Annotated in this window: 56 protein-coding genes and 1 pseudogene (2 of these 57 running past the window's edge); 34 read left to right on the top strand and 23 right to left on the bottom strand. The window is 52.8% G+C overall.

All coding sequences use genetic code 11. The annotated features are described in order from the left end of the window. Window positions 1–467 carry the 5' portion of a pyrroline-5-carboxylate reductase gene (gene proC, locus BZK41_RS13180; RefSeq protein WP_079938403.1) on the bottom strand. It extends 343 nt beyond the left edge of the window, so only the first 467 of its 810 coding nucleotides appear in the window; the start codon lies at window positions 465–467; its stop codon lies beyond the left edge, outside the window. A gap of 264 nt (window positions 468–731) precedes the next feature. Between proC and BZK41_RS13170 the strand changes: the two genes are divergently transcribed. The 5 genes from BZK41_RS13170 to ppnP all read left to right on the top strand — a co-directional run bounded on the left by BZK41_RS13170 (window position 732) and on the right by ppnP (window position 3417). Beyond that, window positions 732–1187, top strand: coding sequence for a YaiI/YqxD family protein (locus BZK41_RS13170; RefSeq protein ID WP_008783909.1), 456 nt, complete (start codon window positions 732–734; stop codon window positions 1185–1187). Between the two features lie 186 nt (window positions 1188–1373). Beyond that, complete coding sequence (gene aroL, locus BZK41_RS13165) at window positions 1374–1919, top strand: shikimate kinase AroL (protein ID WP_079938401.1); 546 nt, start codon at window positions 1374–1376, stop codon at window positions 1917–1919. A gap of 26 nt (window positions 1920–1945) precedes the next feature. Then, window positions 1946–2137: a protein YaiA gene (gene yaiA, locus BZK41_RS13160; RefSeq protein WP_003021472.1), complete on the top strand. Its 192-nt coding sequence runs from the start codon at window positions 1946–1948 to the stop codon at window positions 2135–2137. Window positions 2138–2383: 246 nt separating this feature from the next. Further along, window positions 2384–3061 (top strand): AroM family protein, encoded by a 678-nt coding sequence (locus tag BZK41_RS13155; RefSeq protein WP_079938400.1) that lies wholly within the window; start codon window positions 2384–2386, stop codon window positions 3059–3061. 71 nt (window positions 3062–3132) lie between these two features. Next, on the top strand, window positions 3133–3417 hold the full coding sequence (gene ppnP / locus BZK41_RS13150; protein ID WP_003021477.1) for a pyrimidine/purine nucleoside phosphorylase: 285 nt from the start codon (window positions 3133–3135) through the stop codon (window positions 3415–3417). A 49-nt stretch (window positions 3418–3466) separates the two neighbouring features. Here the strand turns inward: ppnP and rdgC are convergent, their stop codons facing one another. Next, the gene (gene rdgC / locus BZK41_RS13145) at window positions 3467–4378 is read right to left on the bottom strand and encodes a recombination-associated protein RdgC (RefSeq protein ID WP_003021479.1); all 912 of its coding nucleotides are present in this window, start codon (window positions 4376–4378) and stop codon (window positions 3467–3469) included. Window positions 4379–4469: 91 nt separating this feature from the next. Here rdgC and mak point away from each other — a divergent pair, with 91 nt between their 5' ends. Continuing rightward, entirely contained in the window at window positions 4470–5378 is a 909-nt protein-coding gene (mak, locus tag BZK41_RS13140) for a fructokinase (protein WP_079938399.1), read from the top strand. 27 nt (window positions 5379–5405) lie between these two features. On the opposite strand, the gene araJ is transcribed toward mak, so the two are convergent. The 3 genes from araJ to sbcD all read right to left on the bottom strand — a co-directional run bounded on the left by araJ (window position 5406) and on the right by sbcD (window position 11113). After that, entirely contained in the window at window positions 5406–6578 is a 1173-nt protein-coding gene (gene araJ / locus BZK41_RS13135) for an MFS transporter AraJ (protein ID WP_079938427.1), read from the bottom strand. A 192-nt stretch (window positions 6579–6770) separates the two neighbouring features. Continuing rightward, a complete protein-coding gene (gene sbcC, locus BZK41_RS13130) occupies window positions 6771–9914 on the bottom strand; it encodes an exonuclease subunit SbcC (RefSeq protein WP_079938398.1) in 3144 nt (1047 codons plus the stop codon). Continuing rightward, window positions 9911–11113 carry an exonuclease subunit SbcD gene (gene sbcD / locus BZK41_RS13125; protein ID WP_079938397.1) on the bottom strand — a complete coding sequence of 401 codons (1203 nt, stop codon included), beginning with the start codon at window positions 11111–11113 and terminating at the stop codon, window positions 9911–9913. The genes sbcC and sbcD overlap by 4 nt, the downstream gene beginning before the upstream one ends. 190 nt (window positions 11114–11303) lie before the next feature. Here sbcD and phoB point away from each other — a divergent pair, with 190 nt between their 5' ends. The 5 genes from phoB to malZ all read left to right on the top strand — a co-directional run bounded on the left by phoB (window position 11304) and on the right by malZ (window position 18475). Beyond that, window positions 11304–11993 carry a phosphate response regulator transcription factor PhoB gene (phoB, locus tag BZK41_RS13120; RefSeq protein ID WP_003830970.1) on the top strand — a complete coding sequence of 230 codons (690 nt, stop codon included), beginning with the start codon at window positions 11304–11306 and terminating at the stop codon, window positions 11991–11993. A gap of 50 nt (window positions 11994–12043) precedes the next feature. Further along, on the top strand, window positions 12044–13339 hold the full coding sequence (gene phoR / locus BZK41_RS13115; protein ID WP_079938396.1) for a phosphate regulon sensor histidine kinase PhoR: 1296 nt from the start codon (window positions 12044–12046) through the stop codon (window positions 13337–13339). A gap of 405 nt (window positions 13340–13744) precedes the next feature. Beyond that, complete coding sequence (gene brnQ / locus BZK41_RS13105; RefSeq protein ID WP_003021501.1) at window positions 13745–15064, top strand: branched-chain amino acid transporter carrier protein BrnQ; 1320 nt, start codon at window positions 13745–13747, stop codon at window positions 15062–15064. Between the two features lie 81 nt (window positions 15065–15145). Further along, window positions 15146–16519, top strand: coding sequence for a proline-specific permease ProY (gene proY, locus BZK41_RS13100; RefSeq protein WP_003021504.1), 1374 nt, complete (start codon window positions 15146–15148; stop codon window positions 16517–16519). A gap of 138 nt (window positions 16520–16657) precedes the next feature. Further along, window positions 16658–18475: a maltodextrin glucosidase gene (malZ, locus tag BZK41_RS13095; RefSeq protein WP_079938394.1), complete on the top strand. Its 1818-nt coding sequence runs from the start codon at window positions 16658–16660 to the stop codon at window positions 18473–18475. Here malZ and BZK41_RS13090 read toward each other — a convergent pair. Further along, complete coding sequence (locus BZK41_RS13090; protein WP_079938393.1) at window positions 18469–19371, bottom strand: LysR family transcriptional regulator; 903 nt, start codon at window positions 19369–19371, stop codon at window positions 18469–18471. The two genes, malZ and BZK41_RS13090, sit on opposite strands and share 7 nt — an antisense overlap. A 273-nt stretch (window positions 19372–19644) precedes the next feature. Here BZK41_RS13090 and BZK41_RS13085 point away from each other — a divergent pair, with 273 nt between their 5' ends. The 3 genes from BZK41_RS13085 to BZK41_RS13075 all read left to right on the top strand — a co-directional run bounded on the left by BZK41_RS13085 (window position 19645) and on the right by BZK41_RS13075 (window position 22824). Then, on the top strand, window positions 19645–20286 hold the full coding sequence (locus tag BZK41_RS13085) for a hydrolase (protein WP_003021513.1): 642 nt from the start codon (window positions 19645–19647) through the stop codon (window positions 20284–20286). A 102-nt stretch (window positions 20287–20388) separates the two neighbouring features. Beyond that, the gene (locus BZK41_RS13080; RefSeq protein ID WP_079938392.1) at window positions 20389–20934 is read left to right on the top strand and encodes an antibiotic biosynthesis monooxygenase; all 546 of its coding nucleotides are present in this window, start codon (window positions 20389–20391) and stop codon (window positions 20932–20934) included. Between the two features lie 21 nt (window positions 20935–20955). Beyond that, entirely contained in the window at window positions 20956–22824 is a 1869-nt protein-coding gene (locus BZK41_RS13075) for an amidohydrolase (RefSeq protein WP_079938391.1), read from the top strand. 120 nt (window positions 22825–22944) lie between these two features. Here the strand turns inward: BZK41_RS13075 and BZK41_RS13070 are convergent, their stop codons facing one another. Together BZK41_RS13070 and acpH are read right to left on the bottom strand one after the other, a co-directional pair. Next, on the bottom strand, window positions 22945–23547 hold the full coding sequence (locus tag BZK41_RS13070) for a peroxiredoxin (RefSeq protein WP_003021524.1): 603 nt from the start codon (window positions 23545–23547) through the stop codon (window positions 22945–22947). Between the two features lie 168 nt (window positions 23548–23715). Then, window positions 23716–24297, bottom strand: coding sequence for an ACP phosphodiesterase (acpH, locus tag BZK41_RS13065; protein WP_079938390.1), 582 nt, complete (start codon window positions 24295–24297; stop codon window positions 23716–23718). A gap of 90 nt (window positions 24298–24387) precedes the next feature. Here acpH and queA point away from each other — a divergent pair, with 90 nt between their 5' ends. The 7 genes from queA (at window position 24388) to BZK41_RS13025 (ending at window position 31252) form a co-directional block, all read left to right on the top strand. Further along, a complete protein-coding gene (gene queA / locus BZK41_RS13060) occupies window positions 24388–25452 on the top strand; it encodes a tRNA preQ1(34) S-adenosylmethionine ribosyltransferase-isomerase QueA (protein WP_043015380.1) in 1065 nt (354 codons plus the stop codon). Window positions 25453–25660: 208 nt separating this feature from the next. Next, window positions 25661–26788 carry a tRNA guanosine(34) transglycosylase Tgt gene (gene tgt, locus BZK41_RS13050; protein WP_003021535.1) on the top strand — a complete coding sequence of 376 codons (1128 nt, stop codon included), beginning with the start codon at window positions 25661–25663 and terminating at the stop codon, window positions 26786–26788. A gap of 22 nt (window positions 26789–26810) precedes the next feature. Continuing rightward, a complete protein-coding gene (gene yajC, locus BZK41_RS13045) occupies window positions 26811–27143 on the top strand; it encodes a preprotein translocase subunit YajC (protein WP_043015381.1) in 333 nt (110 codons plus the stop codon). A 27-nt stretch (window positions 27144–27170) separates the two neighbouring features. Beyond that, window positions 27171–29018, top strand: a complete 1848-nt coding sequence (secD, locus tag BZK41_RS13040) for a protein translocase subunit SecD (RefSeq protein ID WP_003021547.1) — start codon at window positions 27171–27173, stop codon at window positions 29016–29018. 10 nt (window positions 29019–29028) lie between these two features. Then, window positions 29029–30000: a protein translocase subunit SecF gene (gene secF, locus BZK41_RS13035; RefSeq protein WP_003021550.1), complete on the top strand. Its 972-nt coding sequence runs from the start codon at window positions 29029–29031 to the stop codon at window positions 29998–30000. A 170-nt stretch (window positions 30001–30170) separates the two neighbouring features. Continuing rightward, window positions 30171–30536: a VOC family protein gene (locus BZK41_RS13030; protein ID WP_003021554.1), complete on the top strand. Its 366-nt coding sequence runs from the start codon at window positions 30171–30173 to the stop codon at window positions 30534–30536. Window positions 30537–30559: 23 nt separating this feature from the next. Then, on the top strand, window positions 30560–31252 hold the full coding sequence (locus BZK41_RS13025) for a YafY family protein (protein ID WP_079938389.1): 693 nt from the start codon (window positions 30560–30562) through the stop codon (window positions 31250–31252). 45 nt (window positions 31253–31297) lie between these two features. Here BZK41_RS13025 and BZK41_RS13020 read toward each other — a convergent pair whose 3' ends face one another. Together BZK41_RS13020 and BZK41_RS13015 are read right to left on the bottom strand one after the other, a co-directional pair. Further along, a complete protein-coding gene (locus BZK41_RS13020) occupies window positions 31298–32161 on the bottom strand; it encodes a nucleoside-specific channel-forming protein Tsx (protein WP_003021561.1) in 864 nt (287 codons plus the stop codon). 298 nt (window positions 32162–32459) lie between these two features. Further along, complete coding sequence (locus BZK41_RS13015; protein ID WP_079938425.1) at window positions 32460–32999, bottom strand: DUF3251 domain-containing protein; 540 nt, start codon at window positions 32997–32999, stop codon at window positions 32460–32462. A 153-nt stretch (window positions 33000–33152) separates the two neighbouring features. Between BZK41_RS13015 and nrdR the strand changes: the two genes are divergently transcribed. The 6 genes from nrdR (at window position 33153) to pgpA (ending at window position 37260) form a co-directional block, all read left to right on the top strand. Next, window positions 33153–33602 carry a transcriptional regulator NrdR gene (gene nrdR / locus BZK41_RS13010; protein WP_003021571.1) on the top strand — a complete coding sequence of 150 codons (450 nt, stop codon included), beginning with the start codon at window positions 33153–33155 and terminating at the stop codon, window positions 33600–33602. Window positions 33603–33605: 3 nt separating this feature from the next. Then, window positions 33606–34709 (top strand): bifunctional diaminohydroxyphosphoribosylaminopyrimidine deaminase/5-amino-6-(5-phosphoribosylamino)uracil reductase RibD, encoded by a 1104-nt coding sequence (gene ribD, locus BZK41_RS13005; RefSeq protein ID WP_079938388.1) that lies wholly within the window; start codon window positions 33606–33608, stop codon window positions 34707–34709. 90 nt (window positions 34710–34799) lie between these two features. Continuing rightward, window positions 34800–35270 carry a 6,7-dimethyl-8-ribityllumazine synthase gene (gene ribE / locus BZK41_RS13000; RefSeq protein WP_003021575.1) on the top strand — a complete coding sequence of 157 codons (471 nt, stop codon included), beginning with the start codon at window positions 34800–34802 and terminating at the stop codon, window positions 35268–35270. A gap of 19 nt (window positions 35271–35289) precedes the next feature. Then, window positions 35290–35709, top strand: a complete 420-nt coding sequence (gene nusB, locus BZK41_RS12995) for a transcription antitermination factor NusB (protein ID WP_000801129.1) — start codon at window positions 35290–35292, stop codon at window positions 35707–35709. Window positions 35710–35786: 77 nt separating this feature from the next. Further along, window positions 35787–36764, top strand: a complete 978-nt coding sequence (thiL, locus tag BZK41_RS12990) for a thiamine-phosphate kinase (protein WP_079938387.1) — start codon at window positions 35787–35789, stop codon at window positions 36762–36764. Then, window positions 36742–37260, top strand: coding sequence for a phosphatidylglycerophosphatase A (pgpA, locus tag BZK41_RS12985; protein WP_003021578.1), 519 nt, complete (start codon window positions 36742–36744; stop codon window positions 37258–37260). Before thiL ends, pgpA begins: the two co-directional genes overlap by 23 nt. Window positions 37261–37359: 99 nt before the next feature. On the opposite strand, the gene yajO is transcribed toward pgpA, so the two are convergent. The 4 genes from yajO to xseB are packed head-to-tail and all read right to left on the bottom strand — an operon-like array spanning window position 37360 to window position 41420. Continuing rightward, window positions 37360–38334 carry a 1-deoxyxylulose-5-phosphate synthase YajO gene (gene yajO, locus BZK41_RS12980; protein ID WP_079938386.1) on the bottom strand — a complete coding sequence of 325 codons (975 nt, stop codon included), beginning with the start codon at window positions 38332–38334 and terminating at the stop codon, window positions 37360–37362. Window positions 38335–38390: 56 nt separating this feature from the next. After that, complete coding sequence (gene dxs, locus BZK41_RS12975) at window positions 38391–40253, bottom strand: 1-deoxy-D-xylulose-5-phosphate synthase (protein ID WP_079938385.1); 1863 nt, start codon at window positions 40251–40253, stop codon at window positions 38391–38393. A 24-nt stretch (window positions 40254–40277) separates the two neighbouring features. After that, the gene (ispA, locus tag BZK41_RS12970) at window positions 40278–41177 is read right to left on the bottom strand and encodes a (2E,6E)-farnesyl diphosphate synthase (protein WP_079938384.1); all 900 of its coding nucleotides are present in this window, start codon (window positions 41175–41177) and stop codon (window positions 40278–40280) included. Continuing rightward, window positions 41178–41420: an exodeoxyribonuclease VII small subunit gene (gene xseB, locus BZK41_RS12965; RefSeq protein ID WP_003021586.1), complete on the bottom strand. Its 243-nt coding sequence runs from the start codon at window positions 41418–41420 to the stop codon at window positions 41178–41180. It abuts the gene before it with no gap. Window positions 41421–41616: 196 nt separating this feature from the next. Here xseB and thiI point away from each other — a divergent pair, with 196 nt between their 5' ends. Next, window positions 41617–43065 (top strand): tRNA uracil 4-sulfurtransferase ThiI, encoded by a 1449-nt coding sequence (thiI, locus tag BZK41_RS12960; RefSeq protein ID WP_045440518.1) that lies wholly within the window; start codon window positions 41617–41619, stop codon window positions 43063–43065. A gap of 36 nt (window positions 43066–43101) precedes the next feature. Here the strand turns inward: thiI and BZK41_RS12955 are convergent, their stop codons facing one another. Next, entirely contained in the window at window positions 43102–43797 is a 696-nt protein-coding gene (locus BZK41_RS12955) for a helix-turn-helix domain-containing protein (RefSeq protein WP_079938383.1), read from the bottom strand. 168 nt (window positions 43798–43965) lie between these two features. On the opposite strand from BZK41_RS12955, the pseudogene BZK41_RS12950 reads away from it, so the two are divergent. From BZK41_RS12950 to BZK41_RS12940, 3 genes and pseudogenes are all read left to right on the top strand, one after another. Then, window positions 43966–46299: pseudogene (locus tag BZK41_RS12950) on the top strand (molybdopterin-dependent oxidoreductase). Window positions 46300–46301: 2 nt separating this feature from the next. Next, window positions 46302–46850: a 4Fe-4S dicluster domain-containing protein gene (locus BZK41_RS12945; RefSeq protein WP_170972905.1), complete on the top strand. Its 549-nt coding sequence runs from the start codon at window positions 46302–46304 to the stop codon at window positions 46848–46850. A 10-nt stretch (window positions 46851–46860) separates the two neighbouring features. Beyond that, on the top strand, window positions 46861–47649 hold the full coding sequence (locus tag BZK41_RS12940) for a DmsC/YnfH family molybdoenzyme membrane anchor subunit (RefSeq protein WP_079938382.1): 789 nt from the start codon (window positions 46861–46863) through the stop codon (window positions 47647–47649). 39 nt (window positions 47650–47688) lie between these two features. Here the strand turns inward: BZK41_RS12940 and yajL are convergent, their stop codons facing one another. Together yajL and panE are read right to left on the bottom strand one after the other, a co-directional pair. After that, window positions 47689–48279 carry a protein deglycase YajL gene (gene yajL, locus BZK41_RS12935; RefSeq protein WP_079938381.1) on the bottom strand — a complete coding sequence of 197 codons (591 nt, stop codon included), beginning with the start codon at window positions 48277–48279 and terminating at the stop codon, window positions 47689–47691. Beyond that, complete coding sequence (panE, locus tag BZK41_RS12930; RefSeq protein WP_079938380.1) at window positions 48242–49153, bottom strand: 2-dehydropantoate 2-reductase; 912 nt, start codon at window positions 49151–49153, stop codon at window positions 48242–48244. Before panE ends, yajL begins: the two co-directional genes overlap by 38 nt. Window positions 49154–49327: 174 nt before the next feature. On the opposite strand from panE, the gene BZK41_RS12925 reads away from it, so the two are divergent. Then, window positions 49328–49819: a YajQ family cyclic di-GMP-binding protein gene (locus tag BZK41_RS12925; protein WP_003831002.1), complete on the top strand. Its 492-nt coding sequence runs from the start codon at window positions 49328–49330 to the stop codon at window positions 49817–49819. A 46-nt stretch (window positions 49820–49865) separates the two neighbouring features. On the opposite strand, the gene BZK41_RS12920 is transcribed toward BZK41_RS12925, so the two are convergent. Next, window positions 49866–51230 (bottom strand): MFS transporter, encoded by a 1365-nt coding sequence (locus BZK41_RS12920; protein ID WP_079938379.1) that lies wholly within the window; start codon window positions 51228–51230, stop codon window positions 49866–49868. A 235-nt stretch (window positions 51231–51465) separates the two neighbouring features. Between BZK41_RS12920 and BZK41_RS12910 the strand changes: the two genes are divergently transcribed. Next, window positions 51466–51840, top strand: coding sequence for a DUF1493 family protein (locus tag BZK41_RS12910; protein ID WP_079938378.1), 375 nt, complete (start codon window positions 51466–51468; stop codon window positions 51838–51840). Window positions 51841–52008: 168 nt separating this feature from the next. Beyond that, window positions 52009–52332 (top strand): DUF1493 family protein, encoded by a 324-nt coding sequence (locus BZK41_RS12905; protein ID WP_071696878.1) that lies wholly within the window; start codon window positions 52009–52011, stop codon window positions 52330–52332. A 57-nt stretch (window positions 52333–52389) separates the two neighbouring features. On the opposite strand, the gene cyoE is transcribed toward BZK41_RS12905, so the two are convergent. The 5 genes in view from cyoE to cyoA are tightly spaced (at most 19 nt apart) and all read right to left on the bottom strand, a layout consistent with a single transcriptional unit that may run on beyond the window. Beyond that, window positions 52390–53280 carry a heme o synthase gene (gene cyoE, locus BZK41_RS12900; protein ID WP_100194043.1) on the bottom strand — a complete coding sequence of 297 codons (891 nt, stop codon included), beginning with the start codon at window positions 53278–53280 and terminating at the stop codon, window positions 52390–52392. Between the two features lie 11 nt (window positions 53281–53291). Continuing rightward, a complete protein-coding gene (locus tag BZK41_RS12895) occupies window positions 53292–53621 on the bottom strand; it encodes a cytochrome o ubiquinol oxidase subunit IV (RefSeq protein WP_079938377.1) in 330 nt (109 codons plus the stop codon). Next, entirely contained in the window at window positions 53621–54235 is a 615-nt protein-coding gene (locus BZK41_RS12890) for a cytochrome o ubiquinol oxidase subunit III (protein WP_003831007.1), read from the bottom strand. The genes BZK41_RS12895 and BZK41_RS12890 overlap by 1 nt, the downstream gene beginning before the upstream one ends. Beyond that, window positions 54225–56216, bottom strand: a complete 1992-nt coding sequence (gene cyoB / locus BZK41_RS12885; protein WP_003831008.1) for a cytochrome o ubiquinol oxidase subunit I — start codon at window positions 56214–56216, stop codon at window positions 54225–54227. The genes BZK41_RS12890 and cyoB overlap by 11 nt, the downstream gene beginning before the upstream one ends. Before the next feature lie 19 nt (window positions 56217–56235). Further along, on the bottom strand, window positions 56236–57154 hold the 3' portion of the coding sequence (cyoA, locus tag BZK41_RS12880) for a cytochrome o ubiquinol oxidase subunit II (RefSeq protein WP_032942534.1). Its footprint extends 29 nt past the window's final position; 919 of the gene's 948 nt are visible here — the last part of the coding sequence; its start codon lies off the right edge, out of view; it ends in the stop codon at window positions 56236–56238.

The raw sequence follows: 57154 nt of genomic DNA, 5'->3' as shown, positions 1-57154 counted from the left end.
TCGCCAAAGCAGCGGAAGATATTCAGCACGTCGGCCGTATCTTCCGGCGTGACTAAGGCGTTTGGCGTGACGGAGGTCATTCCGGCGTTCACCAGCGATGGCGTGTTTGGCATCGCGCGAATGATTTTACGGTCATGACCTAGTGCGCGGGCGAGTTGATCGAGGGTGACGCCCGCCGCAATCGAGACGACAAGAGAGTCTTTGTTCAGGCTGGAGGTAATTTCGCTCAGCACCTTAATCATAATGCCAGGCTTTACGGCCCCAAAAACAATATCAGCGATCTGCGCGACTTCTTGTGCCGACTGCGCCGCATTAATGCCGTACTGGTCGTGTAGCGCGGCGACCTTATCGGGGGAAGGGGTATAGACCCAGATTTGTCCGGGGAGAACTTGACCGCTGGCGATCATGCCGCCAAGAATGGCTTTGCCCATATTACCGCAGCCGATAAAACCAATTTTCTTGTCCATCTTGTCACTCCCTATGTGTGATATTCATTGTTTTATACCCGTCATACTCCAAGTTGCATGTGCGTTGGCTCACCCGAATCACTTACCAGAGTAAGCTCATCGGGACTCACTCTCTTGCCGCCTGCCTGCAACTCGAATTATTTAGGGTAAATCTGGGAAAGCTAAGCTTAGCGCGGAATGAATATGTTCAGAAGGAGAAACAGCACTTTGCCTGAAAGTAAAAGCACGCGACAATGTGCGACAGCACACCAGTGGGGAGAAGTTATGACAATATGGGTGGATGCCGATGCGTGTCCGAATGTGATTAAAGACATTTTGTACCGCGCTTCTGAGCGCATGCAAATGCCGCTTGTTTTGGTGGCCAACCAAAGCCTGCGCGTCCCGCCTTCGCGTTTCATCAGCACATTACGTGTGCCTGCGGGCTTTGACGTCGCTGATAACGAGATTGTGCGTCAGTGCAGCGCCGGTGATTTAGTGATAACGGCAGATATTCCGCTGGCGGCTGAAGTGATTGAAAAAGGTGCGGCGGCGCTTAACCCGCGCGGCGAACGTTATACCGAAGCCACGATCCGCGAGCGTCTGATGATGCGTGATTTTATGGATACGCTACGCGCCAGCGGTATTCAGACTGGGGGGCCGGACAGCCTTTCGCCCCGCGACAGACAGCATTTTGCGGCTGAACTGGATAAGTGGTGGCTGGAAGTTCAGCGTAGAAAATAGAATGTGTAATTTATTATTTACACTTTATTCGTTGTGAATTCTTGTTATAGTAGGGATTAACTCATCTCGCCATTCTTTCTGTAATTTTTTCTTTACAATTTTGGCGATGTACTAGTTTGATGATATGATTATATTTTTAACCGCATCAGATCCCGCTTGTTGGCGGCTCTCTGGGGAAATTCTGTGATGACGCAACCTCTTTTTCTTGTTGGCCCCCGGGGGTGTGGTAAGACGACAACCGGTATGGCGCTGGCAAAGGCTATTGATTTCCAGTTCGTTGATACCGATCGCTGGTTGCAATCGCACGTGCAAATGACCGTGGCGGAAATCGTCGAAAGAGAAGGATGGGAAGGGTTTCGTGCCCAGGAAACGACCGCTCTGCAGGCGGTCACAGCACCAGCAACGGTTGTTGCGACCGGCGGCGGTATCATTCTTACTGAATTCAATCGCCACTACATGCGCAGCCACGGCGTGGTTATCTATTTAAGCGCACCGGTATCGGTACTGGTTGATCGTCTGGAGGCCACGCCTGAAGAGGGGTTGCGCCCAACATTAACCGGTAAGCCGTTGACTGAAGAAGTGCAGGAAGTGCTCGCCCAGCGCGATGTTCTGTATCGTGAATCCGCGCACTATATCGTTGATGCCACCAATCCGCCTGCGCAGGTGGTGGAAGACATTCTTGGGATACTGGCGCAGGCAGCGCCACGGTTGCAGGGTGGTGTCTATACTTAATGTTCATCCAGTGAAAAGGAAGAACTATGCCGACACAACCACCTTACCCACGTCAAGCGACCATTGTTACGGTTGAAAAAGGGACGCCAGGCCAGACGGTAACCTGGTATCAACTTCGTGCCGATCACCCTAAACCGAATTCGTTGATCAGTGAGCATCCTTCGGCTCAGGAAGCGATGGATGCTAAAAAACGCTACGAAGACCCCGATAAAACCTGATATGAAGACCGCCCGGGCACGAGTCTTAAAAGTGCCAGTCCGGGCGTGCATCACATTTTTTTAAATTTCGCCGTATACAGTAAAAATTGAAAATTAAACAATAACAATCCAGTACTGGAATGATCTGGAATCTTTACACAATACACCGCCGATCTACTGCTACGCTTTTGAGCATTTGTAGCACAGGTCAGCGCCCGGCACTTATCCGGGATTTCACAGCAAAGTAAGAAGACGGTGGAACAACAAATGAGTACGTCGTTGGCTATCCTCACGATCGGCGTTGTGCCGATGTGTGAGATGTTACCGCTCCTGACGGAATATATTGATGAACAGCACATTACTCACCACAGTCTGCTGGGGCAGATGCAGCGAGAAGATGTGATGGCCGAGTACGGGGCTTCACCCGGTGATGAGCTGTTATTAACGCTGCTTAGCGACCATCAACTAGCTCATGTCTCACGCCAGAAAGTGGAACGCTCGCTGCAAAGCATCGTGGAGGTTCTCGATAATCAGGGATTTGATGTGATCCTGCTGATGAGTACCGCCTCAATCGCTCGTCTGACCGCTCGTAATAGCATCCTGCTGGAACCCATACGCATTATTCCCCCGTTAGTGGCTTCGATTGTCGAAGGGCATCAGGTTGGGGTCATTGTGCCCGTCGCTGAATTGCTCAACGCTCAGGCACAAAAATGGCAGGTGTTACAAACTCCGCCAGTGTACGCCGTAGCGAACCCAGTAGAAGGTTCTGAACAACAGCTGATTGATGCCGGGAAGTATCTCCTTGAGCAAGGCGCTGATGTTCTCATGCTGGACTGCCTGGGTTTTCATCAACGTCATCGTGATTTACTGCAAAAGTCGCTGGATGTCCCGGTTCTACTGTCCAATGTGTTGATTGCCCGACTGGCTTCGGAATTGCTGGCGTAATTTTGCGTGACAGGTGGAACATCAGCCCCCTATATTGGTTCCTAACTTAATCACGAGATAGGGCCAGTTGTATGCTTCAAAGTAATGAATACTTTTCCGGCAAAGTAAAATCGATCGGTTTTACCAGCAGCAGTACTGGCCGCGCCAGTGTAGGCGTGATGGCTGAAGGCGAATATACCTTTGGTACTGCGGCGCCTGAAGAGATGACGGTGGTTAGTGGCGCACTGAACGTGCTGCTGCCGGGGGAAACCGAGTGGAAAGTGTATGCCGCAGGAGACGTGTTTAACGTACCGGGCAACAGCGAGTTTCATCTGCAGGTGGCAGAGCCAACATCCTATCTTTGCCGCTATCTGTAAGCGTAAAAATGACGAATGGCGACATTGAGCCGCCATTCGCTAAACACGGCTAACGTTGCGCTTCGCCGCCTAATCCTTCCACCAGACTTTTAATCAGCGCCGCCAGTTCACCCGTCATCAGGATGAAATCGGCATCAAAACGCTGCGCATAATCTTCGCGGTCGATATCTTCGTTCTGATCGCGCAACTCGTCGCTGAACTTCAGGCGCTTAATAGAGCCGTCGTCACACATAACAAACTGAATGCGCTGCTGCCAGTCGAGGGCCAGCTTGGTGACCAGTTTGCCTGCTTCGATATGCACGGCGATTTCGTCGCAGACCAGATCCTGCTTTTTCGCGCGGATCACACCGCCGTCTTCAAGGATCGCTTTCAGTTCAGCTTCATCCAGCAACTGGAATCCTTGTGCCGTTGTGCCGGAGCGAACCCATTCGGTCAGCGTCAGCTCAATAGGGTTTTCCATCGTCAGCGGAACGACCGGCAGCGAACCGAGACTCTTACGCAGCAGCGCCAGCGTATCTTCGGCTTTCTTCGCGCTCGCACAGTCAACCATGATCAGATCGTTGACGGTGTCGATCCACATCATTGTCTGGCTGAAGCGGCTAAAGGCGCGCGGCAGCAATGAGTGCAGAACTTCATCTTTCAGCGAGTCTTTTTCGGTCTTCTTAAGTTTGCGACCTTGCTCAGCTTCCAGTTTGAATATTTTGGCTTCCAGCGCCTGTTTGATAACCGGCGACGGCAGAATTTTTTCTTCTTTGCGGGCGCAGATAATAATTTGGCCATTGGCGGTATGCGTTAATGCATCGCTGTGCGATCCCATCGGCGGAACCCAGCCCATTTTTGCCATATCCTGGCTACCGCAAGGGGTGAACGTCATTGATGCCAGCTGTTTTTCCATCTCTTCGGCACGCAAAGAAACATCGCGGCTAAGACGGTAAACCATTAAATTTTTGAACCACAGCATGATAATTTCCACGGCCTTGTCGTTAAATCCAGCGGGCATGATAGCGAATTGTCGCTATGCTTGCATTGTTAATCGGGAAGAGGAGCAAACAGTGCGTATAGGTATCGATTTAGGCGGTACGAAAACGGAAGTTATTGCGCTTGGCGATGCGGGCGAACAGCTTTTTCGCCACCGCCTGCCCACGCCGCGTGATGATTATCGGCAAACGATAGAAACCATCGCCACGCTGGTGGAGATGGCGGAAAACGCCACCGGGCAGACGGGAACCGTGGGAATGGGCATTCCAGGTTCAATCTCGCCCTACACTGGGGTGGTGAAGAATGCCAACTCGACCTGGCTTAACGGGCAACCTTTTGACAAAGACCTGAGTTCGCGTCTGAATCGCGAAGTGCGGTTGGCAAATGATGCCAACTGTCTGGCGGTTTCCGAAGCAGTGGATGGTGCTGCGGCGGGGGCGCAAACCGTGTTTGCGGTGATTATCGGCACCGGATGTGGCGCAGGCGTGGCCCTGAATGGTCGGGCGCACACGGGCGGTAACGGTATCGCGGGCGAGTGGGGGCATAATCCGCTGCCATGGATGGACGAAGATGAGCTGCGTTTTCGACAGGAAGTCCCCTGTTATTGTGGCAAACAAGGCTGCATTGAAACTTTCATTTCCGGGACCGGCTTTGCCACCGACTACCAGCGTCTGAGCGGTAAGCAGCTCAAAGGCAGTGAAATTATCAGCCTTGTTAATGCGCAGGATGCTCTTGCGGAGCAGGCATTGAGCCGCTATGAGCGTCGTCTGGCGAAATCACTGGCGCATGTGGTGAATATTCTCGATCCGGACGTCATTGTGCTGGGCGGTGGAATGAGCAATGTCGACCGACTGTATCAAAACGTTCCGACGTTGATTAAACAGTTTGTCTTTGGCGGCGAATGCGAAACGCCTTTACGCAGAGCGCTACACGGTGACTCCAGCGGCGTACGTGGCGCGGCCTGGCTGTGGCCGCAGGAGTAATGTTCGCGTAGCCGGGTAGCGCAGATGCTATCCGGCAGCGTGTGTCATCTGGGGTGCAGCACGCTTCAGGCGACCGTACAGCAACAGTGACGACATCGCAGAAAACGACAGCAGTGCCGCCGGCAGCGTCACATAGTTGTAGGCAAAGCCCAGCGTCAGCATCATGCCACCGCAGTAAGCGCCAATCGCGCTACCGAGATTAAAGGCAATTTGCCCGCCAGCCGCACCCAGCAGCTCACCTCCTTTAGCATTTTGCAGCAGCAAAATTTGCAGCGGTGCCGACAGGGCAAACAGGCCCGCGCAGCAAATAAAGGCGAAGGTCAGCGACGCGGCTTTGATCCCGCCAAAGGCAAAGAGCAACAGCAGAGCCAGCACAATCACGAAGTCGGTTATCACCGCAATGCGCAGCGGCGTATAGCGACCAGACAGCCGACCGCTCAGCAGATTTCCCAACACCATTCCTAATCCTACCAGCATCATGATGAAGGTCATCAGCGCTTCGGAGAAGCCGGAGATATACATCATGTACGGTTTGACGTAGCTGAACCAGGCGAAAACCCCGGCGTTACCGAACATGGTGGCGGAAAAGATGAGCCATGGGGCGGGGCTTTTCAAAAAGTGAAATTGTTCGCGCAGTTTCCCTTTTGCCTCATCGCTGATGTTGGGTATCCAAAAAGCGACCGAGACCATTACGGCGATATTAAAGACGGCAATCAGCAGAAACGTGTAGCGCCAGCTAAATTCCTGGCTCAGCCAGGTACCGAAAGGAATGCCAACCAGATTAGCAACGGTCATCCCCGAAATCATACCCGCGACGGCGGCGGTGACTTTTCCCGGACGGGCGAGCTTCGACAGGATAATTGCGCCAACGCCAAAAAATGCGCCGTGTGGGAAACCGGAAACCAGCCTGCCTACCGCCAGCATAAAATAGGAGGAGGAGAGGGTGAAGATGGCGTTGCCAATCACGCACAGTGTGACCAGAAACAGCAGAATATGCTTGAGTGAAAAGCGGCTGGAAAAGAGCGCAATAATGGGGGCGCCCAGCACCACGCCAAAAGCGTAAAACGAAATCATATGGCCAGCGGCAGGAATAGAAATTCCCACGTCCCGCGCCAGCTCGGTGAGAACGCCCATAATGCCAAACTCGGCCATGCCCAGACCAAATGTTCCCAGCGCTAAAGAGAAAATGACTTTTTTCATACCACCTGCCAACAAGAAAGACGCAGGATGTGCGTCATAGCGGCGAACGTTCGCCGCCAATAGCGATAGCTTGCGGATAAGCGAAGTGGAATGCCATTTCATATCCGTCCCTGAGTATGCATTATTGTGCTACATACCGTGCCGGATAGCGATGGCGCTTATCCGGCCTGTGACATCACATCCGCTGGCCGATTACTCCACTGCAAACATTTTGTCGAGTTTGCTGTAGCCCAGCCCGTTGATTTTTTTCACTTTGATCTGCACCGGAATGCGTTCTTTCATTGCTTCGACGTGGCTGATCACGCCAATGGTTTTACCGGTAGCGTTGAGCGCATCCAGCGCGTCCAGAGCGGTATCCAGCGTTTCGCTGTCCAGCGTGCCGAAGCCTTCGTCGAGGAACAGGGAGTCAATTCGTGTTTTGTGGCTGACCAGATCGGATAATGCCAGCGCCAGCGCCAGACTCACCAGGAAGCTCTCGCCGCCGGAAAGCGTACGCGTGTCACGCACGGCATCGGCCTGCCAGGTATCAACCACTTCCAGCTCCAGCGCTTCGCTGGCCTTGCGCTGCAACAAATAGCGACCATGCAGACGAGTCAACTGGTTGTTGGCAAGCCAGACCAGGTTATCCAGCGTCAGCCCCTGGGCAAATTTGCGGAACTTATCTCCCTCTTTCGAGCCGATCAGCGTATTTAAATACCCCCAGTCTTCAACCTGCTGCGCGACTTTTTCAATCTCCTGCATCAGCGCCTGCTGCTGCTGGCGGTTTTCAGCATCTTGCTTAAGCTGCTGGCGAATTTCGCCCTGACGAGTCGTGTTATCGCGTAGCTGCTGGGTGAGCTGCGCCAGCGTGTCGCGAAGATGTTGTGCCGTGAGCGTGAGATCCACCCCGGTTAGTTGCTGCTGTTGATGAGTCGCCAGCGCCTGCTGAGCCTGATTAAGCAGCGTTTGTGCCTGTTGTTGCTGGTTTTCCAGCGATTGTTTCAACTGCTCAAGGCGGTTAAAGGTCTCTTCATCCAGCAGGGCGGCAATAAACGCATCACGACTATCAAAAATGCTGGCCTGCAACGCGGCATCAAACTGCGCCTGAATTTCTGCGGCACGCTGAGCGTCCTGCGCCTCCTGTTGCTGCAAGGTTTGCCACTGTCCCTGTAAGGAGAGGCAATCGTCGTGCACCTGCCGCCAGTTTTCCAGCGACAAATCCTGAATGTTCTCAGAACGCGCCTCAGATTCTGGCAGCGTTTCCAGTAACGGCGCAAGCTGGGCAATCCGGGCCTGTAACTCGGCAAGTTCATTCTGGCGCTGTTGCCACATTTGCGCTTCGTTCGCCCGTTCGCTTAGCCATGAGGCGACTTCATCCTCAGGCGGAAGGGCCAGACCATGACGGGCCAGCTCGGCGGTTAACGTCGCCTGGCGCTGGTCAATATGCTGTTGGAGTTGAGTAATCTGCTCGGTATGGGCGGCGATTTGCGCCTGCAGGGTATGACGCAAGCTCAACTGATGAAGCTGTTGTTCGTGCTCTTCCTGAGCGGCCAGCCACGGGGCGATGTCATCCTGCGGTTGCAGGGGGACGTTGAGGCTGGTGGTGACGGTTTGCCACTCTTGAGTAAGTGCTTGCTCCTCCTGAGAAAGCGTCTGTACTTCGCGTTCATCGCGCTGAAGTTGCTGGGTTATCGCCTCAAGCTGCCCGCGCAGTGTTGAACCCTCATCGGCCAGCGTTTTGACCTCTTTTTCCAGCGCCTCACGCCGCGTCTGATTCACGCTCAACTCGAGCGTCTGGTAACGCTCAATAGCCGGATGTGTGGTAGAGCCACAAAGCGGACAAGGTTTGCCGGATTCCAGCAATGTCCGCTGGCTTTCCAGATCTTTGATGCGGGCTTCCTGCTCGCAAATGACTCTCACATCGGCAAGCTGCTGGTTTTTATCTTTATAGCGCTGGCGTTTCTCGGCAAGTACCGCGTTGCGCTGGGTCAACTCTTGCTGGCGCTGCGCCAGTGAATCGCGTAGCTGTGCCAGCTGCTTTTGCTTCGGGGCGATTTGTCCGTGCAGATTACTGAGGCGCTGGCGTAGCGGACGAAGCTGCACATGTTGCGCCAGCGCTTCTGTCACTTCCTGCGGCGAAAGGGTCAGCGCAGGAAGCGCCAGTGCATCGAGCTTACGTGTGTCGTTCTCCCGCAGTTGCTGCCACTGGCGTAGCTGGGCACTGGCGTCGGACTGTTGCGCCAGCAGCGCTTTCCATCCCGCCAGTTCGCTACTCCATAAGCGGAAGCGGTCATGCTCGTTCAGCCAGTCGGTTAACGTCTGTTGTTCGGCCAGCATAGCGGCTGACTGCGTGTGCGCCTGCTGACGGATGCGTCCGCGCAGCGCTAAGCTGCTTTGTAAGCGAGCATTCACTTCCTGAATCTTCTGGCGCGTACGCTCGATAGTAGCCGTTTGTTCCTGGATTCGCTCCCAGTGCGGGCGTAACGCTCTGGCCGGTTGCGCCAGGCTCAGCGCTGCCAGCTGTGGCTGCGCGTCTTCTTGCGCCTGAAGTGCTGCCTGTAATGCCTGCTGGTGGCGGTTAATGTCCGTCTGAAGCTCATTTTGCCGAATAAGCCAGTTGAGGTGCTGCTGCTGGGTTTGTTGGCTGGTAAGGTATTGTTTTTCTTCGTCAGTAAGTACCTGCAAACTTTCTGTCAGGGACTGCACCTGCTCTGGTGCTAACAGCGCCACGCCGCTGGCCTGGGCCTGCAGTTTTTCCAGCTCCGTGCGCGCTGATTTGTGCTTTTCAAACACCATGGCGGAGATTTGGCCATAGATCTCAGTACCAGTTAACTCTTCCAGCAGCTCGGCGCGCTCTTTCGGTTTGGCATTAAGAAAGGCGGCAAACTGCCCCTGAGACAGCAGCATTGAACGGGTAAAACGTCCGTAATCCAGCCCGGTAAGCTCGGCGGTCATCTCCAGCTTGTCTTTGACTTTATCAGCGAGGATTTTACCGTCCGCGCAGCGGGCCAGTTCTACGCGTGGGACCTGCAGATTGCCCTCAGGTTGGTTGCGTGCCCGGTTCTGGCTCCAGAATGCGCGGTAGGCTTCGCCGCGCACCTCAAACTCGACCTCGGCCAGACACTCCGCGGTGTCGCGGGTCATCAGGTCATTTTGCGACTGTGACACGGTATTCAGGCGCGGCGTTTCGTGGTACAGCGCAAGGCAAATCGCGTCCAGCAGGGTGGTTTTCCCCGCGCCCGTTGGCCCGGTGATGGCGAACAGTCCATTGCTGGCAAAAGGTTCTGCCGTGAAATCGACTTTCCATTCTCCCTTCAGGGAGTTGAGGTTCTTCAGACGCAGGCTGAGAATTTTCATGCTTCACTCTCCCCGGCAAGCGTGTGTAAGGTTGCGCTAAACAGCTGATTCAGCCGGTCGCGCTGAGGCTCTTCGAGCTCTTCCAGCGCCAGGCGACGGTCAAAAACCTCCGTTACGCTCAGCTCGCTTAACGTTTCGCGTCGTTCATTGGCCATAATTCGTTCGCGCTGTTCCCGACTGCGGCGCACCAGTAACACCTCTACCGGTAAATCTTCGGTTAAGGCCTGAATCTTACGTTGCATGTCATGCAGATAGTCGTCGGTGGTGATTTCAATATCCAGCCATACCGGCGGCTCTTGCTGTACGTCGCGCCACTGCTCAAGCTGGGCGGTAATGGCGGCTAAATCGCCTTTCAGTACTGCAAGCGGCTGGGTGACCGGTACGGTGAGGTTTTCAACGGCGCTGAGTTTCCCCGCTTCAAAGCTCACCAGATGTACACATTTGCTTTTGCCGCATTCGTCAAAACTGAGTGCGATCGGCGAACCGCAGTAGCGAATATGTTCCGTGCCGCCGATAATCTGCGCCCGGTGAATATGCCCCAGCGCGATGTAATCCGCTGGTGGGAAATTTTGCGCCGGAAAGGCGTCCAGCGTACCGATATAAATGTCACGTACGGCGTCACTTTTACTGGCGCCGACGGTGGTCAAATGCCCGGTCGCAATGATGGGCAGATTCCGATCGCCACGCAGCGTGCAGGCGTCCTGATACTGCTGCTGGTAATAGTCGGTGATGGCGCCCAGCAGATGCTGCTGTTTTTCTTGTCCGGTCAGCCCGGCCTGGCTGGTAATGATGTCACGCGGACGTAAGAAAGGAACCGGACACAGGATCGCCCCCGGTGAGCCGTCACGTTGCGGCAGTACCTGCGGCGCATGGCCGGCGCTGGCAACGACCGTGGTGTTGAGAAACGCCAGAATATCGCGGGATTCATTGAGCGTGGCGACGGAGTCGTGGTTGCCTGCCAGCACCACCAGATGACAGCCGGTTTGCTGTAAATTAACGACAAAACGGTTATACAGCTCACGGGCGTAGCTTGGCGGAGAGCCGGTATCAAAAATATCACCTGCCACAATAATGGCATCCACCTGCTGGGATTGTGCCGTCTCCAGCAGCCAGTCGAGAAAGGCCTGATGTTCAGCGGCGCGGCTCTTGCTGTAGAAATTTTGGCCCAGATGCCAGTCAGACGTGTGAAGGATGCGCATAAGAGTTCCATGACGATAAAACAATGGCGGGGATTATAACCTTTCAAGGACGGTAATATCTTGTCTCCGGGCTGTCATAATTCGTCGGGCTGCGTTAAACCTGGGCTATCTTTTCATAAATCTGTCATAAAACTGACGCATAATGGCACCGTATTGATGGCAAACGATTTAATTATAAACAGGGCAAATCATGGCGAGACGTATTCTGGTCGTAGAAGATGAAGCTCCAATTCGTGAAATGGTCTGCTTCGTGCTCGAGCAAAACGGTTTTCAACCCGTAGAAGCCGAAGACTATGACAGTGCTGTGAACCAACTCAATGAACCCTGGCCGGATCTCGTCCTGCTTGACTGGATGCTTCCCGGCGGCTCGGGTCTGCAGTTTATTAAGCATCTCAAGCGCGAAGCCATGACCCGGGACATCCCCGTGATGATGCTGACGGCGAGGGGAGAAGAGGAAGATCGCGTCCGGGGTCTGGAAACCGGTGCGGATGATTATATTACCAAGCCGTTTTCTCCCAAGGAGCTGGTGGCGCGTATTAAAGCTGTGCTGCGTCGTATTTCCCCCATGGCGGTGGAAGAGGTTATTGAGATGCAGGGGCTGAGTCTTGATCCCACTTCGCATCGCGTGATGACCGGCGAAGAACCGCTGGATATGGGGCCGACCGAATTCAAACTGTTGCACTTCTTTATGACTCACCCCGAGCGCGTCTACAGCCGTGAACAACTCCTCAATCATGTCTGGGGAACCAATGTCTACGTGGAAGACCGGACAGTGGATGTGCATATCCGCCGCTTACGTAAAGCGCTGGAGCACAGCGGACACGATCGAATGGTGCAGACAGTTCGCGGGACGGGATATCGTTTTTCGACCCGCTTCTGACTGACAAGAATCAGGGCCTGATGGATTAGGCCGTTTATGGAGTAAGACGTTTGCTAGAACGATTGTCATGGAAAAGGTTGGTACTGGAGCTGATCCTGTGCTGCATACCGGCATTTATCCTTAGCGCTTTTTTTGGTTACCTGCCCTGGTTTTTACTGGCGTCGGTAACGGGCCTGCTTATCTGGCATTTCTGGAATTTATTACGTTTGTCCTGGTGGTTATGGGTCGACAGAAGTATGACGCCGCCGCCGGGGCGAGGCAGTTGGGAGCCGTTGTTATACGGACTGCATCAAATGCAGCTTCGTAACAAAAAACGCCGTCGTGAACTGGGTAATTTGATTAAGCGTTTTCGCAGCGGGGCGGAATCGCTGCCCGATGCGGTGGTGCTGACCACCGAAGAAGGCGGTATCTTCTGGTGTAACGGACTGGCTCAGCAGGTTCTGGGACTGCGCTGGCCAGACGATAGCGGGCAAAATATTCTTAACCTGCTGCGTTACCCGGAATTCACACAATATCTGAAAACGCGCGATTTTAGCCGGCCAATCAATCTGGTGCTTAATACCGGACGGCATCTGGAAATTCGCGTGATGCCCTATACCGATAAGCAATTGCTGATGGTGGCGCGCGACGTTACCCAGATGCACCAACTGGAAGGTTCACGGCGTAACTTTTTCGCCAACGCCAGCCATGAGCTGCGCACGCCGCTGACGGTGCTGCAAGGTTACCTGGAAATGATGCAGGAGCATCCGCTGGAAGGGTCAACGCGCGAAAAAGCGCTGCATACCATGCGCGAACAAACGTACCGTATGGAAGGCCTGGTGAAACAGCTGCTGACGCTGTCAAAAATTGAAGCTGCGCCGACGTTGCAACTGAATGAGAAAGTCGATGTGCCCATGATGCTGCGTGTGATCGAGCACGAAGCGCAAACCCTGAGCCAGCATAAACATACGTTTACCTTTGATATCGATAACAGCCTGAACGTGCGAGGCAACGAGGAACAGTTGCGTAGCGCTATCTCAAATCTTGTGTACAACGCGGTGAACCACACACCAGCGGGAACGCACATTACCGTACGCTGGCAGCATGTGGCGTCGGGGGCGGAGTTTTGCGTGGAAGACAACGGTCCGGGCATTGCCCCCGAGCATATTCCACGTTTGACCGAACGTTTTTATCGTGTGGATAAGGCGCGATCGCGGCAAACGGGCGGTAGCGGGCTGGGCCTTGCCATCGTGAAACATGCGCTGCATCATCACGACAGCCGTTTGAATATCGAAAGCGAACCAGGCAAAGGGACGCGATTTAGTTTCGTGATCCCGGAACGTTTCATTGCCAAAAGTAACGGCTAAGACGTATTCGTAAGATAATCTTTCCAAAAGCCAGCGTAAGCTGGTTTTTTTTATGTGGTCAATATATGCCTCCTGAATTTTACGACGTTTGATTGTTTTTTGTTCGAACTATTACCCATACCTTTTTCCATGAAATGGTGTTTTGTGCTAACCCTATTTTTCATATCGCTATATTGTTCTGGTTTTTGGATCCCACCTTGCTTTAAAACGTTATAAGCGTTTAAATTGCGCTCCAGGTGCTGTCATACCGACTGCATTTACGCGGTAAATCGAAAAACTATTCTTCGCCGCGCCAGGTCGGGAGTATTTCCCGCTGAAATTGAGCAAAAATGCCGCTGTATTGTCCCCCAGGGAAAGGCAAAAATTTACTATTTTCAACACCACATCCACAGGCAGTAAGACTTTATGACCCATCAGTTAAAATCGCGCGATATTATCGCTTTGGGATTTATGACATTTGCACTGTTCGTTGGTGCAGGTAACATCATCTTCCCCCCCATGGTTGGTTTGCAGGCAGGTGAACACGTCTGGACTGCGGCTTTTGGCTTTTTGATTACCGCCGTTGGCCTGCCGGTACTTACCGTTGTCGCGCTGGCGAAAGTCGGTGGTGGTGTGGACCGACTGAGCACACCTATCGGTAAAGTTGCTGGTCTGCTGCTGGCGACCGTTTGCTATCTGGCCGTTGGGCCGTTATTTGCTACCCCGCGTACCGCTACGGTCTCTTTCGAAGTCGGGATTGCACCGCTGACCGGTGATTCTGCGCTGCCGCTGTTTATCTATAGCGTTATCTATTTCGCGATTGTCATTCTGGTTTCGCTGTATCCGGGCAAACTGCTGGATACGGTGGGTAATTTCCTGGCACCGCTGAAAATCCTGGCGCTGGTGGTCCTGTCTGTCGCTGCAATCGTCTGGCCAGCAGGCCCGATCAGTAATGCGATGGAAGCCTATCAAACCGCGGCGTTTTCTAATGGCTTCGTGAACGGGTATCTGACCATGGATACGCTGGGCGCGATGGTGTTTGGTATTGTTATCGTTAACGCCGCTCGCTCGCGTGGTGTTACTGAGGCGCGTCTGCTGACCCGTTACACCGTTTGGGCGGGTTTAATGGCGGGTGTGGGCTTAACGCTGCTGTATCTCGCGCTGTTCCGTCTGGGTTCAGATAGCGCGATTCTGGTCGATCAGTCTGCTAACGGCGCGGCAATTCTGCACGCGTATGTTCAGCACACCTTTGGCGGTGCAGGAAGCTTCCTGCTGGCGGCGCTGATTTTCATCGCTTGTCTGGTCACCGCGGTTGGCCTGACCTGTGCGTGCGCAGAGTTCTTTGCCCAGTACGTTCCACTGTCTTATCGTACGCTGGTATTTATCCTCGGCGGCTTCTCGATGGTGGTTTCTAACCTGGGTCTGAGCCATCTGATTCAGATCTCTATTCCGGTACTGACGGCTATCTATCCGCCATGTATCGCACTGGTTGTATTAAGCTTTACCCGCTCATGGTGGCATAATTCTTCCCGCGTCATTGCACCTGCGATGTTTATCAGCCTGATTTTTGGTATCCTTGATGGCATTAAAGCTTCTGCAATTGGCGACGTGTTACCGGCCTGGACCCAGCGTTTACCGCTGGCGGAGCAAGGGCTGGCGTGGTTGATGCCAACAGTCGTGATGGTGGTCCTGGCAGTTATCTGGGATCGCGCCGCGGGTCGACAAGTGACCTCCAGCGCACACTAATATCACTGACAATAAGTTTTAACCACGGGGCTATTAACATGGCCCCGTGGTTTTTTTATTGTGTTAACAGGTTAGGAATCGATGGAAAGTAATAACAAGCTAAAGCGTGGGCTGAGCACCCGGCACATCCGCTTTATGGCATTAGGTTCAGCAATTGGTACCGGGCTGTTTTACGGCTCGGCCGACGCCATCAAAATGGCGGGCCCAAGCGTGTTGCTGGCCTATATTATCGGCGGTGTAGCGGCGTACATTATTATGCGTGCGCTGGGCGAAATGTCTGTTCATAACCCGGCAGCCAGCTCCTTCTCGCGCTATGCGCAGGAAAACCTCGGACCGCTGGCAGGCTACATTACCGGCTGGACCTACTGTTTTGAAATCCTGATTGTCGCCATTGCCGACGTGACTGCCTTCGGCATATACATGGGCGTCTGGTTCCCGGCGGTACCGCACTGGATTTGGGTACTCAGCGTGGTGCTGATTATCTGCGCCATTAACCTGATGAGCGTGAAGGTGTTTGGTGAGCTGGAGTTCTGGTTCTCGTTCTTCAAAGTCGCCACCATTATCATCATGATTGTCGCCGGTTTCGGCATCATCATTTGGGGGATTGGCAACGGCGGGCAACCGACCGGTATCCATAACTTATGGAGCAACGGTGGCTTCTTCAGCAACGGCTGGCTCGGCATGGTGATGTCGCTGCAAATGGTGATGTTTGCCTATGGCGGGATTGAGATTATCGGGATTACCGCAGGCGAAGCCAAAGACCCGGAAAAATCTATTCCGCGCGCCATCAATTCCGTACCAATGCGTATCCTGGTGTTTTATGTGGGGACGCTGTTCGTCATTATGTCTATCTACCCGTGGAACCAGGTGGGTACCGACGGTAGCCCGTTCGTTATGACGTTCCAGCATATGGGCATTACCTTTGCTGCCGGGATCCTCAACTTTGTGGTTCTGACTGCGTCGCTGTCGGCTATTAACTCTGACGTCTTCGGTGTGGGGCGTATGCTGCACGGCATGGCGGAGCAGGGCAGTGCCCCGAAAATGTTCGCCAAGACGTCGCGTCGTGGCGTGCCGTGGGTTACGGTGATGGTGATGACTATTGCGCTGCTGTTTGCGGTGTATCTTAACTACATCATGCCGGAAAATGTCTTCCTGGTGATCGCCTCTTTGGCGACCTTCGCCACGGTATGGGTGTGGATTATGATCCTGCTGTCGCAGATTGCTTTCCGTCGTCGTCTGCCGCCAGAAGAGGTCAAAGCGCTGAAATTTAAAGTACCGGGTGGGGTAACGACGACCGTTGTTGGCCTGATTTTCCTGGTCTTTATCATCGCGCTCATCGGCTATCATCCGGATACCCGCATTTCGCTGTACGTCGGCTTTGCGTGGATTGTCCTGCTGCTGGTCGGCTGGGGATTCAAGCGCCGTCGCGAGCGCCAACTGGCTGAAGCACAGTAATATTTTTGCCGGGTAGCTTTGCGTTACCCGGTAATTTTCTCCTCCCCCGAACTCCTCCCCCAATAAACGTTAAGATGATGAGTGATCCTGTACTTCGCTATGGCAAGGTGACGTCATTATCATCAAAGGGGATACGTGATGTTGAACGCCTGGCACCTTCCGGTTGCCCCATTTGTTAAGCAAAACAAAGATCAACTGACGATTACATTATGGCTGGCGGGGGAAAATCCACCCCAGCGGGTGACGCTACGCGCAGAAAACGATAACGAAGAGATTTCGCTGGCTATGCACAAGCAGCGCAGCCAGCCGCAGCCGGGTGTGACCGCGTGGCGAGCGGCGATCGATCTCTCCAGCGGGCAGCCTCGTCGACGCTATAGCTTTAAATTACTTTGGCTCGATCGTCAGCTGTGGTTCACCCCACAGGGATTCAGCCGTTTTCCGCCTGCGCGTCTGGAGCAGTTTGCGGTTGATGTGCCGGATAACGGTCCGCAGTGGGTCGCTGACCAGGTTTTTTACCAAATTTTCCCGGACCGTTTTGCCCGCAGCCAGTCACGTGAAGCGGGCCAGGATAACGTCTATTATCACCACGCGGCCGGACACGACATCTTACGGCGTGAATGGGACGAACCGCTTACAGCCCTGGCCGGTGGCTCCACGTTTTATGGCGGAGATTTGGACGGCATCAGCGAAAAGCTACCGTACCTGAAAACGTTAGGGGTCACGGCGCTGTACCTGAATCCTGTATTTACCGCCCCGAGCGTGCATAAATACGATACCGAAGATTACCGTCATGTTGATCCGCAATTTGGTGGCGACAGGGCGCTGCTGCGCCTGCGGCACAACACCCAACAGCAGGGTATGCGTCTGATTCTGGACGGCGTCTTTAACCATAGCGGTGATTCGCACGCCTGGTTTGACCGACATAATTGGGGGACGGACGGGGCGTGCCATAACCCAGAATCTCCCTGGCGCGACTGGTATCATTTCTCAGCCGATGGCGTTGCACTCGACTGGCTGGGGTATTCCAGCTTACCTAAGCTGGACTTTTCCTCGGAAAGCCTGGTGAATGAAATTTATCGTGGTGAAGATAGTATCGTCCGCCACTGGCTGAAAGCGCCGTGGAGTATGGACGGCTGGCGTCTTGATGTAGTGCACATGCTGGGAGAGGCCGGAGGTGCACGTAACAACCTACAACATGTGGCCGGAATTACGCAGGCGGCAAAAGAAACGCAGTCAGAGGCGTATGTGGTGGGCGAGCATTTTGGCGATGCGCGCCAGTGGTTGCAGGCCGATGCAGAAGATGCCGCCATGAATTATCGCGGCTTTACTTTCCCCCTCTGGGGATTCCTTGCCAATACCGATATTTCATACGATCCGCAATCCATTGATGCCCAGACCTGTATGGCGTGGATGGATAACTACCGCGCGGGTTTGTCTCATCAGCAACAGCTGCGGATGTTTAATCAGCTCGACAGCCACGATACTGCCCGCTTTAAATCTCTGCTCGGTAAAGACGTCGCACGGTTACCGCTAGCGGTGGTGTGGCTGTTTACCTGGCCTGGCGTGCCCTGTATTTACTACGGTGACGAAGTGGGACTGGACGGGAACAACGATCCGTTTTGTCGCAAACCATTCCCGTGGCAGCCTGAAAAGCAGGACGCTAATCTGCTGGCGTTGTATCAGCGGTTGGCAAAATTACGCCACCAGAATCAGGCGCTTCGCCACGGTGGTTGCCAGGTGATTTACGCTGAGGATAACGTGGTGGTGTTTGCGCGGGTGCTAAACCGCCAGCGCGTACTGGTGGCAATTAACCGTGGCCACGCTTGTGAAGTGGTCCTGCCAGCCTCGCCATTACTGAGCGTCAGTCAATGGCAGCACAAAGAGGGCAACGGCATGCTTGCCGACGATATCCTGACTCTGCCGGCGATTTCTGCCTCGGTATGGGTAGGTCATTGATACAAACGTGCAATCTCCGGGCTTGCCAGCAGCGTTTCCCGCCACCAGCGCTGTGCCAGCCCATCGCGGTTATTGCGCCATGCCATATAAGCCACGTCTTTTTGGCGAAATGAGATAACCGTTTTTTCCACCAGCTCGCCCGTGGTAAGCCACGGGCTGGCAATATGGCGGGGGAGAAATCCGCAGCCCATACCGGCCCGCAGTAGCATCACTTTGCTGTGGAAGTCATCGACGCGGATTTGCGCCTGTTCCTCCATCAGATTGGTTTGTAACGGATGGCAGAAGCGAGCGCTGTCGCTGATAACAATCGCCCGATGCAGGCACAGCTGCTCGTTAGTCAGGTCATCTGGCGCTGCGGCCAGCGGATGCTGAGGTGCCACGACAAATACATTGTCCAACGTGCCGAGCATTTTGTAGGACCAGGCCGCTGACGTTGGCGGTTCATTGATCGCTCCCAGGATGATATCTGCTCCATTATGGGTCAGCTCCTCCCAGGAGCCCGCCAGCGTATGGTGTGTAAAACTGAGGCGAGTTTGCTTATTCAGCGCGTGAAATTCATCGATAATGGGTAACAGCGCGGCGAAAGGAAAGGAGTCGTCCAGCGCAATCGCCAGCTCTTTTTCCCAGCCTGAACTCAGTTGCACCGCCTGCTTTTCGAGATCTTTTGCCGCATTCAGCAGCAAACGCCCTTTTTCCAGCATCATCTGTCCGGTATCGGTAAATTTTGCCCGGTGCCCGGAACGATCAAGCAGCTCGATATTCAAATCGCTTTCCAGCTTCTGAATCATATAGCTGAGTGCGGCAGGGGTTTTAAACAGCGACTCGGCCGCTGCGGCAAATGAACCCTGTTTGTCGAGTGCGTCGAGAATAAGCAAAACATCCAGATTAATGCGCATAAGCAGAAAATATCCTGAAAATTAAACCCTTCTGTTGTACCGAATGAAGAAAAACAATGCCAGTGAATAAATTAGATGAGTCATGCGCATTTTTTTGATGTTGTTTAGGATATATCGCAATACAAAATTAATAGTTTCACAGGATGGTAAGTTTTCTTTAATAACTCGTTAGAAATTTCCCGCTATACTCAACAAGCTTTCTGATTCAGGATCCTGCTGCTGACGGCAGATACAGACCGTTGCCTTTTAACTTATTGATTAAGAAGGTGTGCTATGTCTATTCGGGAACTGATTGACCCTCAAAACTCTACGCTTATTTTTATTGATCATCAGCCGCAAATGTCATTCGGTGTGGCGAATATTGATCGCCAGACTTTAAAAAATAATACCGTAGCATTAGCGAAAGCCGGGAAAATATTCAATGTTCCGGTGATTTATACTTCTGTAGAAACCAAAAGTTTTAGCGGATATATCTGGCCGGAATTGTTAGCGGTTCATCCTGATGTCAAACCCATTGAACGCACCTCAATGAACTCCTGGGAAGATGCGGCGTTTGTGAAAGCGGTGGAAGCGACCGGGCGTAAAAAACTGATTATCTCCGCGCTGTGGACCGAAGTATGCCTGACTTTTCCGGCGCTGATGGCACTGGAAGCAGGCTATGAAGTTTATGTGGTAACTGATACCTCCGGCGGCACGTCCGTGGATGCTCATGAGCGTTCTATCGACCGTATGGTGCAGGCGGGTGCCGTACCCGTAACCTGGCAACAGGTTCTTCTCGAGTACCAGCGCGACTGGTCCCGCAAAGAAACCTACGACGCCGTCATGGATCTGGTCCGTGAGCACAGCGGCGCCTACGGTATGGGCGTGGATTATGCCTATACCATGGTGCATGGCGCGCCGGAACGTAAAGCTTAAATACACGTCATCCTTCATGTTGCCTGAATGCATCGTCATAGATCTCGTGTATTGATATTGATGGCGGGCTATCCCGCCATTCCCCTCAACAAGGAACCCTTCATGGCGCAGAACACACATGTGACGTTGGTGATTACTCACACTCTGCTACCTGAGCAGGCGCAGCGGTATGAGCAGTGGCTGGGGAAAATCATGCCGGTAGCGGCTGAATTTCCCGGTCATCTCGGGGCGAACGTGATTCGCCCGGCAGATGGCAACAACCTGTGGAACATCATTATCCGCTTCGACACGCTTGAGCATCTGTATAACTGGACCCAGTCCGATACGCGCCGCGTGTTGGTCGAAGAGATTGCTCCACTGCTGGCGGAAGGTGACAAAACCGAAATTCGCACCGAAGCGGCATTCTGGTTTACGCCGCCCGCGCCCCATGTACGCCAGCCCAAACGCTGGAAACAGTTCCTGATAACCCTGCTGGTGATATTTCCCAGCACCAATCTGGTGCCGTGGTTGACCGGCATTGTGCTGCCTGCAATGAAGGGCTCGTTACTCCTGCATCTCATCAATGATGCCTTTGTGGTTGCGCTGGTGGTCTGGTTCTGGATGCCCATCGTAACCCGTCTGTTTGCCGGATGGCTGAAAAAAGCCTGACCGGTATCTCAGGAGATTGTTATGTCTCAAACTGCCACACTGATTCTGACTCACGGAAAAATTCATACTCTCGATAGGCAAAGTACGCAGGTCGAGGCGGTGGCGATCGCCAACGGAAAGATCCTGGCGACCGGTAGCCACGAACGGGTAATGAGCTTTGCCGCCGAAGGGACGCAGGTTGTCGATCTGCAAGGACATACGGTGATCCCGGGCCTGAACGATTCGCACCTGCACCTTATTCGCGGTGGACTGAATTACAACCTGGAATTGCGTTGGGAAGGCGTGCCGTCGCTTGCGGACGCGCTACGTATGCTCAAAGACCAGGCTGACAGAACGCCGTCGCCACAATGGGTACGCGTGGTGGGGGGCTGGAGCGAATTCCAGTTTGCCGAACGTCGTATGCCAACCCTTGAAGAACTGAATGAGGCCGCCCCGGATACCCCGGTATTTGTTCTGCATCTTTACGACAGGGCTTTGCTCAACCGCGCTGCGCTGAAAGCGGTTGGCTATACCAAAGCGACGCCGGATCCGGCGGGCGGTGAGATTGTGCGTGATAGCAACGGCAACCCGACCGGGATGTTGATCGCTAAACCGAACGCCATGATCCTTTACTCGACGCTGGCAAAAGGACCAAAACTGCCGCTGGAAATGCAGGTTAATTCGACCCGCCAGTTTATGCGTGAACTGAACCGTCTGGGACTGACCAGCGCCATCGATGCGGGCGGCGGCTTCCAGAACTACCCGGAAGATTACGAGATCATTGAGCAGCTACACGCCAACAAGCAGATGACGGTGCGCATAGCTTACAACCTGTTTACCCAGCGTCCGAAGCAGGAACTGGAAGACTTTGAACGCTGGACCGATATGCTCAAGCCAGGGCAGGGAACCGACTTCTACCGTGCCAACGGGGCAGGGGAAATGCTGGTCTTTTCGGCAGCGGATTTTGAAGACTTCCTTCAGCCGCGCCCGGATCTGCCGGAGGGGATGGAAGATGAGCTGGAGCGCGTGGTGCGACACCTGGTGGAGCATCGCTGGCCGTTCCGCCTGCACGCCACCTACGATGAATCCATCAGCCGAATGTTGGACGTGTTTGAGAAAGTTAATCGTGATATCCCGTTCAATGGCCTGCACTGGTTCTTCGATCACGCCGAAACGATTACCGAACGGAATATCGAACGCGTAAAAGCGCTGGGGGGCGGGATTGCGGTCCAGCACCGTATGGCGTTCCAGGGAGAGTATTTTGTCGATCGCTACGGCAAAGACGCGGTTAAACATACGCCGCCGGTGGCGAAAATGCTGGCGGCTGATGTGCCAGTTGGCCTGGGTACCGATGCTACGCGCGTGGCAAGTTACAACCCGTGGACAGCGTTGTACTGGCTGGTATCAGGACGCACCGTTGGCGGTATGGCGATGTACGATGATAACAATCGCCTGGCGCGTGATGTGGCACTGGAACTGTGGACGGCCGGGAGCGCCTGGTTTTCCAGCGAGCAGGGTAAGAAAGGGCGCATCGAAAAAGATCAACTGGCCGACCTGGTGGTGCTGTCCAAAGATTACTTCAGCGTGGCGGAAGAAGAGATCAAAGGCATCGAGTCAGTGATGACCATTGTCGATGGCAAAGTAGTGTACGCGGCCGGGCATTTCACCCCGCTGGCTCCACCTGCTATTCCGATAGTGCCGGACTGGTCGCCGGTGGTGAAGGTGCCAGGGCATTATCGCTCAGCGCCACCTGCAGCCGCAAAAATTGGCGCAATGGTGCAGATGCACCAGTGCTGCGGTAGCTGCGGTGTACACGGTCACCAGCATGATATTGCGCGAAAATCGGGGATTCCGGTGTCAGATGACCGGGCTTTCTGGGGTGCGCTTGGCTGTTCCTGCTTCGCGTTTTAATTGCGGTTTGGATAAGCGTATCGTCACTGGCGATACTAACGGAAAGTGACGCAATCGCTTATCTGATCTGCGAACAATAAAAAAGGCCCGCATTTGCGGGCCTCTTAAGATTCTTGCCAATTACAGGCTGGAAACGTTCTCGGTCAGGTATTTCGCCACGCCGTCCGGAGACGCGTTCATACCTTCTTTACCTTTTTCCCACTGTGCCGGGCAAACGTCGCCGTGCTCTTCGTGGAACTGCAGCGCGTCAACCATACGCAGCATTTCGTCGATGTTACGGCCCAGCGGCAGATCGTTAACCACCTGGTGACGAACAACGCCGTTAGCGTCGATCAGGAAAGAACCACGCAGAGCAACGCCCGCTTCCGGGTGCTCGATGCCGTAGGCTTTCTGGATTTCGCGTTTGATGTCAGCAACCATTGCGTATTTCACTGCACCGATGCCGCCTTTGTCGACAGGGGTGTTACGCCATGCGTTGTGGACAAATTCAGAGTCGAAGGAAACGCCAACAACTTCAACGCCGCGCTTCTGGAATTCTTCGTAACGCTTGTCGAATGCGATCAGTTCAGACGGGCAAACGAAGGTGAAGTCCATCGGCCAGAAGAACAGAACGGTAGTTTTACCGTTGGTATGCTGTTTGAAGTTGAAGTTTTCAACGATCTCACCGCTACCCAGTACCGCAGCTGCTGTGAAATCCGGAGCCTGACGAGTTACCAGTACCATATAATTCTCCTGCAATGTTAAGGGGTTTTTGGAACGCAACGCGGGCCAGTATAGAGAGTGTTCGGGAATAAGACAAAGAGGCGTTGGCAATCAATGAGACAGGTTTTGTCTATCAATCTTTTGCCGGATGGTGGCTACTGCTTATCCGGCGGGGAATGCGGGCTGCAATCAAAGGGTTTTACGCCGCGCCAGTTCCATCATTTGCGGATAAAACTGCCAGAAACGTTCTTCTAACGCATCGTAATGGGTATCGAGGTCATACCATGAGTCGCGCAGGGCATCGAGCCGTGGGCGGCGGCTGGCCATACCGTTCAGGACGTTCTGGATAAAATCCATGTCCCGATAGCGCTCAAGCCATTTCTCTGACCATATATAGTTGTTCAGATTGATAAAGCGCGGCGGCGATTCCGGCAAAATAGTCGTTACCTGGGTGCGGGCATAGCGCACAAACTCCGTCAGCGGGAAGTCAGGGGAAATTTCCGACCAGTGGCGCGACAGAAAATGATCCCACATGACGTCCAGCGTAATCGGTGCGACGCGGCGCGTTTCGCTACGAAACCACTCTTTGGCTTCACGCACCTGCGGCAGGTTATCGGTCATCACGTCGATACGACGGTGCATGAAGATGCCTTCCACCACGTCAGGCGAATAGTGCGTTTCCGGATTACCCCGGACAAAATCGGCTAGCAAATTACCGGAAAGCGAGCTGTCGGCAAGATGAGCGAGATGCAAATGTGCAAGAAAATTCATAGTTAAACGTTTATCCAGAGGGGTAAAGGTTGCAGGGAGAACGCCCCGGCACTAGACTACCCGCCTCTTATTTTAGTCTGAGTCAGTGTCATGCGCGTTACCGATTTCACCTTTGAACTACCCGAATCCCTGATTGCCCACTATCCGCAAGCTGAGCGCAGTAGCTGCCGCTTGCTGTCTTTGGACGGGCCGACGGGCGCGCTGACGCACGGTACTTTCACCGATCTACTCGATAAGCTCAACCCTGGAGATTTACTGGTCTTTAACAACACTCGCGTGATCCCGGCGCGTCTGTTTGGCCGTAAAGCCAGCGGCGGCAAGATTGAAGTGCTGGTTGAGCGTATGCTGGATGACAAACGTATTCTGGCACATATCCGCGCATCTAAAGCGCCGAAGCCGGGCGCTGAACTGCTGCTGGGCGACGACGAAAGTATTAACGCGACGATGGTCGCCCGCCATGACGCGCTGTTTGAAGTGGAGTTTAACGACGAACGCAGCGTGCTGGATATCCTCAACGCCATCGGCCATATGCCGTTGCCGCCGTATATCGATCGTCCGGATGAAGACGCCGACCGCGAGCTGTACCAGACCGTGTACAGCGAAAAGCCGGGCGCCGTCGCTGCGCCGACCGCGGGTCTGCATTTTGACGATCCGCTGCTGGCTAAACTGCGCGATAAAGGCATTGAAATGGCGTTCGTCACCCTGCACGTTGGCGCGGGTACTTTCCAGCCGGTGCGCGTAGACACCATCGAAGACCACATTATGCATTCCGAATATGCGGAAGTGCCGCAGGATGTGGTGGACGCGGTGCTGGCGGCGAAAGCGCGCGGCAACCGCGTGATTGCGGTAGGTACCACCTCCGTACGTTCGCTGGAAAGTGCGGCGCAGGCGGCCAAAAACGATCTCATCGAGCCGTTCTTCGGCGATACACAAATCTTTATTTATCCAGGCTATAAATATCAGGTGATTGATGCTCTGGTCACCAACTTCCACCTGCCGGAATCGACGCTGATTATGCTGGTTTCCGCATTTGCTGGTTATAAAAACACCATGCACGCCTATCATGAAGCGGTAAAAGCGGAATATCGCTTTTTTAGTTACGGGGATGCCATGTTTATCACGTACAATCCGCAGGCTATTTCTGAGCGACCGTGAGAAGGTTATCTCACTTGCCATTTTGATGTCGGGCAGTGCTCGTCATCCTCAGGTACTGCGTGTACGCTCCGGTAGCTGCGCGCTGGTCGCCCCCAAACTGGCTGCGCCGATTGCGCCTTCGCCAGTGGGTTAATATATTTTTACTCCGTGGAGTGATTCCGTGGGGAAAGTTTAATCATCAGACTGTCTCTCTGATGCAGGAGAAAAAATGAAATTTGAACTGGATACCACAGACGGTCGCGCGCGCCGCGGCCGCCTGGTTTTTGATCGTGGCGTAGTAGAAACGCCTGCTTTTATGCCGGTTGGTACTTACGGCACAGTAAAAGGCATGACGCCGGAAGAAGTTGAAGCAACCGGTGCGCAGATCATCCTCGGCAACACCTTCCACCTGTGGCTGCGCCCGGGTCAGGAAATCATGAAACTGCACGGCGATCTGCACGATTTCATGCAGTGGAAAGGGCCGATCCTCACCGACTCCGGCGGCTTCCAGGTGTTCAGCCTGGGCGATATCCGTAAGATAACCGAGCAGGGCGTGCATTTCCGTAACCCGATCAACGGCGATCCGATTTTCCTCGATCCCGAGAAGTCGATGGAGATTCAATACGATCTCGGTTCCGATATCGTGATGATCTTCGACGAATGTACTCCGTACCCGGCAGACTGGGACTATGCTAAACGCTCGATGGAGATGTCTTTGCGTTGGGCGAAGCGCAGCCGTGACCGTTTTGATAGTCTCGGCAACAAAAATGCGCTTTTTGGCATCATTCAGGGCAGTGTTTACGAAGATTTACGTGATATCTCCGTCAAAGGTCTGGTAGATATCGGCTTTGATGGCTACGCTGTCGGCGGTTTGGCTGTCGGTGAGCCGAAGGAAGATATGCACCGCATTCTGGAGCATGTTTGCCCGCAGATTCCGGCAGATAAACCGCGTTACCTGATGGGCGTCGGTAAACCAGAAGATCTGGTTGAAGGCGTACGTCGCGGTATCGATATGTTTGACTGCGTGATGCCAACGCGAAATGCCCGTAATGGTCATTTGTTTGTGACTGACGGCGTGGTAAAAATTCGTAACGCGAAACATAAAAGCGACACCAGTCCGCTCGATGCTGAGTGTGATTGCTACACCTGTCGCAATTATTCGCGCGCTTACTTGCATCATCTCGACCGTTGCAACGAAATATTGGGCGCGCGACTCAACACGATTCATAACCTTCGCTACTACCAGCGTTTGATGGCGGGTTTACGCAAGGCTATTGAAGAGGGTAAATTAGAGAGCTTCGTGACCGATTTTTACCAACGTCAGGGTAGACCAGTTCCACCTGTGAACGTTGATTAATTTTAATAATGAGGGAATTTGAATGAGCTTTTTTATTTCTGATGCGGTAGCGGCAACAGGTGCTCCGGCGCAGGGCAGCCCGATGTCTCTGATTCTGATGCTGGTGGTGTTTGGTCTGATTTTCTACTTCATGATCCTGCGCCCGCAGCAAAAGCGTACCAAAGAACACAAAAATCTGATGAGCTCCATTGCGAAAGGCGATGAAGTACTGACTAACGGTGGTCTGGTGGGTCGCGTGACTAAAGTAGCAGAATCTGGCTACATCGCTATCGCGCTTAACGACACCACCGAAGTGGTTATCAAACGTGATTTCGTAGCTGCCGTTCTGCCGAAAGGCACTATGAAGGCGCTGTAATTTATTGTTTTCCCAAAGGGAACTGCCGTGTTAAACCGTTATCCTTTGTGGAAGTATGTCATGCTGATCGTCGTTATTGTCGTCGGTCTGCTCTATGCGCTTCCCAACCTGTATGGTGAGGATCCGGCTGTTCAAATCACTGGCGTGCGCGGTGCCGCCGCCAGTGAGCAAACGCTGATCCAGGTCCAGAAAACGTTACAAGAAGATAAAATCACACCTAAGTCTGTGGCTCTGGAAGAGGGTGCTATTCTCGCGCGCTTCGACTCCACTGATACCCAACTGCGCGCACGTGAAGTGTTAATGGGCGTACTGGGCGATCAGTACGTCGTGGCGCTTAACCTTGCTCCGGCAACCCCGCGCTGGCTGGCTGCCATTCACGCAGAACCGATGAAACTCGGTCTTGACCTGCGTGGCGGCGTTCACTTCCTGATGGAAGTGGATATGGACACCGCGCTGAGTAAGTTGCAGGAACAAAATATCGATAGCCTGCGCAGCGATCTGCGTGAAAAAGGCATTCCTTATACTACCGTTCGCAAAGAAGATAACTACGGTCTGAGCATCACGTTCCGTGATAGCAGCGCCCGTGATGAGGCTATCTCTTACCTGAGCAAGCGTCACCAGGATCTGGTTATTTCCAGCCAGGGCAGCAATGCTCTGCGTGCGGTAATGACCGATGCGCGCCTGAGCGAAGCTCGTGAATACGCGGTACAGCAGAACATCAACATTCTGCGTAATCGTGTTAACCAACTGGGTGTTGCTGAACCGGTGGTACAACGTCAGGGTGCTGACCGCATTGTGGTCGAACTGCCGGGTATTCAGGATACCGCGCGTGCGAAAGAAATTCTGGGCGCAACCGCGACGCTGGAATTCCGTCTGGTAAACACCAACGTTGACCAGTCCGCTGCGGCATCCGGGCGTGTACCGGGTGATTCGGAAGTGAAACAATCTCGTGAAGGTCAGCCTGTTGTGCTGTACAAGCGCGTGATCCTGACCGGTGACCATATCACCGACTCCACTTCCAGCCAGGACGAATACAATCAGCCGCAGGTTAACATCTCGCTGGATAGCGCGGGTGGTAACATCATGTCCAACTTCACCAAGGACAACATCGGTAAGCCGATGGCGACCCTGTTTGTGGAGTACAAAGACAGCGGTAAGAAAGATGCTAACGGTCGTGCAGTACTGGTGAAACAGGAAGAGGTGATTAACATCGCCAATATCCAGTCTCGCCTGGGTAACAGCTTCCGTATCACCGGTATCAACAACCCGAACGAAGCGCGCCAGCTTTCTCTGCTGTTACGTGCCGGTGCGTTGATTGCGCCAATTCAGATTGTTGAAGAACGTACCATCGGCCCAACCCTGGGTATGCAGAACATTAAACAGGGTCTGGAAGCGTGTCTGGCCGGTCTGGTGGTGTCTATCCTGTTCATGATCTTCTTCTATAAGAAGTTCGGTCTGATTGCGACCAGTGCGCTGATTGCTAACCTGGTGCTGATTGTCGGTATTATGTCGTTGCTGCCGGGTGCTACGCTAAGTATGCCGGGGATTGCGGGGATCGTCTTAACCCTTGCCGTCGCGGTCGATGCGAACGTACTGATCAACGAACGTATCAAAGAAGAGTTGAGTAACGGGCGTTCGGTGCAGCAGGCCATCAATGAAGGTTATGCGGGCGCATTTAGCTCCATCTTTGATGCGAACATTACGACGCTGATCAAGGTCATCATCCTGTACGCAGTGGGCACCGGGGCAATTAAAGGGTTCGCGATTACTACCGGTATTGGTGTGGCGACGTCGATGTTTACCGCGATTGTCGGTACACGTGCCATCGTAAACCTGCTGTATGGCGGCAAGCGCGTCAAAAAGCTGTCAATCTGAGGAGTGCGAAGTGGCACAGGAATATACTGTTGAACAATTGAACCACGGCCGTAAAGTCTGGGACTTTATGCGCTGGGACTACTGGGCTTTCGGCATTTCAGGTTTCCTGCTGATTGCGGCCATCGTGGTGATGGGCGTACGCGGGTTTAACTGGGGTCTGGATTTCACTGGTGGTACGGTTATTGAAATCACGCTGGAAAAACCGGCCGATATGGACGTGATGCGCGATGCGCTGGAGAAAGCGGGCTTCGTTGATCCGCTTCTGCAGAACTTCGGCAGCAGCCACGACATTATGGTACGTATGCCGCCAACTGAAGGCGCAGACGGCGGTCAGGTGTTGGGTAGCAAAGTGTTGAGTGTGATTAACGAATCCACCAACCAAAACGCCGCGGTGAAGCGAATTGAATTCGTGGGTCCGAGCGTGGGTGCTGACCTGGCGCAAACCGGTGCGATGGCGCTGATGGCGGCGCTGATCTCCATCCTGGTGTACGTTGGTTTCCGCTTTGAGTGGCGACTGGCGGCTGGGGTAGTTATCGCGCTGGCGCACGACGTGATTATCACACTTGGGATCCTGTCGTTGTTCCATATCGAGATTGACCTGACTATCGTCGCATCGCTGATGTCGGTAATCGGTTACTCGCTGAACGACAGTATCGTTGTATCTGACCGTATTCGTGAAAACTTCCGCAAAATTCGTCGCGGTACGCCTTACGAAATCTTTAACGTGTCACTGACTCAAACGCTGCACCGTACGTTGATTACGTCTGGTACGACGTTGATGGTTATTCTGATGCTGTTCCTGTTCGGTGGTCCGGTACTGGAAGGCTTCTCGCTGACGATGTTGATCGGTGTTTCCATCGGTACTGCATCTTCTATCTACGTGGCATCGGCGCTGGCGCTGAAGCTGGGTATGAAGCGTGAGCACATGCTGCAGCAGAAGGTCGAGAAAGAAGGGGCGGATCAACCGTCGATTCTGCCTTAACCCACCCTGGAGTGAAGACACTGGAATCCCGATCGCAAGGTCGGGATTTTTTTTGCCTGTGAATTAGCGACAGGCCATTATCTTTCCCTGTCGCCACACTACTGACAGTATGCTGTCAGTAGCCCTGTCTTATAGTCCTCCTGAGATTACCCACACAGGCAGGAGGAAGTATGAGCAACGTAATTAATTGGTTTGAAATCCCCGTGGCACAAATGGATCGCGCCATCGCTTTTTATGAGCCAGTGATGCAGGTTTCTTTGCGTCGAGAGAACATGGACTGCGCTGAGCTCGCCGTATTTCCGCATCAGGATCCCGCTCCCGGCGGGGCGCTGGCTAAATTTGACGGTATTACGCCTTCAGCGCAGGGCGCTATTATTTATCTGCATACGGACGATTTGGCAGCAACGCTTGAACGCGTCGCCACTGCTGGCGGTCAGTGTGTGTTTGGCCCACTCGAACTGGGGCAGGACATTGGTACGATTGCGCTATTTACTGACAGCGAAGGCAATCGTGTTGGTTTACATCAACCCGCGTAATATTTTCAGGACTGAGGATTAAAATGAGCAGACGCGCCGACCGCTTGTTTCAGATTGTACAAATCCTGCGTGGCAGGCGAGTGACAACGGCGGCGCTGCTGGCAGAACGTCTTGAGGTTTCTGAACGGACGATTTATCGCGATATCCGCGATCTCTCTTTATCCGGCGTGCCCATTGAAGGCGAAGTGGGCAGCGGATACCGTTTAATGGCCGGGTTTGATCTGCCGCCGTTGATGTTAACCCATCACGAATCAGAAGCATTGATGGTAGCGATTCGATTATTGAAAACATGGGGCGGAGATTCACTTTCACAGGCGCTGGAATCCGCGCAGGAAAAAGTGCTGGCGATATTGCCGCCAGAGAGCCGGCGCAGGGCCGAGCAAACGCGGATTTTCGCGCCAGATTTTGGTAATCAGCCGCATTCACGCAGTGCCTTTGATCTCATACATCGCGCGGTTTCAGGGCAGCAGGTACTGGCGCTGCATTATCGCGATGAGTTCGGGAACCTCTCCTGGCGCGACGTTCAGCCGCTGGGTTTATTCTTCTGGGGCGAACACTGGCTGCTGGTTGGCTGGTGCGAGAAGCGGGACGATTATCGCTGCTTTCGCGTTGATCGATGTCTGAAGATCACGCCGCTCGACAGGCGCTTTCGCGAATCGGCGGATCGTTCGCTAAGTGACTTTTTGCGTAAAGTACGCTGCGAAGACCAGCCATAAAAAAGCCAGCGGCTAAGCTGGCTTGTCTGCGATAAATTGTCTGGATTAGAAGTTGTAACCCACGACCAGGTAACCACCCCAACCGGTAGATTTCGCACTGAAGTCGCCTTCGCCCCAGTTCAAGGTGTCTCCACCTTTCCACTGGCCGCCGTTATGGAAGTAACGCGCTACGACAGAGTAGTGCCAGTGATCGTAGTTCAGCGCCAGGACGTGGCTGGAAGCGATAGAGTTGCTGGTGCGGTTCGGATCATCACCCAAATCAGAGCCCCAGTCGAAGTTGGTGAAGCCGATGTAGGTCAACTGGCCGCCCCAAACCTGGGTGATCGGCACAAAGTATTTCACTTTGAAACGGTAGCCATCCCACTCGTTTTCGTTGGATGCGCCATAGTTCTGCCACTGGTATTTAGCATACACGTTCAGGGACAGCCCCATCGGCAGACCGGTATCGATATCGGTACCCAGACCCATATACCAGGTGCTCTGGCGGCTGGCTTTGTTATCACCCATATCGTAGATGTAGTTGTTGGCGAAATACCATTCTTTGAACGGACCAAAGCTCAGGTCAGCACCGGTCAGTTTGTCGATGGAGAAACGCGGTTCGATTTCCATAAACAGCGGGGAACCGTCAGACCAGATACCTTTATCGTTGCCGTTACCCCAGTCGAAGGTTTTCGGAATATCGATGTAGCCATAGAAGTCGAACCAGTCTTTTTTGGCAAATGCTTCGTATTCCAGATACACGTCGTTGTTCAGTTTCGGGGAGAAACGGGTGTGGTAGCTACCCACCACGTTAACGCTCTGGTGCCACCAGTCGGACAGATATTGCGGTTTGTCATTTTCTGCTGCGTTGGCAGTAAAAGACGAGGAGAGCGCCAGCACTGCACCGGCTGCAAGTAATGTTTTTTTCATATGTATGCCACTGTTTGAAATCCCTTTCGGGAGTGAAAAATGCGCAATTTGCGTTTCTAAATATTTCGTAATTCTTCGGAGCCTATTATAAAAATCATTGTTCACAAAAATATGTCTTGTTTCACAGTTCTATCATTTACGTAATCGATTGCGTTCACGTTTGCGTACTTTAGGCGGCGAATTGTACTGGCTCCCATGAATGTTGCCAAGTTTTACCAGAAATATCGGTTATGTCAGGGGAGTAACAAAATGGAGCGGAGTGATGTTGCGGAACGCACAAAACGTTCCGCAAAAAAGTTTATTGGTTAACAGGCTGGACGTCGTGGATGCGAACAAATCCTAACTGATCTGGAGTGAGGCCATTTATCTGCAACGGAATGTCTACGTCGCTGGGAGCAAGAATACTCGCCGGAGCGTTGACCAACTGGTTGTGAACGTTCATTTCCTGATAGTTGTCCGTAGTGCCCTGAATTTGCCCGTACTCGACGGTGGCGCTAAAGGCGGGTAAAGGCGTGTTGGATTCACCCTGAATCCGTAGCGTCAGGCGCGTACCCTCGGCATTCGGTGCAATGTTCACCAGCGACATGCGTAAGGTGCCAATCTGGCTGTCCAGTCGTGCCGGGGTTTTGGAACCCGGTAGCAGATAGACGCCGCTGGTTGATTTTGCATTCAACATATTTTGTTGTGTAATTTTTACTGTTTCCTGATTAAGCTGCGTCATCTCTTTATTCAACGTGCTAACACTTTGATGCATCTGGCGTACTTCGCTTTGCTGTGCACAGGCACTAAGACTAAAGAGACTTCCCACCAGGAGAATTCTTAGGTAACGTCTTGTCATTGTGATTACTTCCTTCATTGTCGCGATAGCATAATGGTAGTGTGCACTGAGCACGAAGGCATCGATCCTTTGTCTCAAAAGCGCATCGCCTTTGTTGTCACGGCAGTTCAGGGTAAAATAGATTCTGTTAACCACTGAGGTACAGGACGCCGTATGCATTGCCCATTCTGTTTCGCCGTAGACACTAAGGTAATTGACTCTCGTCTTGTAGGCGAGGGCTCCTCGGTACGCCGCCGTCGGCAGTGTCTGGTCTGTAACGAACGTTTCACCACTTTTGAAGTGGCTGAACTTGTCATGCCGCGCGTTGTGAAAAGCAACGACGTGCGTGAACCCTTTAATGAAGAAAAGCTGCGCAGCGGCATGCTCAGAGCGCTTGAAAAACGGCCTGTTAGCGCAGATGACGTCGAAATGGCGTTAAACCATATCAAATCACAGCTGCGTGCGACTGGTGAGCGTGAGGTGCCGAGCAAGATGATTGGCAACCTGGTGATGGAGCAGCTGAAAAAGCTCGATAAAGTCGCCTACATCCGCTTTGCCTCTGTCTACCGGAGTTTCGAAGATATCAAAGAATTTGGCGAAGAGATTGCTCGCCTACAGGACTAAGCCATGCAGGATGAATTATACATGGCGCGCGCGCTGAAGCTTGCTGCGCGCGGACGTTTTACCACTCACCCCAACCCCAACGTGGGCTGCGTGATTGTGAAAGATGGGGAGATCGTCGGTGAAGGGTATCATCACCGTGCGGGCGAACCGCATGCCGAAGTTCATGCTCTGCGGATGGCTGGAGAAAAAGCGCAAGGGGCAACGGCCTATGTGACGCTTGAACCCTGTAGTCATCATGGCCGCACGCCGCCGTGTTGCGATGCGCTGATTGCGGCGGGTGTGTCGCGTGTGGTTGCGGCGATGCAGGATCCCAATCCGCAGGTCGCAGGACGCGGGCTCTACCGTTTGCAGCAGGCGGGCATTGACGTCAGCCACGGGCTGATGATGAGCGAAGTTGAGCAACTGAATAAAGGCTTCCTCAAGCGCATGCGTACGGGGTTCCCGTATCTGCAGCTTAAGCTTGGCGCGTCGCTTGATGGCCGTACGGCGATGGCCAGCGGTGAAAGCCAGTGGATTACCTCACCACAGGCGCGCCGAGATGTGCAACGCTTGCGCGCGCAAAGCCATGCCATTTTAACCAGCAGTGCTACGGTGCTGGCCGACGACCCTCAGCTTACCGTGCGTTGGTCGGAGCTTGGGGAGTCAACTCAGGCGAGTTACTCGCAGGAAGAGCTGCGCCAGCCAATCCGCATTGTTCTTGATAGCCAGAATCAGGTCACACCGGAGCACCGAATTGTGCAACAGCCAGGAGAAACCTGGATTGTCCGAACTGAAGACGACCCTCGTAGCTGGCCGGAGACGGTGCGCAGTCTGAAGGTGCCGGAACATAACGGGCATCTGGATCTGGTGGTGCTAATGATGCAGCTTGGCAAACAGCAAATTAACAGCATTTGGGTTGAAGCAGGCCCAACGCTCGCGGGTGCATTGTTGCAGGCCGGTTTGGTCGATGAGCTAATCGTGTATGTTGCGCCTAAACTGTTAGGCAGCGATGCGCGAGGATTATGTGTGCTTCCAGGCCTTGAGAAACTGGCTGATGCACCCCATTTCAAATTCAATGAGATACGCCAGGTGGGCCCGGACGTTTGCCTGCATTTAACGACTGCGTGAGGCTTTCTGATTTAGAGGAAGCAGCGCACAGAATATTATGATAAAATCCGCCCCCCTTACGGGGCCATAAATCGAACCCGAAGGAAGAATATGAACATTATTGAAGCTAACGTTGCTACCCCGGACGCTCGCGTCGCCATCACCATTGCGCGTTTCAACAACTTTATCAATGACAGCCTGCTGGAAGGTGCTATCGACGCCCTGAAACGTATTGGCCAGGTTAAAGATGAAAACATTACCGTTGTTTGGGTTCCAGGTGCATATGAGCTGCCGCTGGCGGCTGACGCACTGGCAAAAACCGGTAAATACGACGCGGTGATTGCGCTCGGTACGGTGATCCGTGGCGGTACCGCGCACTTCGAATATGTGGCTGGCGGTGCAAGCAATGGCCTGGCGCATGTCGCTCAGGACAGTGGCATTCCGGTAGCCTTCGGTGTTCTGACCACCGAAAGTATTGAACAAGCCATCGAACGTGCTGGCACTAAAGCCGGTAACAAAGGCGCAGAAGCTGCACTGACTGCGCTTGAAATGATTAATGTATTGAAAGCCATTAAGGCCTGATTTTTGTAAGGGGAAATCCGTGAAACCTGCTGCTCGTCGCCGCGCCCGTGAGTGTGCCGTCCAGGCGCTCTACTCCTGGCAGTTGTCCCAGAACGACATCGCTGATGTTGAATACCAGTTCCTGGCGGAACAGGACGTTAAAGATGTCGACGTTCTGTATTTCCGTGAACTGCTGTCCGGGGTGGCGACTAACAGCGCGTACCTGGATGGATTGATGAAGCCTTACCTGTCTCGTCTGTTGGAAGAGCTGGGTCAGGTAGAAAAAGCCGTGCTGCGTATTGCGCTGTTTGAACTGTCTAAACGTAGTGATGTGCCGTACAAAGTGGCCATCAACGAAGCGATTGAACTGGCAAAAACCTTCGGCGCTGAAGATAGCCACAAATTCGTGAACGGCGTACTGGATAAAGCAGCACCTGTGATTCGCCCCAACAAAAAGTAATCCCGAGGCCGGCTGGATGGTGGAACCTGTTTCCGCTGTCCCCGGCTTTTTCTTTTTTTTCTGCTGAGGCATAACGTATGGCATGCGGCGAGTTTTCCCTGATTGCCCGTTATTTTGACCGCGTAAGAACGTCTCGTCTTGATGTCGAAACCGGTATTGGTGACGACTGCGCACTTCTGAACATCCCTGAAAAACAAACGCTGGCGATCAGTACCGATACACTGGTGGCTGGCAACCACTTCCTCCCCGACATTAATCCCACCGATCTCGCCTGGAAAGCACTGGCGGTGAATTTGAGCGATCTGGCGGCGATGGGAGCGGATCCTGCGTGGCTGACGCTGGCACTCACGTTACCTGACGTCGATGAAGCCTGGCTTGAAGCCTTCAGCGATGGCCTGTTTGAACTCCTCAATTACTATGATATGCAGCTGATTGGCGGTGACACCACGCGTGGGCCACTGTCGATGACGCTGGGTATCCATGGCTACGTCCCCGTTGGGCGGGCCTTAAAACGCTCTGGCGCGAAACCGGGTGACTGGATTTATGTTACCGGTACGCCGGGAGACAGCGCGGCCGGGCTGGCGATTTTGCAGAACCGATTGCAGGTTACAGATGCAACAGACGCGGACTATCTACTGAAACGCCATCTGCGTCCCACGCCGCGTATTTTGCAGGGACAAGCCCTGCGCGATCTGGCCAGTGCTGCTATCGATATTTCCGACGGTCTGATTTCCGATTTGGGGCACATCGTTAATGCCAGCGGCTGTGGCGCACGGGTTAACGTTGATATGCTGCCATACTCCACGGCATTGTCACAGCACGTTGAGCCGGAACAGGCCCTGCGCTGGGCGCTCTCGGGAGGTGAAGATTATGAGTTATGCTTTACCGTACCGGAAATTAATCGTGGTGCGCTGGACGTGGCGCTGGGAAATCTCGGCGCAGCGTTTACCTGCATTGGGCAGATGAGCGCGGACGTGGAAGGCATTCACTTTACGCGCGATGGAAAACCCGTCACGTTTGACTGGAAAGGATATGACCATTTTGCCGCGCCTTAAAAAAGATGTCGCCAAAAGCCGCCTGAGCATGCGCAATCCGTGGCACCTGTTAGCCACCGGTTTTGGCAGCGGGCTGAGCCCAATTGTTCCTGGCACGATGGGATCGCTGGCGGCGATCCCTTTTTGGTATTTAATGACCTTTCTGCCGTGGCAGCTGTATTCGCTGGTGGTGATGTTATCTATCTGTATCGGCGTTTATCTGTGCCATCAAACGGCGAAAGATATGGGCGTGCACGATCACGGTAGCATAGTCTGGGATGAGTTTGTCGGGATGTGGATTACCCTGATGGCGCTGCCGACCAACGACTGGCAGTGGGTTGCCGCCGGATTTGTGATTTTCCGTATTCTGGATATGTGGAAGCCGTGGCCGATTCGTTGGTTCGATCGCAACGTGCATGGCGGCACGGGGATTATGATCGACGATATTGTGGCCGGAATACTCTCTGCCGGAATTTTGTATTTTATCGGCCATCACTGGCCGGTAGGTATCATTTAACCATTTTCAGGGGCTATTGTAGGCCCGATAAGCGCCGCGACATCGGGCGATCAGTGCCGGATGCGCAATGCTTATCCGGCCTACAATTTACAACCGCGCTTACTTAAATCCCACTACCGGATGCTGTTTGTACGGCGTTTCCAGCTCGGCAATCTGCTCCGGTTTCAACGTTAAATCTACAGCGCTGAGCAACTCATCCAGCTGTTCCTCACGTGAAGAGCCAATAATTGGCGCTGCCACGCCGGGTTTGCTCAGCAGCCAGGCCAGCGCAACCTGTGCCCGCGTTACACCCAACTCCTCACTGACACCGGTCAGTCGTGCGGCAATTTGCGCGTCGTTGTCATCGCTCTCGTTGTACAAATTTTTACCGACTTCATCGGAAACCAGGCGTGCGGTTGTTTCTCCCCAGGGGCGCGTCAGGCGACCACGCGCCAGCGGACTCCATGGGATCACTGCCACACCCTCCTGATAGCAAAGCGGCAGCATTTCGCGTTCTTCTTCGCGGTAGATCAGGTTGTAGTGATCCTGCATGCTGACGAACTGTGCCCAGCCGTGTTGCTTTTGTAAGGCCAGTGCCTGGGCAAACTGCGAAGCGTGCATGGATGAGGCGCCAATATAGCGAGCTTTACCGGCTTTTACGACGTCGTTGAGCGCTTCCAGGGTTTCTTCGATCGGCGTGTTGTAATCCCAGCGGTGAATTTGCAGGATGTCCACATAGTCCATACCCAGGCGTCGGAGACTGTCATCAATCGAGCGCAGGATTTGTGCGCGGGATAATCCTTCCGCTAAATCATCAACCTGATGAAAAACCTTGGTAGCGACCACGACATCTTCGCGGCGGGCGAAATCACGCAGCGCGCGACCGACAATCTCTTCGCTACTGCCAGCGGAGTAGCTGTTGGCGGTATCGAAAAAGTTAATGCCGCCCTCAAGGGCGTGTTTGATTATCGGGCGGCTGCTTTCTTCAGGTAGCGTCCAGGCGTGATTGCCGCGATTGGGTTCGCCAAACGTCATGCAACCCAGGCAAAGGCGGGAGACCCGTAGGTCGGTTTTTCCTAAGATGTTGTATTTCATCAATCCACTCCTGCTTAGCTCGTGATGAATTAAGCATAGCAGGAGCGGGGAGGGGATTATGCCAGCCAGGCCTTGATTTTGGCCTCAATTCCTGCGGCATTCAGACCCAGATCGGCACGAGCTTCATCCTGAGTTCCCTGCGGGATGAAGAAGTCAGGCAGGCCAATGTTCAGCACCGGGACGGGCTTACGATGGGCCATCAGCACTTCGTTTACGCCGCTGCCAGCACCACCCATAATGGCGTTCTCTTCAATGGTAACCAGCACTTCGTGTTGGGCAGCCATTTCAAGGATCAACGTTTCATCCAGTGGTTTCACAAAACGCATATCTACCAGCGTAGCGTTCAGCGACTCTGCGACCTGAGCAGCTTCCGGCATCAGGGTGCCGAAGTTGAGAATCGCCACTTTTTCCCCGCGACGTTTCACGATGCCTTTACCAATTGGCAGTTGTTCCAGCGGGGTCAGCTCAACGCCCACCGCGTTGCCGCGTGGGTAGCGCACGACCGTTGGGCCGTCGTTGTAGTGATAACCGGTAAACAGCATCTGGCGGCATTCGTTTTCATCACTCGGGGTCATGATGACCATTTCCGGGATGCAGCGCAGGAAGGAGAGATCGAACGCCCCCTGATGGGTTTGTCCATCTGCGCCAACAATCCCTGCCCGGTCAACGGCGAACAGGACCGGCAGTTTCTGGATGGCAACATCGTGCAGCACCTGATCGTAGGCGCGTTGCAGGAAGGTCGAGTAAATGGCTACCACCGGCTTGTAGCCGCCAATCGCCAGACCGGCAGCAAACGTCACTGCGTGCTGCTCGGCAATCGCCACATCGAAATAGCGGTCCGGGAACTTACGTGAAAACTCCACCATACCGGAGCCTTCGCGCATCGCCGGGGTGATCGCCATCAGCTTATTGTCTTTCGCCGCGGTTTCGCACAGCCAGTCACCGAAGATTTTTGAATAGCTCGGCAGGCCGCCGCTGCTTTTCGGCAGACATCCGCTGGACGGATCGAATTTTGGTACCGCGTGGAAGGTAATCGGATCTTTTTCCGCAGGCTCGTAGCCACGACCCTTTTTGGTCATGATGTGCAGGAACTGCGGGCCTTTCAGATCGCGCATGTTTTTAAGCGTAGTGATAAGCCCCAGCACGTCGTGACCATCTACCGGACCAATATAGTTAAAGCCCAGCTCTTCAAACAGCGTACCCGGCACAACCATGCCTTTGATGTGTTCTTCGGTACGCTTGAGCAGCTCTTTAATCGGCGGCACGCCGGAGAAGACTTTCTTCCCGCCTTCGCGCAGCGAGGAGTAGAGTTTGCCAGAGAGCAACTGTGCCAGATGATTGTTCAGCGCGCCGACGTTCTCTGAAATCGACATTTCGTTGTCGTTGAGGATAACCAGCATGTCGGGCCTAATATCGCCCGCGTGGTTCATCGCTTCAAACGCCATCCCTGCGGTGATGGCACCATCACCAATCACACATACGGTACGGCGCTCTTTACCTTCTTTCTCGGCGGCAACGGCAATACCAATACCTGCGCTGATGGAGGTTGAAGAGTGCCCAACGCTCAGTACGTCATACTCGCTCTCACCGCGCCATGGGAACGGATGCAGGCCGCCTTTCTGACGAATGGTGCCGATTTTATCGCGGCGGCCGGTCAGAATTTTGTGCGGGTAAGCCTGATGTCCCACATCCCAGATTAACTGGTCAAACGGGGTGTTGTAGACATAGTGCAGCGCGACGGTGAGTTCCACCGTGCCCAGACCAGAGGCGAAGTGCCCGCTGGAACGGCTTACGCTGTCGAGCAAATAGCGGCGCAGTTCGTCGCAAAGCTTTGGCAGGCTCTCTTTTGGCAGCAGGCGTAACTCCTGGGTGGAGTCGACCAGCGCCAGGGTCGGGTATTTGGCTATATCAAAACTCATCGCAAGCTCATGGGATATGTTGGTTTATTTATCACGCTGGATTATGTAGTCCGCTAGCGCTTCCAGTGCCGAGGTATCGAGTGACTGTGCGGCCAGCAGACTTAGCGACTGGCGGGCATCCTCGATTAAATCCCGGGCTTTATTCTGGGCTTGCTCAAGACCCAGAAGTGCAGGATAGGTACTTTTGCCAAGCTGCTGGTCTGCACCCTGACGTTTACCCAATGTTGCAGTATCGCCTACCACATCCAGGATGTCATCCTGAACCTGGAAAGCCAGACCGATGCTTTCTGCGTATTTGTCGAGTATTGGCAGGCATTCTCGCCCTTTATCGCCAGCACTTAACGCCCCCAGGCGCACGGCGGCGCGAATCAATGCTCCGGTTTTATGGCGGTGAATCCGCTCCAGCGCATCCAGCTCAACCTGATGACCTTCAGCTTCCAGATCCAGCGCCTGACCGCCGCACATACCGGCGATACCGCTGGCCTGAGCCAGTTCAGAGATCATCGCAATGCGGTCACGGTCAGATACTTCCGGCATTGGGGCGTCGCTGATAATAGAGAACGCCAGCGTTTGCAGCGCATCTCCGGCCAGGATCGCGTTTGCCTCACCAAATTTTACGTGGCAGGTCGGCAGACCGCGGCGCAGGTCGTCGTCATCCATCGCGGGCAAATCATCGTGCATCAGCGAATAGGCATGAATGCATTCGACGGCGGCAGCGGGAGCATCAAGCGTACTCAGGCTGACACCAAACATCTGACCGGTCGCATACACCAGGAACGGGCGCAGGCGTTTACCGCCTAATAATGCGCCATATTGCATGGTCTCGACCACGGGAGTGTTCTGAAAGGGCAGTGGCGCGATAAAACGGCTCAGTGCCTGATTGGCCTGCTCAACGCAAGCCTGTAGCTGCTGCGTAAAATCCATTTACTCATTATCCGGTGTAAAAGGCGTAAGGGCGGCGTCTTCAGTATCTGACAGCAGGATTTGTACGCGCTGTTCCGCCTGTTGCAATTTGACCTGTCCCTGACGCGCCAACTGTACGCCACGTTCGAATTCGTTCAACGCTTCTTCTAACGGCAGGTCGCCGCCTTCCAGACGGGTAACAATTTGTTCCAGCTCGCTCAGCGCGGTTTCAAAACTGGCTGGCGCTTCATTTTTCTTCGGCATAATGAATGTCTGACTCTCTGTATTGGCAGCACAAGACTATGGTAACGGACTCGCACTGATAAGCAAATAACGCGCAATGTGCACAGTAGCCGCGTGATGATGATATACTTGCGCGCCTGGATGCAGTCGCGGGTATGGGCTGCTGTATTTTTTTCCATTACAAGTCATTCAGACTTGCCTAAGAACCATTGCCGCCATGAAGTTTATCATTAAATTGTTCCCAGAAATCACCATCAAAAGCCAATCTGTGCGTTTGCGCTTTATAAAAATTCTGACAGGGAACATTCGTAACGTTTTAAAGCACTATGATGAAGACCTTGCCGTTGTCCGCCACTGGGATCACGTTGAGGTTCGCGCTAAAGATGAAAGCCAGCGCCTGGATATTCGCGACGCGCTGACCCGTATTCCGGGTATCCACCACATTCTCGAAGTAGAAGACGTGCCGTTTACCGATATGCACGATATTTTCGAGAAGGCACTGGTGCAGTATCGCGATCAACTGGAAGGTAAAACCTTCTGTGTACGCGTTAAGCGTCGCGGTAAGCATGAGTTTAGCTCCATTGAGGTGGAACGTTATGTTGGCGGTGGACTGAACCAACATATTGAATCTGCACGCGTGAAGCTGACGAAGCCGGATGTGACCGTTAATCTTGAAATCGAAAACGACCGTCTGCTGCTGGTTAAAGGCCGCTATGAAGGTATTGGTGGTTTCCCGATTGGGACGCAGGAAGACGTGCTGTCGCTGATTTCCGGCGGTTTCGACTCCGGCGTGTCCAGCTATATGCTGATGCGTCGCGGCTGCCGTGTACACTATTGCTTCTTTAACCTTGGCGGCGCAGCGCATGAAATCGGCGTTCGTCAGGTGGCACATTACCTGTGGAACCGCTTCGGTAGTTCGCATCGCGTGCGTTTTGTTGCGATCAACTTTGAACCGGTGGTCGGTGAGATCCTTGAGAAAGTTGATGACGGCCAGATGGGCGTGGTCCTCAAACGTATGATGGTACGCGCGGCGTCGAAAGTCGCTGAGCGCTACGGTGTGCAGGCGCTGGTAACCGGTGAAGCGCTGGGCCAGGTGTCCAGCCAGACGCTGACCAACCTGCGCCTGATCGATAACGTATCAGACACCCTGATCCTGCGCCCGCTTATCTCCCATGATAAAGAGCACATCATCAATCTGGCGCGTGAAATTGGTACCGAGGACTTTGCCCGTACTATGCCGGAATACTGCGGTGTGATTTCAAAAAGTCCGACGGTGAAAGCGATCAAAGCGAAGATTGAGGCCGAAGAAGAAAACTTCGATTTCTCTATCCTCGATAAAGTGGTTGAAGAAGCGAACAATATCGATATTCGCGATATCGCTCAGCAGACGCAGCAGACCGTGGTAGAAGTGGAAACCGTGAGCGGCTTCGGCCCGAATGACGTAATCCTTGATATTCGTTCTGTGGATGAACAGGATGATAAACCGCTGAAGGTTGAAGGCGTGGACGTCGTTTCTCTGCCATTCTACAAGCTGAGCACTAAATTCGGCGATCTGGACCAGAATAAAACCTGGCTGCTGTGGTGTGAACGTGGAGTGATGAGCCGCCTGCAGGCGCTTTATCTGCGCGAGCAGGGCTTTGAGAACGTGAAGGTATATCGTCCGTAATTGTGGTTTGCCCCGGCTTTACGCGCCGGGGCAACGCTAATCTTGCAGCTGAAGTGATGCAATGCTGTTGACCAATTGATTAGCAATCTGCGGAATAGCTTCGGCACTAAAAAAACCCATCGTTACAGCAATTGCAATGAGCTCACCTTTACTATTCTGAAGCGGACAAGCGATAGATTGCGCTCCAGGGATCCCCTGAGTTGGGTTGTAACGCACGGCATATCCCTGCGATATTATTTGTTTAATTAACTGTTTCTGCGCCGGATTTTGCGCCTGATAACCAGAAAAACTCATAAAAATTTGCCCTGCTGCACTGGCATGAAGTGGAACCTGTGTATTGGGCAGAAAATCGATATCGACGTTTCGAAAACTGCGATTGTAATGTTTGAGTATTAATCCGTTATCAGAGACAACGACGACTCCAGTAGAGTGGTTAAAGGTATCGCGAAAAGCAATCAGCATAGCGTTGAGCTCGTTAATCGCATTGCGTATACCCGTTGGCGTCCCAGCCAGCTGCAGTGCAGTTGCACCCAGGCTGTAAAGCCCCTTTTCGTTTTGACATAGCATGCCTGTTCGGCAAAGTGAAACCAGATATTTGTGTAACCTGCTTTTCGACAATCCACATCCAGTAGCGATATCGATTGCCCTCGCTTGACCATTTTGACTGGCAACAAATGTCAAAATGCTGACGGCTATATCAACCGAATTTACCCCTTGTGATGTTTCAGTCATATGCGTTCTCTTTTTAGATACCTAGCGATTATATCATCGAGTCAGAAACAGGACTGCTTTCGCAATTCAAAAAGATCACTACCTCTAAGTGATTAGATCATGATTCACCTCAAGTTAATCATTAGTGAACCTTGATTCACTAATGATTAACTTTATGGAGGGGAAACCATGGATGCTTTGAGCAATATACGTTTAAAAAGAAGAACCTTGTTAAAAGGGCTAGGTGTAGTGGGTTTAGCTACATTAGGGCCAACCTTTCTCGGATTACGCCAGGCCAACGGTGCGCCGTTGCCCCGGTTTCGTCTTCAGCAATCGGATTACATGACCTTTCGTTCGACCTGCGCAATGGAATGTCTGCATTGCAATCTGACTGCTTATGTCTGGAAAGATCGCTTGATGAAAATTGAAGCAACGAAAGGTTTTAACGTGAAATGTTGCTTACGAGGAATTAGCCGAACGAAGTGGGTGTACCACCCTCTACGTTTGACGCAACCGCTGCTGCGTACGGGGGAGAAAGGTGAGGGGAAATTTAAGCCAATTTCCTGGGATGCCGCACTGGATCTCATTGAAAAGAAAATCAGAGACACAATCGTGAGTGATGGCAATAAAGGCTTATTGTTAACTGCCGCCTCAGGGAACATGGACTCTATCAAGAATGATATGGGGAAAGCATTTTTTGATTATCTTGGCGGATCGACAAAACATGCTGGCTCACTATGTTGTGCTGCCGTCACCGCCGCGATGATACCAATGGTGGGTTTACGCTATGCGGATACCCGAGACACGATACCAGCAAGCCGCTATATCCTCTGCTGGGGAAATAACCCTGCCGTTACGATGCATGCTTACTTCAAGGATTATTCAAACGCGCAACGTAACGGGGCGCGCATGGTCGTTATCGATCCTCGTTTTAACGAAACCGCAGCTAAAGCGGATGAGTGGGTGCCTATTGTGCCGGGGACTGATATCGCACTGGCGCTGGGGATGATCAACATCATTATGCAGGAAAAACGCTATGACGCGGATTTTCTGCGAGCGCACACCGGTGCGGTTTATCTGGTGGATGGACAACAGAAATTAATGCGAGCCGACCCGCAGGATACGGACAGTTATCTGGTGTTTGATACCCTGACACAAAGCGTGAAGCGACATGATGCGCCGGGCGTTATTCCTGCATTGCTGAATGATGAACTGCCCCACGAGAGTGATTTTACGACCGTACTGGATAACGTTTGGACGCAGGCTAAGCCCTGGACAACACAGAAAGTCGAGCAGGAAACGGATGTGCCAGCGCAAACGGTGTTACGTCTGGCGCGAGACTATGCTTCCACGCAACCTGCGATGATTGTTCAGAATATGTCTGGAGCGCAGAGAACCGAATTTGGTACTTACGTAGCTGCCAGCCAATTTTATCTGGCGCTGATAACCGGCAATATCGGTAAGCCTGGTGCTGGGGTCTGTGATGCGGGCGGGGTCAGGCAAATGGCGAAATTTTCGCCCATTATCCCCCCCGCGCCAAATGCTGCCAAAATTCCATCGATCCCCATTTCTAAAATTGGGGACTGGATCGTTAACGAAAAACCTCATCCAATAAAATTCTGGTGGAACATGACACTGGGGGCAATGACGCAGTTGCCGAATACAAATCAGGTCAGAGAAGCCTTTAAAAAAGTGCCATTTGTCGTAGTGGCAGACAATTTGATGAGTTCGTCTGCACTGTATGCCGATTTGGTGCTGCCCGTGACGACCATTTTTGAAGATGTCAGTTTAATGGCGGGGGTACGCAGCCACTATGTACAACTGATGGAGAAAGCGGTGGAACCACCGGGAGAAGCTAAACCGGATTACTGGATTTTTGCACGCCTGGCCGAGCGTTTTGGATTTGGAGACGTCTTTAATCAGCCCATCGAACATTACATTGATACTTGCCTCAAAGGGTCGGGTATCACCCGCGAAATGTTAAAAAAAGGGCCGGTATGCCCCGTTAAAGAAGACTGGATCCCCTTTAAGGATGGGCTGTTTTGTACCTCAACCGGAAAGGCGCATTTTTATATTGAGGAGTGGGCCAAAAAAGACTTCCTGCCGGTAGTGACCTAGAAACAGGTGAAAGAGTCAGTGAAAGGTTCACCTGAGCTGGCAAGCCACTATCCGTTAATGGCGGTACAGCGCAAACTGGCACGTAGCGTACATTCGAGCCACGGTATGAATGAATGGATCCTCGAGGTTCAGCGTAATCGTCCAAACGTTATGATTCACCCAGAAGATGCCCATAATCGTCAGATCCAGGCCGGAGAGTGGGTTGTTGTGTTTAATCATCGTGGAGAGCATAGAGCAATTGCCGATGTTACAACGCATATAAAACGGGGAGTTGTGAGCCTGGATAACGGCTGGTGGGAGCAACAGGGGGGAAGTAGCAGCCACGTCACCAACGATCAGGTCGAGTTGTTGGGCAATGGACACTGTTGTAACAGTACGTTAGTTGACGTGAGAAGGGAGGCATAATCATGACGAAACAGTATGGATTTCTTATTGATATGCAAAACTGCTATGGCTGTAAAACCTGCAGCATGGCCTGCAAATCAGAAAATATGACGCCGCTTGGTGTGTTGTGGCGGCGGGTGCGTGAGCGCAATACGGATGAACCTAATACTCAAGCTTTTATCAGCATGTCGTGTAACCATTGCGATGACCCTCAGTGCATGAAAGTGTGCCCTGCCGGGACTTATACCAAACGAGCTGACGGGATTGTTGTACAGGACCACGAACGTTGTATCGGTTGCCGGATGTGTATTATGGCCTGCCCCTGGAGTGCACCGGTTTACGATGCGGAAGAGGGGAAAACCAGTAAATGTAATTTGTGTGCGGAACGCCTGGATGAAGGTTTGCAACCACGCTGTGTTGAATCGTGTCCCGCGGGGGTTTTACGATTTGGCGAGATAGAAGATCTTCGCAAAGAGCATACCACCCAATGGACGGTACTAGAGAAGCGCTACAACTTACCCGATCACAATATCAGTAAGCCCAATATTGTGATTATTGCGCCACGGGACTGAGGAGAGAGAAATGGAACACTATGAATTGCCATTAGTCTTTTTTACGGTCTTTGCTCAATGGGGGATTGGTGGTGTCCTGGCACTAACGTTGTGTCAGAATTTTGGCACGCTGAAATTCAATGCTGAACAATATCGTCGGCTGGCGCTGTTATTTTGGGTCATCACTGTGCTGGGTTCTTTGGCATCCCTTGTACACTTGGGAACACCTACTGGCGCATACCGCTCAATAGCTGGGTTGGGAATATCCTGGTTGAGCCGGGAAGTGGCGGCATTTATCGTATTGAATGCCGTGATATTTTGTTGGCTAGCGCTATGCTGGCTCAAGCCTGAGCACCCTGGAGTGAATCTTCTGGGTGGCGTAACGGCGCTTGTTGGTCTTGTGTCAATTTTTGTGACGTCTCAGGTCTATTATCAAATGGCACTACACCCGCTTTGGCATACTCTGGCCACGCCGCTTGGCTTTCTGGCAACGGCGGTGTTGCTGGGTTTTATGAGTGTGGCGGTGGCAGGTGGCTATTGGCATAAATCCTCTTCACCGGTGTGTAATGCAGGGATCATAATTGGAATCGTGTTGACGGCGAGCGGGTTGTGGTTTCGCTATCATGTGCCTGGTGCTGATGCGTCAAGTCCTCTGCTATGGTGGCAGCTATTTTCCAGCATCTGTGTTGCTGTGTGGGGAATATCGCGTCTGAAATATAGCCAGCAGAGTTGGGTATGGGTCGTATTAATGGCGACGGGTGAACTGGCGGGAAGAATGTTGTTTTATAGCAACGTTATGAGCGGAGCACCTTGGTTTTAAATCTTTTACCGGATGGTTTCAACCATCCGGTAAGCATGTTTATTCGTAGTAGTTATAGATTCCCGCGGCCATCACCAGTTGTGATGCCACCTCGTAAGCTTTTTCGCGACTCACCAGCAGATCAATGATTTTTAGACCGAAATCGATGGAAGTCCCCGGTCCCTGACTGGTTAACAGGTTGACACGTGGATCCCATACGACGCGCTTGTCCTGCCACTGATCGGCGGGAATTTTGTCTTTCAGCGCCGGAAAACCGGTCATGTTACCGATGGGGAAAATATCGTGTGGGACGAGGACGGTGGCGGCAGCGGCGCAAATTGCCGCGACAATGCGCCCGGAGCGATGAAACTGTTTCACGGTTTCGACCAGTAGAGGGCTGTCGCGAAAACACTCGGCGCCTTTAATACCGCCCGGCAGCACGATAATGTCGAAATCGCCGTCAGCAACTTCGACTAATGGTGCATCCGCCAGCAGCTTTACTCCGCGTGAGCACACAATAGTCAGGCCACCATCGCTGGCGACGCTGGCGGTTGTGACCTTAATTCCGCCGCGAACCAGCAGATCGATAGTGGTGACCGCTTCGGTCTCTTCACTACCAGGGGCGAGACATACCAGTGCTTGAGCGCTCATACTCACTTTCCTTTCTCTTAACCATTTCAAACAGGTGGGCATTTTCCGGAACGGCGATGCCGTGCGCGCGGGCGCGTTTTAACAAATAACCGGTAATGTAGTCGATCTCAGTATGGCGCAGGGCACGAATGTCTTGCAGCATCGATGAGATATTTTCCGCCGTACTGTCAATCACTTGCTCGACATAATTGCGTAAATCATCCGCTGATGTGTGGTGGCCTTCGCGTTCAATAACCGCGGCCACTTCCTCGCAGATGAGTGCTATTTTTTCAGGATGATGACGTAACTCGCCGTTTGGGCAATCCCATAATGCGGTCAGCGGGTTAATGACGCAGTTGACGGCCAGCTTGCGCCACAACTCGGCACGAATAGTGTCGTGCCAGGCGACATCCGGTAGCACTTCTTGCAGGACTTCAGCCAGATAACTGAAATCACCGTCTTGCTCACGTGCGGGACCAATCCTTGTGGTTCCCTGAGCGACATGAATGATGACGTTGCCGTCACGGCGTGCCGCGTGGGTGGTGGTGCCCATCAGCAGAGGTTGCTTAATGCTATGCAGTTCCTCAATTGTCCCCATGCCGTTGTGAATCAAGATAATGGGTGTGGTTTCAGGCAGGATTGCAGCCAGGCCTTTTACCGCATCAGAAACCTGCCAGGCTTTCAGGGTAACCAGCAGCAGGTCGCTTTTTGCCAAAAAGTCGGGGTCGTTTGCCGTCAGGGATTCATTAAAAACTGACCCGTCCGTGTCGATCAGGTTTACGCTGCAATAGGGTTGCGGTACGCGTAGCCACCCCTGCACCTCATGTCCATGTTTGCATAGCGCGGTAAGCCAAAGCTGTCCTAGCGCTCCACATCCCAGTACGGTAATTTTCATTCTTCCTCCTCACCTGCAACAGCACCAGGTGTTAATCCATATCGGCCGTACCCCATTATTGTTCGCAGGTATCAGTACCACGTACAATTAAAGGATACAGCCTAGTATAGCGCTGTCTGTTGTGTAACTTTGCAGGTATTATGCTTCGCATCAAAAATGAAGGGAGAGGAAAAGATGCCATCTTTCGATATTGTTTCTGAAGTTGATCTTCAGGAAGCCCGTAACGCGGTAGATAACGCCAGCCGCGAAGTGGAGTCACGCTTTGATTTTCGTGGCGTTGAAGCGACTTTTGAGCTGAATGAGTCAAATAAGACGATTAAGGTGTTGAGCGAGTCTGATTTCCAGGTCAATCAGCTGCTGGATATTTTACGTGCCAAGCTGCTGAAACGCGGCATTGAAGGCACGTCGCTGGACGTACCAGAAACCTTCGTGCACAGCGGTAAAACCTGGTTTGTTGAAGCTAAGCTGAAACAAGGCATTGAAAGCGCAGTGCAAAAGAAAATCGTTAAGCTGATCAAAGACAGCAAACTGAAGGTGCAGGCGCAGATTCAGGGTGAAGAAATCCGTGTAACCGGCAAGGCGCGTGACGACCTGCAATCCGTCATGGCACTGGTTCGCGGCGGCGATCTCGGTCAACCGTTCCAGTTCAAGAACTTCCGCGATTAAGTCGTTATGTCAGATGGCGTGAGCCGCCATCTGACAAATCTCATCTTTACGCCTGGCTGATGGCCTGCTCAACCTCAAATCGATTGGTGACTTTGCTGTCGATTTTCACGTAGGCCGAATGCTCTTTCGCCACAATTAAGACTTCGCTTATCCCTTCTTTTGCCAGCAGGCGCTGCTTTAACGTGTCATCGGCGGCAATCTCCGGTGGAATTTCCACACGCAGGCTGCTGACATACGGCGGCTCTTTCATTGTACTTGCCACAACTAACCAAACTGCCGCCAGAAGCGCACCGGCCAGGAATACGGCCTGACCATCAAACATTTCAACCACCCAACCGCCGAGCGAACCGCCAATCGCCACGCCAAGAAACTGGCTGGTGGAGTAAACGCCCATCGCCGTGCCTTTATAGCCAGCCGGAGACTCTTTACTGATAAGTGAGGGGAGGAGGGCTTCCATCAGGTTGAAGGCGAGGAAGAATATCTGTACGCCGGCAATCAGCCCCCAGAAATGAATGTTTGCGCTCCACAATACAATCTCTGCAATAAGTATCAGTAACACGCAGGCGAGGAACACGCGTTTCATCTTGCGCTTCACTTCGGCGTAAATGATGAACGGCACTACGGAAACAAAGGACAGCAGCATCGTCACCAGATAAATTTTCCAGTGCTCTGCGGCGGGGAAGCCCGCTTTCGCCAGTTGGCCTGGTAAGGCGACGAATGTGGACATCAGCAAAATATGCAGGCACATGATGCCAAAATTGAGCTTCAGCAGTTTGGGCTCCGCCAGCACTTTGCTGAAGCTGCCTTTTACCATGCCCGACTCGCGGTTCAGCACGTGGGTAGTGCTATTGGGAACGACCCAAATGGTTAGCACAATACCCGTGGTAGCAAGAGCTGCGATCATCCAGAACAGCGCGTGTAGTCCCAGCGCATGGGTAACGATTGGTCCTAGCACCATCGCAATGGCGAAGGTGATACCAAAGCTGACGCCGATAAACGCCATCGCTTTGGTACGGTTTTGCTCACGGGTTAAGTCGGAAAGCAGCGCCATTACGGCAGCAGCAATTGCGCCAGAACCTTGTAGGGCACGACCAAGAATAATGCCCCAGATTGAATCGGAGAGGGCGGCAATTATGCTGCCGAGAACGAATACCGCCAGCCCGCCAACAATAAGCGGCTTACGACCAATGCGGTCAGAGAGCAGACCAAAGGGGATTTGGAAAACGGCTTGCGCCAGACCATATATGCCGATGGCAAGGCCAATTAGCGCTTCGCTGGCACCCTGTAGCGCCATACCGTATGTGGTCAGAACCGGCAGGACCATAAACATGCCAAGCATGCGCAACGAGAATACGGTCCCTAAACCCCAGGTGGCGCGCAACTCACCGGGCGTCATTTTGTAATCGTTCATTCCCACCTCTGTATTAATTTCGCGCCTAGTGTAAAGCGGGGAAGGAGTGCGGTAAACCTCTACGATATGTGGAATTGTGTTGTGGGATAATTGAAATAATTACATATGCAACTAATTTACTTGTGATAATTACGGGTGTAGTCTTTTTGTGGTTGTTTCTAATGGAAAGAGGGAAAAGGAAAATGGTATTTCGCGATAAATATAACCCATTGCTTCAAGCTGATGTTTGTATTCAATGGACATCATTCTAGTGAGTATTCAAGACGATGTGTTAAAAATTTTCAGGGAAGAAATACCTGGATATTTGGATGAAAACTGGAAGGAGGTTCCTTTAGAACTCGACACAGATTTATTCGATGAGCCACGAGACGATCTCTCAGATGCAATTGAAGAGTTCCGGAAAGTATTCAACGTTGATTTATCGGAAGTAGACTGGACCCGCTATTTCCCCTGGGAAAACACGCCACTTTTGGCACGATGGTTCAAGGTTAAACGGGAGGAGGTTGAAGCAACACGTTTACCTTTAACCGTAAGGATGTTTGCGGAGTCAGCAGAGGAGGGGAAATGGTTGTTTGAGATCTGGCCTGATGAGCAAAAAGACGAGACCTGACGCTCTCAAAATCACGTAGTAAGTAAAAAGGGTGCCGAAGTACCCTTTTAGCATTCGCTGAATTTACCCAACCCAGGTCAACAGGTTGTGTGAATTATGCATCATAAAGTCTAATGATATCATCATATTAGTACGACCCAAAGATCGCATACAGTGGACATCCTTCTGATGAGAAATTATGAAGCTGAAGTTATTGAGTACATCATGAAGAATTACCCAATCAGGGAACGTTGGTTCAGACCTGGTCTTAAGCAGGTCACTAAAGAATGGACCCTTGAGGATGATTTTCAGTTTGTTCCGGAAGATGCGTATGATTTTTTAGCTGATTTATTTGAGCATTTTGATATTGAATACTCGAAGTTTGATGGAAGGAATTATATTGAACAAGAATACCCTTTCTGGCGAAAAGATCCTCCTGAAATTGAGTTAAAGCCTTTGACAGTAGGTATGATTATCGAGTCAGCCAAGGCTGGGAAATGGCTCTATGACTGAATAATATTCCTGCCAATAAAAAGGGTGCCGGAGCACCCTTTTCGTATCTGCAGATTCTTACCAGACGTAAGTCAGCAGGTTCTGCGAGTTTGGCACCATAAAGTCAACGGACATCATCACGGAAAGCGCGGTAATGGCGATGATGGAGAAACCGAACAGCTTGCGCGCCCAGACTCTGTCATCTTCCACTTTATAACCGCGCAGCGCCATGCCCAACCACCAGACGCTCACCGCCGCTGCAACAATCAGGTATTTATAACCTGCATAGCCGCCCAGGGTTAGCATCAGCGTGGCGATAGCAAACGCCACGATGTACAGCGTGATATGGTTCTTCGCGACCGAAATACCTTTCACCACCGGCAGCACCGGGATGTTGGCAGCCTGATAATCCTTGAAGCGGAAAATCGCAATCGCGTAAGAGTGCGGCATCTGCCACAGGCTGAAAATAGCCAGCAGAATCAACGCACCGCTATCGAACACACCGGTTACGGCACAGTAGCCAATCACCGGCGGCGCAGCGCCGGAGAGTGAGCCAATCAGCGTACCGTAAACGGAATGGCGCTTCATGTACAGGCTATAAACGCCCACATAGACCACGAAGCCCATTACCCCCAGCCAGCAGGCCAGAGGGTTCGCGCCAAACCACAGCAGCATAAAGCCAGCAATACCCAACAGGGTGGCGTATACCAGCGAGACCGCAGGGGAAATCAGACCTTTAACCAGCACGCGGTTTTTGGTCCTCTCCATCTTCCTGTCGATATCCCTGTCGATGTAGTTGTTAAATACACAACCCGACGCCACAACCAGTGACACCCCAACCAGCGTGTAGATAAACAGGGGATAATCAATGCTGCCTTTTGAGGCCAGCAGGAATCCCCCAATCACCGAGATCAGGTTGCCAAAGATGATGCCTGGTTTCGTTACTTGCAGGTATTGCTTAAACATCATAATCGCCGCTCTTAGTGCATCATCATGTTGTAGTTAAGGTTCCACATAATCCAGATGGAGCCCACAACCAGGATGGCGATGATTAGCACAGTAAAGACGAAGGCCGTCATGTTCCAACCTTCATCAGATTTGCTATTCATGTGCAGGAAGCACACCAGGTGCACCAGAATCTGTACCACTGCCATTACCAGAATAGTTCCCAGAATGACGGCCGGAGAGGCAGAACCTGTCATCACCATCCAGAACGGAATGACCGTCAGGATGATCGACAGGATAAAACCTGTCATGTAGGTTTTTACGCTGCCATGGGATGCGCCGCCGCTCTCGTTAGAATGACTCATTACATCGCCCCCATCAGATAAACAACAGTGAACACACAGATCCACACCACATCAAGGAAGTGCCAGAACAGGCTCAGGCACATAATGCGGGTACGGTTAGTACTGGTCAGGCCGCGACGAGCAACTTGCACCATCAGCACTGCCATCCAGATAAGACCGGAGGTGACGTGCAGACCGTGCGTGCCGACCAGCGCGAAGAACGCAGACAGGAAGCCACTGCGATCCGGGCCCATACCGTTAACAATCAGGTGATGGAATTCATAGAGTTCCATCCCGATGAATCCGGCACCGAACAAGAAGGTCAACGCCAGCCAGGAGATAACCTGGCTCTTGTTGTTCTTGTACATGGCAATCGCTGCCATGCCGTAAGTAATGGAGCTGAATAACAGCAGGAATGTTTCAACCAGAACGAATGGCAGTTCAAAAATGTCCTTACCTGTCGGGCCACCTGCGGTGCCGTTCACCAGAACGGCATAGGTTGCAAACAGAATAGAGAACAGAATGCAGTCGCTCATCAGGTAGACCCAGAATCCGAAGATCTTGGTCTGGCCTGCATCGTGGTGCCCGTGTTCGTGCGCGTGGGCAGTCGCGTGCGTTAAAGTATCAGTTGCCATTTTTCAGCCCTGCCTTAGTAATCTCATCGAAATGCTGGTTTTCCAGTTTTTCGACTTCCGGGACCGGCACGTAGTAATCCACGTCTTCATCAAAGCTTTTCACAATCCAGCTGATGATCATGCCTGCGAAGCTTGCAATCGCCAGCCACCAGATATGCCAGATCATGGCGAAACCAAACAGTGTTGCAAAAGCGGTAATGACGATACCGGCACCGCTGTTCTTCGGCATATGAATTTCTTCATAGTGCGCAGGCTGCTTGTACGCTTCACCTTTTTCTTTCATTTCCCAGAAGGCATCACGCTCGTGAACGTGCGGCACAACGGCAAAGTTATAGAACGGAGGCGGGGAAGAGGTTGCCCACTCCAACGTACGACCACCCCATGGGTCACCGGTCAGGTCACGGTTCTGCTCGCGGTCGCGAATAGAAACGAAGATCTGAATCAGCTGGCACAGGATACCCAGTGCAATCAGCGCGGCACCGCAGGCGGCAACGACCAGCATCGGATGGAACTGCGGATCAATCTGCTGGCTGAGGCGACGGGTCATACCCATGAAGCCCAGCACGTACAGCGGCATAAATGCTACGAAGAAGCCGATGATCCAGAACCAGAATGCGCGTTTACCCCAGGTTTCGTTCAGCGTGAAGCCAAACGCTTTTGGCCACCAGTAGGTCATACCTGCGAAGCATCCAAATACGACGCCGCCGATGATAACGTTATGGAAGTGCGCAATCAGGAACAGACTGTTGTGCAGAACGAAGTCCGCACCCGGCACCGCCAGCAGTACACCGGTCATGCCGCCGACTGAGAAGGTGACGATAAAGCCAATCGTCCACAGCATTGCTGAGTGGAATACGATACGGCCCTGATACATGGTGAACAGCCAGTTGAAGATCTTCACCCCGGTCGGGATGGCGATAATCATGGTGGTGATACCGAAGAAGGCGTTTACGTTAGCGCCTGCACCCATGGTGAAGAAGTGGTGCAGCCAAACAACGAACGACAGAACGGTGATACACACGGTTGCCCACACCAGCGAGGTGTAACCAAACAGACGTTTACGCGAGAAGGTTGCCGCGATTTCGGAGAACACACCGAAGACTGGCAGAACCAGAATGTACACTTCCGGATGGCCCCAGGCCCAAATCAGGTTGATGTACATCATCATGTTGCCGCCCATATCGTTGGTAAAGAAATGGGTGCCCAGATAGCGATCCAGGGTTAGCAACGCGACGGTAACCGTCAGGATTGGGAAAGAGGCGATAATCAGGATGTTCGCGCACAGAGATGCCCAGCTAAACACCGGCATCTTGAACATGGTCATTCCTGGTGCACGCATCTTAATGATGGTCACAAAGAAGTTGATACCGGTCAGGGTTGTACCAATACCGGACAACTGGACTGCCCATATCCAATAGTCGACCCCGACGCTTGGACTGTACTCTATTCCCGAAAGTGGCGGATACGCCAGCCAACCGGTCTGCGCGAATTCACCCACGCCCAGAGAAAGGTTAACCAGGATTACGCCGACAACGGTGAACCAGAAGCTCAGGTTGTTCAGGAACGGGAATGCAACGTCACGTGCGCCGATCTGCAGCGGAACCACCAGGTTCATCAGACCGATAACAAATGGCATTGCTACGAAGAAGATCATAATCACGCCGTGAGCCGTGAAGATCTGGTCGTAGTGGTGAGGAGGCAGGAAGCCTGCTTCACCTGCAGAAGCCAGCGCTTGCTGACTACGCATCATGATGGCGTCGGCAAAGCCACGAATCAACATGACGATTGCGACGATGACATACATGATGCCAAGGCGTTTGTGGTCAACCGAAGTTAGCCACTCTTTCCACAGGTAGGTCCACTTACCGAAGTAAGTGATAAGGCCCAGTAAGGCCGCACCACCGATGATAATGGCAGCAATCGTAACCATGACAATAGGTTCATGGAACGGCACTGCATCCAGCGTCAATTTTCCGAACATCGTATTCTTCCTCGGCCCCTTAGTGAGCGGATTCCGCGTGGCTCATGTCCATGCCTTCCATGCCTTCGTGTGCACTGTGCTCACCTTCGGGTTGGGTCATGTCCATGCTCTTACCGTGAGCCATAAATTTGTTAATAACGTCTTTAAACAAATCCGGTTTCACGTTGGAGAAATATTCCACCTGGTTGTATTCGCTTGGCGCAGCCACTTTCTCGAACGCAGCCATGTCGCTCATGGTGTTCGTGGACTGTTTAGCTTTAGCAACCCATTGGTCGAATTCGGCGCGGTCCTTTGTTGCGATAGCCTTGAACTTCATACCGGAGAAGCCTGGTCCGCTATAACTTGCGGAGATACCATCATAAGTACCGACTTCGTTGGCGATCAGGTGCAGTCGAGTCTGCATACCGGCCATGGCATAAATCTGGCTACCCAGACGCGGGATAAAGAAGGAGTTCATCACGGAGTTGGAAGTCACTTTGAATTCAACCGGAGTATTCGCCGGGAAGGCGATTTCATTCACGGTAGCGATACCCTGTTCCGGATAGATGAAGAACCATTTCCAGTCCATGGAAACCACTTCGATGGTAATGGGCTTCTCGTCATGCGCCAGCGGTTTGCTTGGCTCAAGAGCGTGAGTGGTTTTCCATGTCAGCACAGCAAGGAAAATGATGATTAAGATCGGCACCGTCCAGACCACAGCTTCCACTTTATTGGAGTGTGACCAGTTCGGGCTGTACTTCGCATCTTTATTGCTTGCACGATACTTCCAGGCAAAACCAACAGCCATCAAGATGGCGGGAATAACGACAATCAACATCAGGCCAAATGCCGTCAGTATCAATGACCGTTGTTCCAGTCCAATCTGTCCTTTAGGGTCAAGCAGCGCAGAATTACAGCCACTGAGTAATGCAGTGCCTGCAATTAATGACAACCATCCC

It is taken from the genome of Citrobacter sp. A316 (genome assembly GCF_002042945.1).
Lineage (GTDB): Bacteria > Pseudomonadota > Gammaproteobacteria > Enterobacterales > Enterobacteriaceae > Citrobacter > Citrobacter portucalensis.
Note: the sequence above shows the minus strand (reverse complement) of the source record. Positions and strands in the feature narration are given on the sequence as shown.

Coding starts and splice junctions, on each gene's coding strand:
- BZK41_RS13170 (WP_008783909.1), top strand. CDS start 732: ATGACAATATGGGTGGATGCCGATGCGTGTCCGAATGTGATTAAAGAC.
- aroL (WP_079938401.1), top strand. CDS start 1,374: ATGACGCAACCTCTTTTTCTTGTTGGCCCCCGGGGGTGTGGTAAGACG.
- yaiA (WP_003021472.1), top strand. CDS start 1,946: ATGCCGACACAACCACCTTACCCACGTCAAGCGACCATTGTTACGGTT.
- BZK41_RS13155 (WP_079938400.1), top strand. CDS start 2,384: ATGAGTACGTCGTTGGCTATCCTCACGATCGGCGTTGTGCCGATGTGT.
- ppnP (WP_003021477.1), top strand. CDS start 3,133: ATGCTTCAAAGTAATGAATACTTTTCCGGCAAAGTAAAATCGATCGGT.
- rdgC (WP_003021479.1), bottom strand. CDS start 4,378: ATGCTGTGGTTCAAAAATTTAATGGTTTACCGTCTTAGCCGCGATGTT.
- araJ (WP_079938427.1), bottom strand. CDS start 6,578: ATGAAAAAAGTCATTTTCTCTTTAGCGCTGGGAACATTTGGTCTGGGC.
- sbcC (WP_079938398.1), bottom strand. CDS start 9,914: ATGAAAATTCTCAGCCTGCGTCTGAAGAACCTCAACTCCCTGAAGGGA.
- sbcD (WP_079938397.1), bottom strand. CDS start 11,113: ATGCGCATCCTTCACACGTCTGACTGGCATCTGGGCCAAAATTTCTAC.
- phoB (WP_003830970.1), top strand. CDS start 11,304: ATGGCGAGACGTATTCTGGTCGTAGAAGATGAAGCTCCAATTCGTGAA.
- brnQ (WP_003021501.1), top strand. CDS start 13,745: ATGACCCATCAGTTAAAATCGCGCGATATTATCGCTTTGGGATTTATG.
- proY (WP_003021504.1), top strand. CDS start 15,146: ATGGAAAGTAATAACAAGCTAAAGCGTGGGCTGAGCACCCGGCACATC.
- malZ (WP_079938394.1), top strand. CDS start 16,658: ATGTTGAACGCCTGGCACCTTCCGGTTGCCCCATTTGTTAAGCAAAAC.
- BZK41_RS13090 (WP_079938393.1), bottom strand. CDS start 19,371: ATGCGCATTAATCTGGATGTTTTGCTTATTCTCGACGCACTCGACAAA.
- BZK41_RS13085 (WP_003021513.1), top strand. CDS start 19,645: ATGTCTATTCGGGAACTGATTGACCCTCAAAACTCTACGCTTATTTTT.
- BZK41_RS13080 (WP_079938392.1), top strand. CDS start 20,389: ATGGCGCAGAACACACATGTGACGTTGGTGATTACTCACACTCTGCTA.
- BZK41_RS13075 (WP_079938391.1), top strand. CDS start 20,956: ATGTCTCAAACTGCCACACTGATTCTGACTCACGGAAAAATTCATACT.
- BZK41_RS13070 (WP_003021524.1), bottom strand. CDS start 23,547: ATGGTACTGGTAACTCGTCAGGCTCCGGATTTCACAGCAGCTGCGGTA.
- acpH (WP_079938390.1), bottom strand. CDS start 24,297: ATGAATTTTCTTGCACATTTGCATCTCGCTCATCTTGCCGACAGCTCG.
- queA (WP_043015380.1), top strand. CDS start 24,388: ATGCGCGTTACCGATTTCACCTTTGAACTACCCGAATCCCTGATTGCC.
- tgt (WP_003021535.1), top strand. CDS start 25,661: ATGAAATTTGAACTGGATACCACAGACGGTCGCGCGCGCCGCGGCCGC.
- yajC (WP_043015381.1), top strand. CDS start 26,811: ATGAGCTTTTTTATTTCTGATGCGGTAGCGGCAACAGGTGCTCCGGCG.
- BZK41_RS13030 (WP_003021554.1), top strand. CDS start 30,171: ATGAGCAACGTAATTAATTGGTTTGAAATCCCCGTGGCACAAATGGAT.
- BZK41_RS13025 (WP_079938389.1), top strand. CDS start 30,560: ATGAGCAGACGCGCCGACCGCTTGTTTCAGATTGTACAAATCCTGCGT.
- BZK41_RS13020 (WP_003021561.1), bottom strand. CDS start 32,161: ATGAAAAAAACATTACTTGCAGCCGGTGCAGTGCTGGCGCTCTCCTCG.
- BZK41_RS13015 (WP_079938425.1), bottom strand. CDS start 32,999: ATGACAAGACGTTACCTAAGAATTCTCCTGGTGGGAAGTCTCTTTAGT.
- nrdR (WP_003021571.1), top strand. CDS start 33,153: ATGCATTGCCCATTCTGTTTCGCCGTAGACACTAAGGTAATTGACTCT.
- ribD (WP_079938388.1), top strand. CDS start 33,606: ATGCAGGATGAATTATACATGGCGCGCGCGCTGAAGCTTGCTGCGCGC.
- ribE (WP_003021575.1), top strand. CDS start 34,800: ATGAACATTATTGAAGCTAACGTTGCTACCCCGGACGCTCGCGTCGCC.
- thiL (WP_079938387.1), top strand. CDS start 35,787: ATGGCATGCGGCGAGTTTTCCCTGATTGCCCGTTATTTTGACCGCGTA.
- pgpA (WP_003021578.1), top strand. CDS start 36,742: ATGACCATTTTGCCGCGCCTTAAAAAAGATGTCGCCAAAAGCCGCCTG.
- yajO (WP_079938386.1), bottom strand. CDS start 38,334: ATGAAATACAACATCTTAGGAAAAACCGACCTACGGGTCTCCCGCCTT.
- dxs (WP_079938385.1), bottom strand. CDS start 40,253: ATGAGTTTTGATATAGCCAAATACCCGACCCTGGCGCTGGTCGACTCC.
- ispA (WP_079938384.1), bottom strand. CDS start 41,177: ATGGATTTTACGCAGCAGCTACAGGCTTGCGTTGAGCAGGCCAATCAG.
- xseB (WP_003021586.1), bottom strand. CDS start 41,420: ATGCCGAAGAAAAATGAAGCGCCAGCCAGTTTTGAAACCGCGCTGAGC.
- thiI (WP_045440518.1), top strand. CDS start 41,617: ATGAAGTTTATCATTAAATTGTTCCCAGAAATCACCATCAAAAGCCAA.
- BZK41_RS12955 (WP_079938383.1), bottom strand. CDS start 43,797: ATGACTGAAACATCACAAGGGGTAAATTCGGTTGATATAGCCGTCAGC.
- BZK41_RS12945 (WP_170972905.1), top strand. CDS start 46,302: ATGACGAAACAGTATGGATTTCTTATTGATATGCAAAACTGCTATGGC.
- BZK41_RS12940 (WP_079938382.1), top strand. CDS start 46,861: ATGGAACACTATGAATTGCCATTAGTCTTTTTTACGGTCTTTGCTCAA.
- yajL (WP_079938381.1), bottom strand. CDS start 48,279: ATGAGCGCTCAAGCACTGGTATGTCTCGCCCCTGGTAGTGAAGAGACC.
- panE (WP_079938380.1), bottom strand. CDS start 49,153: ATGAAAATTACCGTACTGGGATGTGGAGCGCTAGGACAGCTTTGGCTT.
- BZK41_RS12925 (WP_003831002.1), top strand. CDS start 49,328: ATGCCATCTTTCGATATTGTTTCTGAAGTTGATCTTCAGGAAGCCCGT.
- BZK41_RS12920 (WP_079938379.1), bottom strand. CDS start 51,230: ATGAACGATTACAAAATGACGCCCGGTGAGTTGCGCGCCACCTGGGGT.
- BZK41_RS12910 (WP_079938378.1), top strand. CDS start 51,466: ATGGACATCATTCTAGTGAGTATTCAAGACGATGTGTTAAAAATTTTC.
- BZK41_RS12905 (WP_071696878.1), top strand. CDS start 52,009: ATGAGAAATTATGAAGCTGAAGTTATTGAGTACATCATGAAGAATTAC.
- cyoE (WP_100194043.1), bottom strand. CDS start 53,280: ATGATGTTTAAGCAATACCTGCAAGTAACGAAACCAGGCATCATCTTT.
- BZK41_RS12895 (WP_079938377.1), bottom strand. CDS start 53,621: ATGAGTCATTCTAACGAGAGCGGCGGCGCATCCCATGGCAGCGTAAAA.
- BZK41_RS12890 (WP_003831007.1), bottom strand. CDS start 54,235: ATGGCAACTGATACTTTAACGCACGCGACTGCCCACGCGCACGAACAC.
- cyoB (WP_003831008.1), bottom strand. CDS start 56,216: ATGTTCGGAAAATTGACGCTGGATGCAGTGCCGTTCCATGAACCTATT.